Origin of the sequence: Pseudonocardia sp. DSM 110487 (genome assembly GCF_019468565.1) — a bacterium.
Lineage (GTDB): Bacteria > Actinomycetota > Actinomycetes > Mycobacteriales > Pseudonocardiaceae > Pseudonocardia.
The window spans coordinates 7,424,443-7,482,113 of sequence record NZ_CP080521.1; the positions used below are offsets into that span (position 1 = coordinate 7,424,443).

Annotated in this window: 49 protein-coding genes and 3 pseudogenes (1 of these 52 running past the window's edge); 27 read left to right on the forward strand and 25 right to left on the reverse strand. The window is 70.7% G+C overall.

Going from position 1 to position 57,671, the window contains the following annotated elements; all coding sequences use genetic code 11:
- The 5 genes from K1T35_RS34740 to K1T35_RS49305 form a co-directional block, all read left to right on the forward strand.
- Positions 1-516: the end of an ABC transporter substrate-binding protein gene (locus K1T35_RS34740; protein WP_220255977.1), read on the forward strand. Its footprint begins 939 nt before the window's first position; only the last 516 of its 1,455 coding nucleotides appear in the window; its start codon lies off the left edge, out of view; its stop codon occupies positions 514-516.
- A 20-nt stretch (positions 517-536) separates the two neighbouring features.
- On the forward strand, positions 537-1,313 hold the full coding sequence (locus K1T35_RS34745) for an ABC transporter ATP-binding protein (RefSeq protein WP_220263036.1): 777 nt from the start codon (positions 537-539) through the stop codon (positions 1,311-1,313).
- Positions 1,310-2,047: an ABC transporter ATP-binding protein gene (locus K1T35_RS34750; protein WP_220255978.1), complete on the forward strand. Its 738-nt coding sequence runs from the start codon at positions 1,310-1,312 to the stop codon at positions 2,045-2,047. Before K1T35_RS34745 ends, K1T35_RS34750 begins: the two co-directional genes overlap by 4 nt.
- 55 nt (positions 2,048-2,102) lie before the next feature.
- The gene (locus K1T35_RS34755; protein ID WP_220255979.1) at positions 2,103-2,666 is read left to right on the forward strand and encodes a DJ-1/PfpI family protein; all 564 of its coding nucleotides are present in this window, start codon (positions 2,103-2,105) and stop codon (positions 2,664-2,666) included.
- 550 nt (positions 2,667-3,216) lie between these two features.
- A complete protein-coding gene (locus K1T35_RS49305) occupies positions 3,217-3,339 on the forward strand; it encodes a hypothetical protein (RefSeq protein ID WP_255621059.1) in 123 nt (40 codons plus the stop codon).
- Positions 3,340-4,399: 1,060 nt separating this feature from the next.
- Here the strand turns inward: K1T35_RS49305 and K1T35_RS34760 are convergent.
- The 3 genes from K1T35_RS34760 to K1T35_RS34770 all read right to left on the reverse strand — a co-directional run bounded on the left by K1T35_RS34760 (position 4,400) and on the right by K1T35_RS34770 (position 8,730).
- On the reverse strand, positions 4,400-4,957 hold the full coding sequence (locus K1T35_RS34760; protein ID WP_220255980.1) for a dihydrofolate reductase family protein: 558 nt from the start codon (positions 4,955-4,957) through the stop codon (positions 4,400-4,402).
- A gap of 138 nt (positions 4,958-5,095) precedes the next feature.
- Positions 5,096-5,857 carry a DUF899 domain-containing protein gene (locus tag K1T35_RS34765; RefSeq protein ID WP_255621060.1) on the reverse strand — a complete coding sequence of 254 codons (762 nt, stop codon included), beginning with the start codon at positions 5,855-5,857 and terminating at the stop codon, positions 5,096-5,098.
- Positions 5,858-5,988: 131 nt separating this feature from the next.
- Positions 5,989-8,730, reverse strand: coding sequence for a helix-turn-helix transcriptional regulator (locus K1T35_RS34770; RefSeq protein WP_220255982.1), 2,742 nt, complete (start codon positions 8,728-8,730; stop codon positions 5,989-5,991).
- 507 nt (positions 8,731-9,237) lie between these two features.
- On the opposite strand from K1T35_RS34770, the pseudogene K1T35_RS49310 reads away from it, so the two are divergent.
- Positions 9,238-9,666 (forward strand): annotated as a pseudogene (locus K1T35_RS49310) (IS5 family transposase); the annotation flags it as partial.
- Between the two features lie 753 nt (positions 9,667-10,419).
- On the opposite strand, the gene K1T35_RS34780 reads toward K1T35_RS49310, so the two are convergent.
- Genes K1T35_RS34780 through K1T35_RS34795 form a run of 4 tightly spaced genes read right to left on the reverse strand, consistent with a single transcriptional unit; the run spans position 10,420 to position 14,696 of the window.
- Positions 10,420-11,250: a carotenoid biosynthesis protein gene (locus K1T35_RS34780; protein ID WP_220255984.1), complete on the reverse strand. Its 831-nt coding sequence runs from the start codon at positions 11,248-11,250 to the stop codon at positions 10,420-10,422.
- Between the two features lie 27 nt (positions 11,251-11,277).
- A complete protein-coding gene (locus K1T35_RS34785) occupies positions 11,278-12,483 on the reverse strand; it encodes an FAD-dependent monooxygenase (protein ID WP_255621061.1) in 1,206 nt (401 codons plus the stop codon).
- The gene (locus K1T35_RS34790; RefSeq protein ID WP_220255985.1) at positions 12,480-13,697 is read right to left on the reverse strand and encodes an FAD-dependent monooxygenase; all 1,218 of its coding nucleotides are present in this window, start codon (positions 13,695-13,697) and stop codon (positions 12,480-12,482) included. The genes K1T35_RS34785 and K1T35_RS34790 overlap by 4 nt, the downstream gene beginning before the upstream one ends.
- A gap of 39 nt (positions 13,698-13,736) precedes the next feature.
- Entirely contained in the window at positions 13,737-14,696 is a 960-nt protein-coding gene (locus K1T35_RS34795; protein ID WP_220255986.1) for a zinc-binding alcohol dehydrogenase family protein, read from the reverse strand.
- 65 nt (positions 14,697-14,761) lie between these two features.
- Here K1T35_RS34795 and K1T35_RS34800 point away from each other — a divergent pair, with 65 nt between their 5' ends.
- Positions 14,762-15,400, forward strand: a complete 639-nt coding sequence (locus K1T35_RS34800) for a TetR/AcrR family transcriptional regulator C-terminal domain-containing protein (protein WP_220255987.1) — start codon at positions 14,762-14,764, stop codon at positions 15,398-15,400.
- A 1-nt stretch (position 15,401) separates the two neighbouring features.
- Here K1T35_RS34800 and K1T35_RS34805 read toward each other — a convergent pair whose 3' ends face one another.
- From K1T35_RS34805 to K1T35_RS34815, 3 genes and pseudogenes are all read right to left on the reverse strand, one after another.
- Positions 15,402-16,829: an MFS transporter gene (locus K1T35_RS34805; RefSeq protein WP_220255988.1), complete on the reverse strand. Its 1,428-nt coding sequence runs from the start codon at positions 16,827-16,829 to the stop codon at positions 15,402-15,404.
- Positions 16,830-16,968: 139 nt separating this feature from the next.
- Positions 16,969-18,423, reverse strand: a complete 1,455-nt coding sequence (locus tag K1T35_RS34810) for a DHA2 family efflux MFS transporter permease subunit (RefSeq protein WP_220255989.1) — start codon at positions 18,421-18,423, stop codon at positions 16,969-16,971.
- Between the two features lie 87 nt (positions 18,424-18,510).
- Positions 18,511-19,076, reverse strand: a pseudogene (locus K1T35_RS34815) (TetR/AcrR family transcriptional regulator).
- 1,803 nt (positions 19,077-20,879) lie between these two features.
- Here K1T35_RS34815 and K1T35_RS49315 point away from each other — a divergent pair.
- Positions 20,880-21,254 (forward strand): helix-turn-helix transcriptional regulator, encoded by a 375-nt coding sequence (locus tag K1T35_RS49315; protein ID WP_255622705.1) that lies wholly within the window; start codon positions 20,880-20,882, stop codon positions 21,252-21,254.
- Here the strand turns inward: K1T35_RS49315 and K1T35_RS34825 are convergent.
- Positions 21,237-21,833 carry a TetR family transcriptional regulator gene (locus K1T35_RS34825; protein ID WP_220255991.1) on the reverse strand — a complete coding sequence of 199 codons (597 nt, stop codon included), beginning with the start codon at positions 21,831-21,833 and terminating at the stop codon, positions 21,237-21,239. The two genes, K1T35_RS49315 and K1T35_RS34825, sit on opposite strands and share 18 nt — an antisense overlap.
- A 44-nt stretch (positions 21,834-21,877) precedes the next feature.
- Entirely contained in the window at positions 21,878-23,416 is a 1,539-nt protein-coding gene (locus K1T35_RS34830; RefSeq protein ID WP_220255992.1) for an MFS transporter, read from the reverse strand.
- Positions 23,417-23,639: 223 nt separating this feature from the next.
- Between K1T35_RS34830 and K1T35_RS34835 the strand changes: the two genes are divergently transcribed.
- Positions 23,640-24,386: a thioesterase II family protein gene (locus K1T35_RS34835; protein ID WP_220255993.1), complete on the forward strand. Its 747-nt coding sequence runs from the start codon at positions 23,640-23,642 to the stop codon at positions 24,384-24,386.
- 107 nt (positions 24,387-24,493) lie between these two features.
- On the forward strand, positions 24,494-25,828 hold the full coding sequence (locus K1T35_RS34840; protein WP_370645528.1) for an acyl-CoA carboxylase subunit beta: 1,335 nt from the start codon (positions 24,494-24,496) through the stop codon (positions 25,826-25,828).
- A 66-nt stretch (positions 25,829-25,894) separates the two neighbouring features.
- On the opposite strand, the gene K1T35_RS34845 is transcribed toward K1T35_RS34840, so the two are convergent.
- A complete protein-coding gene (locus K1T35_RS34845; protein ID WP_255621063.1) occupies positions 25,895-26,191 on the reverse strand; it encodes an acetyl-CoA carboxylase biotin carboxyl carrier protein subunit in 297 nt (98 codons plus the stop codon).
- A 344-nt stretch (positions 26,192-26,535) separates the two neighbouring features.
- Positions 26,536-27,291: an IclR family transcriptional regulator gene (locus K1T35_RS34850; protein WP_220255995.1), complete on the reverse strand. Its 756-nt coding sequence runs from the start codon at positions 27,289-27,291 to the stop codon at positions 26,536-26,538.
- 120 nt (positions 27,292-27,411) lie between these two features.
- Between K1T35_RS34850 and K1T35_RS34855 the strand changes: the two genes are divergently transcribed.
- From K1T35_RS34855 to K1T35_RS34870, 4 genes are read left to right on the forward strand one after another with little or no spacing between them, the layout of a single operon-like run.
- Positions 27,412-28,857, forward strand: a complete 1,446-nt coding sequence (locus tag K1T35_RS34855) for a carotenoid oxygenase family protein (protein ID WP_220255996.1) — start codon at positions 27,412-27,414, stop codon at positions 28,855-28,857.
- A gap of 31 nt (positions 28,858-28,888) precedes the next feature.
- Complete coding sequence (locus K1T35_RS34860) at positions 28,889-29,632, forward strand: nuclear transport factor 2 family protein (RefSeq protein ID WP_220255997.1); 744 nt, start codon at positions 28,889-28,891, stop codon at positions 29,630-29,632.
- Positions 29,629-30,675, forward strand: coding sequence for an amidohydrolase family protein (locus tag K1T35_RS34865; protein WP_220255998.1), 1,047 nt, complete (start codon positions 29,629-29,631; stop codon positions 30,673-30,675). The genes K1T35_RS34860 and K1T35_RS34865 overlap by 4 nt, the downstream gene beginning before the upstream one ends.
- A 32-nt stretch (positions 30,676-30,707) precedes the next feature.
- Entirely contained in the window at positions 30,708-32,003 is a 1,296-nt protein-coding gene (locus K1T35_RS34870; protein ID WP_220255999.1) for an MFS transporter, read from the forward strand.
- A 114-nt stretch (positions 32,004-32,117) separates the two neighbouring features.
- Here the strand turns inward: K1T35_RS34870 and K1T35_RS34875 are convergent.
- The 3 genes and pseudogenes from K1T35_RS34875 to K1T35_RS34885 all read right to left on the reverse strand — a co-directional run.
- Positions 32,118-32,504, reverse strand: a pseudogene (locus tag K1T35_RS34875) (enolase); the annotation flags it as partial.
- The gene (locus tag K1T35_RS34880; protein ID WP_220256000.1) at positions 32,501-33,412 is read right to left on the reverse strand and encodes a LysR substrate-binding domain-containing protein; all 912 of its coding nucleotides are present in this window, start codon (positions 33,410-33,412) and stop codon (positions 32,501-32,503) included. The gene K1T35_RS34880 and the pseudogene K1T35_RS34875, both read right to left, overlap by 4 nt.
- A gap of 73 nt (positions 33,413-33,485) precedes the next feature.
- Positions 33,486-34,073 (reverse strand): TetR/AcrR family transcriptional regulator, encoded by a 588-nt coding sequence (locus K1T35_RS34885; RefSeq protein ID WP_220256001.1) that lies wholly within the window; start codon positions 34,071-34,073, stop codon positions 33,486-33,488.
- A 123-nt stretch (positions 34,074-34,196) separates the two neighbouring features.
- Here K1T35_RS34885 and K1T35_RS34890 point away from each other — a divergent pair, with 123 nt between their 5' ends.
- The 3 genes from K1T35_RS34890 to K1T35_RS34900 are packed head-to-tail and all read left to right on the forward strand — an operon-like array spanning position 34,197 to position 39,353.
- Positions 34,197-36,191 (forward strand): primary-amine oxidase, encoded by a 1,995-nt coding sequence (locus K1T35_RS34890; RefSeq protein WP_220256002.1) that lies wholly within the window; start codon positions 34,197-34,199, stop codon positions 36,189-36,191.
- Positions 36,184-37,656: an APC family permease gene (locus tag K1T35_RS34895; protein ID WP_220256003.1), complete on the forward strand. Its 1,473-nt coding sequence runs from the start codon at positions 36,184-36,186 to the stop codon at positions 37,654-37,656. Before K1T35_RS34890 ends, K1T35_RS34895 begins: the two co-directional genes overlap by 8 nt.
- A 44-nt stretch (positions 37,657-37,700) precedes the next feature.
- Entirely contained in the window at positions 37,701-39,353 is a 1,653-nt protein-coding gene (locus K1T35_RS34900; protein WP_220256004.1) for an amidohydrolase, read from the forward strand.
- Between the two features lie 64 nt (positions 39,354-39,417).
- On the opposite strand, the gene K1T35_RS34905 is transcribed toward K1T35_RS34900, so the two are convergent.
- From K1T35_RS34905 to K1T35_RS34920, 4 genes are read right to left on the reverse strand one after another with little or no spacing between them, the layout of a single operon-like run.
- Positions 39,418-40,860, reverse strand: coding sequence for an aldehyde dehydrogenase (locus K1T35_RS34905; protein ID WP_220256005.1), 1,443 nt, complete (start codon positions 40,858-40,860; stop codon positions 39,418-39,420).
- Between the two features lie 43 nt (positions 40,861-40,903).
- Positions 40,904-42,196 (reverse strand): amidase, encoded by a 1,293-nt coding sequence (locus K1T35_RS34910; RefSeq protein ID WP_220256006.1) that lies wholly within the window; start codon positions 42,194-42,196, stop codon positions 40,904-40,906.
- Positions 42,193-42,468, reverse strand: coding sequence for a hypothetical protein (locus tag K1T35_RS34915; RefSeq protein ID WP_255621064.1), 276 nt, complete (start codon positions 42,466-42,468; stop codon positions 42,193-42,195). The genes K1T35_RS34910 and K1T35_RS34915 overlap by 4 nt, the downstream gene beginning before the upstream one ends.
- Before the next feature lie 25 nt (positions 42,469-42,493).
- Complete coding sequence (locus K1T35_RS34920; RefSeq protein ID WP_255621065.1) at positions 42,494-43,009, reverse strand: flavin reductase; 516 nt, start codon at positions 43,007-43,009, stop codon at positions 42,494-42,496.
- A 200-nt stretch (positions 43,010-43,209) separates the two neighbouring features.
- On the opposite strand from K1T35_RS34920, the gene K1T35_RS34925 reads away from it, so the two are divergent.
- Positions 43,210-43,821 carry a response regulator transcription factor gene (locus K1T35_RS34925; RefSeq protein WP_220256007.1) on the forward strand — a complete coding sequence of 204 codons (612 nt, stop codon included), beginning with the start codon at positions 43,210-43,212 and terminating at the stop codon, positions 43,819-43,821.
- 6 nt (positions 43,822-43,827) lie between these two features.
- Here K1T35_RS34925 and K1T35_RS34930 read toward each other — a convergent pair whose 3' ends face one another.
- Complete coding sequence (locus tag K1T35_RS34930; protein WP_220256008.1) at positions 43,828-45,345, reverse strand: ATP-binding protein; 1,518 nt, start codon at positions 45,343-45,345, stop codon at positions 43,828-43,830.
- 202 nt (positions 45,346-45,547) lie between these two features.
- Here K1T35_RS34930 and K1T35_RS34935 point away from each other — a divergent pair, with 202 nt between their 5' ends.
- The 7 genes from K1T35_RS34935 to K1T35_RS34965 are packed head-to-tail and all read left to right on the forward strand — an operon-like array spanning position 45,548 to position 51,251.
- Positions 45,548-46,711, forward strand: a complete 1,164-nt coding sequence (locus tag K1T35_RS34935; RefSeq protein WP_255621066.1) for an acyl-CoA dehydrogenase family protein — start codon at positions 45,548-45,550, stop codon at positions 46,709-46,711.
- A gap of 34 nt (positions 46,712-46,745) precedes the next feature.
- Complete coding sequence (locus K1T35_RS34940) at positions 46,746-47,117, forward strand: hypothetical protein (protein ID WP_220256009.1); 372 nt, start codon at positions 46,746-46,748, stop codon at positions 47,115-47,117.
- Positions 47,114-48,388, forward strand: a complete 1,275-nt coding sequence (locus K1T35_RS34945) for a Rieske 2Fe-2S domain-containing protein (RefSeq protein WP_220256010.1) — start codon at positions 47,114-47,116, stop codon at positions 48,386-48,388. The genes K1T35_RS34940 and K1T35_RS34945 overlap by 4 nt, the downstream gene beginning before the upstream one ends.
- Complete coding sequence (locus K1T35_RS34950; protein ID WP_220256011.1) at positions 48,381-48,905, forward strand: aromatic-ring-hydroxylating dioxygenase subunit beta; 525 nt, start codon at positions 48,381-48,383, stop codon at positions 48,903-48,905. Before K1T35_RS34945 ends, K1T35_RS34950 begins: the two co-directional genes overlap by 8 nt.
- Positions 48,902-49,648 (forward strand): SDR family NAD(P)-dependent oxidoreductase, encoded by a 747-nt coding sequence (locus tag K1T35_RS34955; RefSeq protein ID WP_220256012.1) that lies wholly within the window; start codon positions 48,902-48,904, stop codon positions 49,646-49,648. The genes K1T35_RS34950 and K1T35_RS34955 overlap by 4 nt, the downstream gene beginning before the upstream one ends.
- 36 nt (positions 49,649-49,684) lie before the next feature.
- Positions 49,685-50,644 (forward strand): PDR/VanB family oxidoreductase, encoded by a 960-nt coding sequence (locus tag K1T35_RS34960; RefSeq protein ID WP_220256013.1) that lies wholly within the window; start codon positions 49,685-49,687, stop codon positions 50,642-50,644.
- Between the two features lie 37 nt (positions 50,645-50,681).
- Positions 50,682-51,251 (forward strand): nuclear transport factor 2 family protein, encoded by a 570-nt coding sequence (locus tag K1T35_RS34965; protein ID WP_220256014.1) that lies wholly within the window; start codon positions 50,682-50,684, stop codon positions 51,249-51,251.
- Between the two features lie 99 nt (positions 51,252-51,350).
- On the opposite strand, the gene K1T35_RS34970 is transcribed toward K1T35_RS34965, so the two are convergent.
- Genes K1T35_RS34970 through K1T35_RS34980 form a run of 3 tightly spaced genes read right to left on the reverse strand, consistent with a single transcriptional unit; the run spans position 51,351 to position 55,835 of the window.
- Positions 51,351-52,880 (reverse strand): APC family permease, encoded by a 1,530-nt coding sequence (locus K1T35_RS34970; RefSeq protein WP_220256015.1) that lies wholly within the window; start codon positions 52,878-52,880, stop codon positions 51,351-51,353.
- A gap of 46 nt (positions 52,881-52,926) precedes the next feature.
- On the reverse strand, positions 52,927-53,886 hold the full coding sequence (locus tag K1T35_RS34975) for a cytosine permease (protein WP_220256016.1): 960 nt from the start codon (positions 53,884-53,886) through the stop codon (positions 52,927-52,929).
- Complete coding sequence (locus K1T35_RS34980; protein ID WP_220256017.1) at positions 53,883-55,835, reverse strand: primary-amine oxidase; 1,953 nt, start codon at positions 55,833-55,835, stop codon at positions 53,883-53,885. The genes K1T35_RS34975 and K1T35_RS34980 overlap by 4 nt, the downstream gene beginning before the upstream one ends.
- 171 nt (positions 55,836-56,006) lie before the next feature.
- Here K1T35_RS34980 and K1T35_RS34985 point away from each other — a divergent pair, with 171 nt between their 5' ends.
- Entirely contained in the window at positions 56,007-56,627 is a 621-nt protein-coding gene (locus K1T35_RS34985) for a TetR/AcrR family transcriptional regulator (RefSeq protein ID WP_220256018.1), read from the forward strand.
- Entirely contained in the window at positions 56,624-57,574 is a 951-nt protein-coding gene (locus K1T35_RS34990; protein ID WP_220256019.1) for a LysR family transcriptional regulator, read from the forward strand. The genes K1T35_RS34985 and K1T35_RS34990 overlap by 4 nt, the downstream gene beginning before the upstream one ends.
- Positions 57,575-57,671 lie beyond the last annotated feature (97 nt).

The window sequence follows — 57,671 nt, forward strand, 5'->3', positions numbered from 1 at the left end:
GGGTTCGCCGCGTTGCCGGCCGACGTCCGCACGCCGCAGATCGACGAGTACCTGGCGAGCGCGGACGCGACCTGGGAGTCGCTGGCCGGAGCGCTCAGCAGCAACCAGCCGGCGCCGCCATCGGTGACCGCCGCATTCGGGTTCTTCTACGGCTACTACTCCGCAGGCGTGGCCCTGGCCCAGGGCCTCACGGCCGTCGACGGCAGCATCGCGGATCGCGCCGCCTTCCACGCCGCGATCTCCGATCTGACCCTCGACCTCCCCTACGGTGACGTCAGGCTGGACGAGAACCGCAGCGGGATCGTCGACGTGGGGATCTCCCGGCTCACCGTCAACGACACGGGCGAGGTCGTCCAGCAGACCGTGGCGATCGTGCCGGGCGTCGACCAGACCTTCGGTGGCACGTTCGGGCCCGACACCCCGTCGCCGTCCCGTGACTTCCCGCGGTGCGAGCGGCGTGACCTGCCGTGGACGGGCAAGGCGATTCCGGTCGTCGGCGGCGCGCCGCAGCGCTGATCATCGAGGAGGCTGTGGCCATGGCCGAGACCAGCGAGCCGACCGGTCCGGAACCGGCGATCCGGGTTCACTCCGTAACGGTGGCCTATGGGGGCCTGCTCGCCCTGCGCGGCATCGACCTGGAGGTCGCGCACGGCGAGCGGGTGGCGATCATCGGACCGAACGGGGCCGGCAAGTCCACGCTGTTCAACGTGATCGCCGGCGACATCGCGCCGACGCGCGGATCGGTGGTGATCAAGGGCCTGGACTGCACGTCGAGGCCCTCCCGGCACCGGCCTCGCCTGGGCGTGGCGCGCACCTACCAGAAGGCGCGGACGTTCGCCGGGCTGACGGTGCGGGACAACATCTACCTCGCTCTCGCCGGCCATCGACGCAGGCACCACTCGCTCTGGCGGTCCTCCGTCGATGATCGGATGAGAGTCGAGGCGGGCCGGGTCGCCGGTGCGGTCTGGCTCACCGACCAGCTCGACCGTCCTGCAGGCGAACTCGCGCACGGGCAGAAGCGGCAGCTGGAGCTCGGTATGGCGATCGCGGCTCGACCGGACGTCCTGCTGCTCGACGAACCGGCGTCGGGTCTGTCGCGCGGCGAACGCGAGCGCCTGGTGGAACTGCTCGAGTCCTCTGCCGCCGACGTGACGCTGCTGCTCATCGAGCACGACATGGACGTGGCGTTCCGGATCGCCCGGCGCGTCGTCGTGATGGCCGACGGGGAGACGGTGACCGTCGGTTCGCCTGCTGACGTCCAGAACAACCCCGATGTACACCGGATCTATCTCGGCGTGGAGGCGATGACGTGAGCGGTGCCCCCCTGCTCGAGGTCCGGGGACTCCGGGCCGGCTACGGAGCATCGCTGGTCCTCGACGACTTCAGCTTCGGCATGGGCGTCGAAGCCGTCGGGATCGTGGGCCGCAACGGCATGGGCAAGACCACGCTGTGCGACACCCTCGTCGGATTCCTGCCGCCCTCCGGGGGGCACGTTCTCCTTCGCGGGGAGCGCATCGACGGACTGACGCCGGAACGGGTCGCGAGGGCCGGGATGGCGTACGTCCCCCAGGGCCGTCGCCTGTTCCCGTCCCTCACCGTCGATGAGCATCTCGCCATGCTGGCCCGGGGAACCAGGAACAAGCGCTGGACGCCCGATGCCGTCTACGAGCTGTTCCCCCGGCTGGCGGAGCGGAGGAAACACGGTGGCGCCAACCTGTCGGGAGGCGAGCAGCAGATGCTGGCGGTCGGGCGTGCGCTGCTCCTGAACGCGCACCTGGTCGTGATGGACGAGCCGTCGGAAGGCCTGGCACCGACGATCGTCGACGTCCTGGTGGACGCCGTGCATCGCCTCGTCGCGGAAGGGGTGGCCGTCCTGGTGGTGGAGCAGAACCTGCGTGCAGCGGTCCGAATGGCCGGACGTCAGCTCGTCATGGTTTCCGGCCGCATCGAGGCGGAGTTCGGCGGTGACGAGCTGACGACCCGGCCCGACCTACAGCACCGCTACCTGGGCGTGGGAACTGTGCCTGCGCCTCACCCGAGACCGTAGCCGCGGGCTGCGGGACGCACGTCAACGCGTATCCACCGGAGAGAAGGAGCGAGCAATGGCCAGAGTGTTGGTCCTGACAGGCGACGCGGCAGAAGAACTCGACTCGATGTACCCCGTCTTCCGGTTGCGGGAAGGCGGCCATGAGGTCGTCGTGGCCGCTCCGAGCAGGCGGGCCGTCAAGCTGGTGATCCACGACTTCGAGCCCGGCTGGGACGCGTACACCGAGAAGCCCGGCCGCCAGCTGCCCGTGGACCACGCGTTCGCCGACGTGCGACCGGAGGACTACGACGCGCTGGTGATCCCCGGCGGCCGAGCGCCGGAGTACATCCGCACCGACCCGGACGTGGCCCGCATCGTGCGCCACTTCTTCGAGCGCGACCTCCCGGTGGGCACGATCTGCCACGGCCCGCAGGTGCCGGCCGCTCTGGGCCTGCTGCGCGGCCGCACCACGGCAGCATTCCCGCCGCTGAAGGCCGACATGGAGCAGGCCGGCGCAACGTTCGTGGACGCGCCGGACGTGGTCGACGGTTCGATGGTCTCGTGCCGCGGCTGGCCGGACCTGCCCGAGTGGTCGCGTGCGTTCATGCGCGTGCTAGGCGGCGCGCGCGTCCTGGCGTGATGCACATCCGCGGGTCGCGCGGTCGCCGGTGACGCGCCGACCCGCGGATGCGCTACTCGTCCGTGCGCGCCTCAACGTCTCGACTGACATCAAGATCGCCTACCACGACAAGATGCGCGAGGTGCTGGGAAACGACCCGAAGATGCGCGAGCCGAACGCCATCCAATCGAGGCCATGCGGGCGGTCGCCGCCCAGAAGTTCGAGCTGTTCGGCGCCGCCGGCAAGGGCTTGCTCTACTGACATGGCCGACCCGTCCCATGTCGTCCTGGGCCTCGGCGGTTGCGTCGACGAGTAGTTGACGCTCTCCGCGGACGTGCTGGAACAGCTGGTCACCGAACACGGCGTCCGTGCGGCGGAACACACGAAGTACTGAGTGGCAGCACTCGGCGTACGCGCCGGGCGCGTACGCCGCCGCCCTCGACACCGGCACCGTGCTGGCCGCCGCCCGCTGATGCCACGGTGACGACTTCACCGACGAGCACGTCGACCGCCTGCGCCGGCAACCACGTCGGCCAGAATCCGTCGCCTCGCGGCAGCGCTGTGCGAACAGATGGAGAACAGCGTCCGGTGTGTACCCGGCTTCGCGCTCGACGTCGCGCACCCCACCACCGTCGGGCTCGGCGACACGTTCGCCGGCGGCCTTCTCGCCGCACTCGCCAGGAAGGATCGCTGACGACCGTCGAGACAGTGCACGCAACCGGCCGAAACGTTCTACCGCGGCGCCCGCCGGGCCGCCGAGTTCCGCGCCCGTGCCGGTCTGCTCGACCGTCCCGAGGATCGGGCGGCTCACTGACCAGCCGGTCGAGCTCTACTCGGCCACCTATCCATGAGCGAGGCCACGCGCTGAAAGCGGCTGATGCACGCGAGTGTCCCGACCTAGCCTCCGACGTTCAGGGAAGGACGATGCGTGTGGTTAGTGCGCAACTCCCCCTCGGACACGTCCGTTAACCACACGCGGCGCGAGCAGGACCTCGACTGCTCGCCCGTGTGGTTCGTAGCGGAGTCCCAGACCGCGGCTCGCGGTACAGCCGTTCAAGGCTGCCGGCATCCGCGTCCTTCATCGCCGCGCCGACATCGCCGAGTGAGTCGATCATCGCGTAGACCTCGGCGTCGGTGATCAGACTCGGCGCAGGTGCGCCATCCACCTCGGCCCGCGCGGCCGCGCGCTGGGCTTGAGCCTCGTTGATCGGGTCGACAAGAGCACTCGGGTCGATCCCCGCAGCGATCGCGTCCTGGAACCGCCTTGACGGCTCTCCGCATCGGCGAGCCGCTTCCTCGCCGTGTTGTGCGTGCTCGGATTCGCGTCGCCGCCCTGAGACGCGACCAGGGCGGCCACAGTTCGCTTGACGTTGCCCTTCGAGAAGATGGACCCGATCCACGCGTTCAGCGGCACTACGATGTCGAACTCCCGCAGGTTGACCGTCCTGGGATGGCTGGCGAGAGCAGCGGAGCCGGGGCGAGCGTTCGAGCCAGACAGGGGCCGGCTCCGTCAGCGGCCGGACCGTACGATCCCCGCCCGGCCACGCGGCAGTAGGTCTCGCGCTTGCGAATCACCGCGCCTGCATCCGCCGGCCACACAGCGCGCATCGCACGAGACCGCGGAGGAGGTACGGAGGGTGCCGGTGGTCCGAGTCCACTCCAGCTTCCCGAGATTCCGGATACCGCCCCGCCCTACCCACTGCTAACGGCCCCTCCTGGAGACCGAGGGCGTCTCCGAACGCCGCGCCCCTGGCTCATTCGGATCTGTACCGGAGAAGCACCATGCCGCATCGAAACCCACGCGCTTCTATCAGCCGCATGGCAGGTATCGCCGTGCCATCTGAGAAAAGGCGCCGGCCGTGCCCGGCGACGGCGGGGTGGATGAACAGCCGATATTCATCGACAAGGCCGGCCGCGATCAAGGCGTGGACGAGGGTGATGCTGCCAGTGGTCACGATGTCCTTACCGGGTGCGCGCTTCAATGCCTGGACCTCGTCGAGCGCGTCGCCGGTCAACACCGTGGTGTTCTGCCACCGCGTGTCGCCCATCGATCCGGAGATCACATACTTGTGTACCTCATCGAGATACACCCTGGTGCCGGTCGTGTCGTCGGTTTGCCGCGGCCAGAACTCTCGCATGTCCTCAAATGTCCTGCGCCCGACGAGGAGGGCGTCGGCGGCCTCCCGCTGTTCCTTGATCGCCGCCTCGACGTCAGACAGATCGTAATCGCTTGAGCCGCGCGGGGAGAACCACTCTCCGGTCTCGATGACTCCGTCCAAGGTGATGCCTTCGTTGACGATCAGTTCTCTCATGCCCTGCTCCATTTCGTTGCGCCAGGCGCGTTCGCCCTGGCCGGTCGATCTATTTCGTCGCAGTACCGTCTCGGACTTGTCGGCCGGCGTCGCTCGGGAGAGTGGGGCGGTTCGCCACGGCCATCTCCCGCTCCCCGCTCACGCCGAGAAGTTGGGGTTCGCGCTGCGGGCGTACCGAGCGCGGCCCGCAGGTTCCTCCCAGTCCTCCTGCCGGCCGAGAGCGGTCAGATCGAGGAAGTAGTACGCGCCGCCGACCGTCTCGGTGCCGCGGGCGTAGAGGGAGTAGGTGTGGAAGACGTCGTCGTCGACGCGGAGGAAGCAGCTCAGGCCGTTCAACTCGAACGGCTGCGGACCCTGCAGGTACGACGCGGTGTTCGCTTGCTCGTGCTCGGCTCTGGTGCGGAAGTTGTACTCGGCCGGAGTGACCGACTCGTCGATCGTGACGTGGAAGTCGTAATTGAAGTCGCTGCCGAACGACGAGTACCAGGGGACGGTCCATCCCTTCTTGGCCCGATAGGCCTCGATCTTCCGGTAAGGCGCGCGCGAGACGTACGCGAACGACGTGCTGCGGGCCAGCAGGTGGCTGAGGTGGCCGGCGGAGAACTCGTCGGCGCCTGCCGAGCGGCTCGGGCACCCTTCGTCCCATTCGGGGTCGAACATGAAGTGGCCGACGATCAGCTGGGCGTGCCCGTCGAACAGGTCGAGCAGGCGGGCAGGCCCGGTGGGGCCCTCGAAGATGTAGTCGTTGGCGATCCTCACCATGGGAAGCCGCCGACGCTCGGCGTTGAGCTCGTCACGAGCTCTGGTCAGGGCCTTCTCCTTGATCAGAAGGGCCTTGCGGGCAGCGCGCCATTGCTCGCGGGACACGACCGGCGGAAGTGCTGCTGCTGTATCCGTCACGATCCAACGGTAGGAAGCTGCGGCAGTTCCCCACATCGGTCAGCCGGCCCTGTCGCCATCGCTACAGGTCAGAGGCTCGCATCAGCCCGGCTCGCACGGGTGTCAGCACGGGAACGGCGGATACACCCCGGTCATGTGACCGATCCCAGATCCAGGTAGGCCAGCTCCATCCGCCGGGTAACGCCGAGTTTGGGGAAGACCCGGTACAGATGGTGCCCGACCGTGCGCGGGCTCAGGAACAGCTGTGCGCCGATCTCCTTGTTGCTCAGCCCTGCCGCGGCCAGCCGCACGACCTGCAGTTCCTGCGGGGTGAGTCGCGCCGACCCGCCGGTGTCGGAGCTGCGGGGAGCGGGCCGTGCACCCAACACCTCCAGCTCGGCGGCCGCGCGTTCGGCCCACCGGCGGGCACCGAGCCGATCGAACAGCTCCATCGCCGCGGACAGCTGGGCACCGGCGTCCGAGCGGCGGCGTTGCCGGCGCAGCCATTCCCCGTAGACCAGGTGCGTCCGCGCCATGTCATAGGGTCGGCTCGCTGTCTCATGGGCGCGCAGCGCCGCGGCGTAGCCGGTGTCCGCGTCGGATCCCTGATCCAGCAACGCCTGGCAGCGCAGCGCCAACGCACCCGTCGACAGGTGCCCGGAGTGTCGAGCCCATTCCTGGAAGACCGACGACATGGTCCGGGCGCGATCGATGTGGCCGCTGCGCACGGCAGCCTCGACGAAGTCCGGCGCGGCCCGGATCTCGTAGCCGTACCCGATGCGATCGCGGTAGATGCTGTCGAGGTGTTCCAGGGCGGCATCGGCCCGGCCGGCGGCGAGTTCGAGCAGGCCCAGCGCCCAGCGCGCGCACGCGGTTGCCGCGACGTGCCGGGCGGCCTGCGCATTCACCTCGGCCGCCAGCGACCGGCAGCGCTCCTCATCGCCCGACACCGCGTCGAGCCATGCCGAGATGGCAGTCATCGCGGTGACCTGGTTGCGCTGGCCGACCTCGACTGCAAGCGCGGTCCCCTCGGTGGCGGCGGCTGCTGCGTCCAGGAATCGGCCGCGCAGGCACTGGGCGAGTGCCAGTGGCTCCAGCGCGTACGGCAGCCACCCCACCATCCCACCGGCTCGGAGCGTGACCACCAGCGTCTCCAACATCGCCGCTGCGGCGTCGTCATCGCCCACCAACAGGCTGATGAACCCGGTGATCGTGTGGACGGTCAAGCTGTCGACCGAACCGGCCTGGACGGCGGCCACGAGCCCCCGCATGGGTTCCATGGCGGCGGCGGGTGCGCCGTCGAGGAGGTCGAGGAACCCGAGCATGCCGGCCACGGCGGGACGCAGCGGCGAGGTCGGAGGCAGGGTGACAGCTTCCAGCGGACCCCGGCCCGTGGTGGCAAGGACCGAGTCGCCGCCGACCCATGCGATCCACACCGCCTCGGTGAGCATGATCGCGGCCTGCTCGGGGCTGCACGAGACGATCCGGCGGGCGCCGTTCAGCGCGACCTTGCCACCGGCGGCCGGTGAGACCCGTTCGACGTCGATCTGGGCCTGGATGTAGGTTGCCTCGGCGATCACCGAGGCGTCGTCGGTGGACGCGGCCGCCCGGGACGCGAGATCGGTTGCCCATGCGGTACGACCCGCGTCGTACGCCGCCCTGGCGGCCTTGGCCAGCCGAGTCGATCGCCGGGCCGGGTGGATGCTGAGCTCGGCCGACCGTTCGTATGCGGTAGCCATCGCGGTCGATCCGCCCCGGCTACCCGCGCGCTGCGCCGCCCGCTCGAGTTCGCCGGCAACCTCCTCGTCGGGTTCCGACGTTGCCGCCGCCAGGTGCCATGCCCGCCGGTCGGCGTTCGATCCGTCCAGCAACACTTCGGCCAGCGCTCGATGGGCGGAGACCCGATCGACGGACGTCGCAGCTCGGTAGGCGGCCGCACGTACCAGTGGATGCCGGAACGACATGCCGTCGCCGGTCACGATGACGAGCCCGCTGCGCACCGCGGGGTCGAGATCCGCCGCGGACAGCCCCAGCGCCTTGCCGGCGTCCATGATCACATTGACGCTGGTTGTGTCGTCTGCGGCCGCGACGACGAGCGCCAACTGCGTGGCCGCCGGCAGGTCGGCGATCTGTCGACGGAAGGCGTCCTGGACCCGACCGACCGCGGGGAGCGGGCCGACGTGGAACTCGTGCAGTACCCGCCCGCTGTGCTGCTCCGCAGCGAGCGCGGCAGCAAGCTCGATGAGGGCCAGCGGGTTTCCATCGGCCTCGCGCAGCACCCTGGCTCGTACCGGATCGGCGAGGCCCGGCGCGTACTCGGCCAGCAACGCCGCCGCTGTAGACGGGTCGAGCCCGCGGACACGCACCGCCTCGACGCCGGGAGCAGGCAGGACCGCCTCATCGCCGCGAACAGCGAAGATCATGGCGATCGGCTCGGCAGTCAGCCGCCGGGCGGCGAACAGCAACGCTGCCGACGACGCGTCGTCGAGCCATTGCGCGTCGTCGAGCAGGCACAGCAGCGGCCGGTCGTCAGCGATGTCGGAGAGCAGTGTCAGGGTGGCCACCCCGATCAGGAACCGGTCGCGGACAACCGTCTCCGCGATGCCGAACGCGCCGCGAAGCACATCGGCCTGCCGGCCGGGCAGCGCATCGAGCCGGTCGAGGAACGGATGCAACAGCATGTGGAGCCCGGCGAACGGCAGCTCGGCCTCGAACTCGATGCCGATCCCACGCAGCACCCGCATGCCGCCCGCCATTTCGGACGCACGGTCGAGCAGGATGGTCTTCCCGATCCCAGCGTCACCCCGCAGCACCAGAGCGCCGCCCTGCGCCCGACGCGCATCAGCCAAAAGCTGCCCGATCCTCGCCAGCTCGTCGACGCGACCGTGCAGCACGGACCCGACGATAGGCCGTGCACCGGGACGACACGGGAGCAGATACCCGTGTTTGTGCGCCCGCTCAAGCCGCCGCCCATGCGGTCGAAAGAACCCCGTAGCGGCAGGCAGAACAGACGATCATGCTGACGTAAGCGCGAGGCGTGTGGTTAGTGCGCAACTCCCCCCTCGGACACAAGATCATTCCCTGACCAGCGGGTTTCATGCCGGTCAATCGGCTCCTGCTGCGGATGCCCTGGTCAGGGACGTGGGGGTTCACGTACCGCTGGGACACGCCCTTCCGGACGCATACGAGTCCGGCGCAGCTGCTTCTCGGCAGTTCGGTCGCGCACGAGTTGTTCTATCGCCTGGGCGGCTTCGATCGGATCTTCGTGCTCCCAGATCCTGACGGCGAGCCAGCCCGCCGCGGCGAGCTGCGTGTCGGTGTCGCGATCGCGGCGAGCGATGCCACGGAACTTCAGACGCCACCAGCTGGTGTTGGTCTTGGGTAGGTGGCTGTGCTCGGGGCAGCTCCACCTCGCTGTCGACGGCCACGGCCGACCGCTGTCAGTGGTGTTGACCGGCGGAAACGTCAACGACACCATGATGTTCGCCCAGGTCCTGGCCGGCGTCACCTTCCGCCGCCCCGGTCCTGGCCGCCCGGCGACCCGTCCGGTTCGGGTACTGGCCGACAAGGGCTACTCCAGCCGCGCCTACCTACGCCGCCGCAAGATCGAAGCAACCCTCCCCGAACGACGCGACCAGCAAGCCAACCGGGTCCGCCGCGGCTCAGCAGGCGGTCGACCTCCCGTCTTCGACCGGGTCGCCTACAAGCGGCGCAACGTCGTCGAGCGCTGCTTCAACCGGTTCAAGCAGTACCGGGCAATCGCCACCCGCTACGACAAGACCGCCCTGTCCTACCAGGCCATGATCGACCTAGCGACCCTCAAGATGTGGCCTCGAGGACGCTCTCTAGTGGTTCCGGTCGTTAGTTCGTCGGGGTCTGAGGTCGTTCCAGGCGGTGGGGTCGTCGAGGTAGAGGCCGCAGGCGAGGTCGAGGGCGTCTTGGCAGGTGCCGAAGGGCAACCCGTTGAGGATTTGACTCCGCGTAGTCGTCGTGGCTGGGCAGGTAGATCGCGACCTGCCAGTCGTGGGCAGGCCCGACACAACGCAGCCGGCACAGCGGCCCGGTCCCGGCCTCGGTGGTCGCCTCGACGTAGATGAACAACCCACGGTGGCGTATGTGCAGCTTGGTGATCTGGGGACAGCGCTCGCGACCGCGGGCAACCAACCGTTGCCGCACGGAAGTAGTAGACGGGATATCCGGCCGCGGTCCGATCGCCGGGCCGGGCCACCTTGTACCCCAACGAATCCCCCCGACGGCCCGTACCGGATCTCCACCAGATACCCAACCGAACGCAAAGCAGACGATGGTGATGATCGCGGTGAATCTCGCCCATCGCGTCGGCCACCGCGTCGGCAGGTAGGCGAGGTCCGGGTCACTGGCCTGCAGCTGCCGTTCGTCGCGGGCACGGTCGGGATGCTCCTCAGCATCCTGGCGCTCGCCCCGGCGGCGCTCCTGCTGTCCGGAGCCGTCACATGGGCCGGTTGGACCTGGCTGTACCGACTACAGGATCGGCCATGAAGGCATGCACACCAGCGAGCTGGCCGGCCACGCCTGAGTGAGCCCGCAGACACTGCGCTACTCGGCTAGGAGGTTGCCTCGTCGCGCCTGGCGAGCACGCAGGCGAGCGCCATGAGCGCCGGGATCCCCATGCTGAACATGCCCACGATGACGGCGGTCTCCTGGATGTCGGCCACCAGAAAGGTCCGCCCGGCCACCGTCACTGCCTCCGCGGGGCCCGCCGATCCGGTCACGAAGGTGACGACGCTGGGCAGGTACACGCCGAGCCACACGACCGGCGGCAGCACCCAGGGCGGACCGATCCGCCGCGCAGGCGGCCCGAGCAGCGCGAAGAGCTGGAACGCCACCCACCCCGTCACGACCCAGCCCAGGAAGTTCGTCAGCGGCACCCCGAACAACCCGCCGGGGTCCCCGTAGCTCCACCGGCCCTCCACCGTGGCTCCACCCGGGTCGATCACCGCGTCGTAGCCCGCGAGCACCAAGGCGGCCACCGGCGGCACCACGAACCGCGCCGGCCCGATCAGGCGACCGGGTCGGTCGGCGACGATCACCAGCCGGGCGATCGACCACGCCACGTACCCCGCGACGCCGTATACGACCGGCACCGTGGGCGGGACGCCGAGGATCTCCGGACCGGGCCCGTCGTGGGTGAAGAAGCCGAAGGGGAACCCCGTCGCGATGGCCAGCGCCTCGAACGCGAACGCCACCAGGTACGCGCAGGCGAAGAACCCCAGGGCACCGCGCCAGCCGTAGGTGAGGCCGCCGTGCGCGAGCAGGAAGAGGACCAGCCCGAGCATCCCCAGCATCATCGGCAGGGCTGGACCCCCCACGAGCAGGGGCGCGAGCCCCCCGGCCACCACGATCCCCGCAGCGCACCAGGCTCCGGCGTCACGCATCGTCCCTCCTCGACGCGGACACCGTCGTCACCGCGATGTGCCGGACAGCGCCGAGGCCTGCGGCCCGCCCACCTCCGTCGCCAGCTGGCGGCCGCGGATCCTGCGAGCCAGACCGACGAGGACCGAGCGCAGCGCCTCGGCCCGACGGCTGGACGGGACGAACATCTGCTGCTTGAGCCGCGCGGAGCGTTGGTGCTTGGTGATGAACGGACGCAGCCCGGCCTCCCAGGCGTCCAGGGCGCCGTCGAGGTCGTCGGGGTGCTCCTGCAGGGCCGCGCCGAGTGCGGCGCCACCGCGCAGCGAGGACGTGGCCCCCATGCCCGAGTAGAGGTTCATGCACCAGGCAGCGTCCCCCACCAGCACGACCCGCCCCGTGCTCCACCGCGGCATCCGCACCTGGTGCACCGAGTCGAACAGGTGGTCAGGGGCCTCTTCCAGGGAGTCCAGGACGTGCCGCACCACGGGGTCGTCCATCCCGGAGAAGACCGCGCGCAGCCGCTCGACCCGCGACCCGCTGAACTGCTCCTGGATGTCGCTCGTCCGGTAGGTCAGCAGTGCGGTGGGCGCTTGGTCGGCGAGCCCGAACACCCACACCGCCCGCTTGGCGCGCGCGATGATGATGCTGTCGCTCCCCTCGTAGGAGGGCACCTGCTCCTTCAGCTGGAACGCGCAGATCATCGCGTTCCACTTCGTCAGGTGGTCCTCGTGCGGACCGAACACGATCCGGCGCACGCTCGAGCGCATCCCGTCCGCGCCGACCACCAGGTCGAAGCTCTCGCGGTACCGGGCACCGGTGTCGGCGTCCTCGAGCAGGACCTGCACCCCGCCGGCGCCCTCGGTGATCTCGATCGGAGTGGTCGCGAACCGCACCTCGACGCCCGTGATGCTCTGCCACAGCGCGGCCTCGATGTCGCCGCGCAGCACCGCCGCCGGCCCGCCGGGCTGGTCCAGGAATCCCAGAGCCGGCCTGCGCCTACCCCGACGGTCCACCGACCACGAGTTCGCGCCCGCCCTCCGTTCCGGGTTCCGGGTGTGCAGGTGGTCGGCGATCCCCAGGTCGACCGCGGCCTGCCGACCCTCCGGGAACAACCCGACGAAGTAGCCCCCGGTCCGCCGCTCCGGCGCCCGTTCGACGATCACCGGCGTCCACCCGGCCCGGCGCAGCCCGATCGCCGCGGACATCCCCGCGATCCCGAGCCCGACCACCAGCGCTCTCTTCCGCGTGGTCGTCACGGCGTCGTGCCGGACAGGGCCGGAGCCGACGACGCGGTGCACTCCGCTGTCATCCGACGGTGGACGACCTTGCGGATCAGTACGAGGACGGCCGAAACCAGCACCTCGACCGGCCGGCTGGACGGGACGAACCGCTGTTGCTTGACCCGTGCGGAGCGCTGCTGCCTGGTGATGTAGGGGCGCAGGCCGGTCTCATAGGCGTCCAGAGCGGCGGCGAGGTCGTCAGGGTGCTCCTGCAGCGCCATGCCCAGTGCGGCGCCGCCGCGCAGCGAGGACGAGGAACCCATCGCCGAGTAGGTGTTCATGCACCAGGCCGCGTCCCCCACCAGCACGACCCGCCCCGTGCTCCACCGGGGCATCTTCACCTGGTGTATCGAGTCGAACACGTAGTCGGGTGCCTCCTCCAGGGAGTCCAGGACGTGGCGCACCACGGGGTCGTCGTCCATCCCGGAGAAGACCGCGCGCAGCTGCTCGATCGCCGACCCGGCGAACCGGTCCGGGATGTCCTCGGTGCGGTATGTCAGCCACGCGCAGGGCGCGTGGTCGGCGAGTCCGAACACCCACACCGCACGCTTGGGGCGCGCGACGAGGATGCTGTCGCTCGCCTCGTAGGAGGGCACCTGCTCCTTCAGCTGGAACGCGCAGATCATCGCCTTCCAGTTGACCATGTGGTCCTCGTCCGGGCCGAACACCATCCGGCGCACGCTCGAGCGCATCCCGTCCGCGCCGACCACGAGATCGAAGTCCTCGCGGTACCGCTTCCCGGCGCCGGCGTCCTCGAGCAGGACCTGCACCCCGCCGGCGCCCTCGGTGATCTCGATCGGAGTGGTCGCGAACCGCACCTCGACCGCGTCGTCGGTTCCGTTCCCGGCGATGCCCTGCCACAGCGCGGCCTCGATGTCGCTGCGCAGCACCGATGCCAGCCCGCTGGGCGCGTCCAGCAGTCCCAGAGCCGGCTTGCGCCTGCCCCGACGATCCACCGACCACGAGTTCCCGCCCGGTCTCCATTCCGGGCTGCGGGTGTGCAGGTACTCGGCGACCCCCAGGTCGGCCGCGGCCTGCAACCCCTCCTGGAACATGAAGATGTAGTAGCCCCAGGTCCGACGCTCTGGCGCCCGTTCGACGATCACGGGCGTCCATCCCGCCTGGCGCAGCCCGATCGCCGCGGACATCCCCGCGATCCCGAGCCCGACTACCAAAGCCCTCTTCTGCATGACTCTTCCCTCTCCGAACACGATCGACTGGTGGACGGCTCAGTCCGGCACGACGACGGCGCGGCTGCGGCCGGTGTGCGCCCACGCCTCACCGACCCGGCTCAGCGGGAACGCGGTGTAGGGCAGCTGCAGGGATCCGTCGGCGAACCGGGCCATGACCTCGGGCGCCTCGGCGAGCATCTCCTCGTGGGACACCGATCCGGCGCCGCTGCCGGTGATCCGGATCCGCCGGCTGCGCAGCAGGTCCGCGGGCAGCGACGCCGTCAGACCCGCGAGCGACCCGATCTGCACGTAGGACGTGTCCGCCTCGGTGTCCTCGCCGCTGCGCCCCAGCACGGCGAAGGCTGCCTCGGCGACAGGCCCCCACAGGTAGTCCAGCACCAGACCGGGCGACGTCTCGGACACGGCGTCGGCCAGAACCTGCTCCAGGCCGTCGGGCCCGTCGTGGGCCAGCGACACGGTCGTCGCTCCCGCCCCGCGCAGCCGCTCCAGCGCCTCCGGATCGCGCCCGGCGGCGATGACCCGCTCCGCCCCGAGCGCCAGCGCCCCCTGCACGGCGAGGCTGCCCGACATCCCCGTGGCGCCGAGCACCAGCACGGTGCTCAGCGCCCCCAATTCCTTGCGCCGCGCGGTGAGGACCATCCAGCCCGACAGGCCGGGGTTCATGCCCGCGGCGATCGCGAGCGGATCCGCCCCCGTCGGAACCTCCGCCTGGAAGGGAGCGACCAGCCGCTCGGCCATCGTCCCAAAGGGCGGACGCGCGTAGCCGGTGTAGACCAACCGCCCGTCGCCGGTGCGGGCGACCGCGTCGATGCCCGGCACCAGCGGATACGTCATCTGGCCACGGCCGTAGTGCCGCCCGGTGGCCAGCCCGCGAACGATGTTGTGCAGGCCGGCTCCGACGAGGTGCAGTGGCTCGTGACCGGGCGGGACCGTCGGCTCGGGGAAGTCGGCGCAGGCGGGTGACGCATCGGGGGCGGTGACGACCGCAGCACGCATCAGGGCTCTCCTTAACTAAGTTCAACGCTGTAGCCAGCATGCCTGAACACCGTTAAGGTGTCAACATGACCAAGGGCATCACCCGGGAGCGGATCGTCACGGCGGCGCTCGAACTCCTCGACGACCAGGGCATGGACGCCCTCACCGTCCGCGCGCTCGCCTCCCGGCTGGACGTCCGCGCCCCCGCCCTCTACTGGCACGTGCGCAACAAGCAGGAGCTGCTCGACGAGATGGCCACCGAGGTCATGCGCCGCGTGGCCGGCGCCTTCGCCGCGGTCCCGCCGGGCGACGGGTGGCGCGACGACCTGGCCGCCTACGCCCGCGTGCTGCGCTCGGAGTACCTGCTCCACCGCGACGGGGCCCGCATCTTCAGCGGCACCCGGATCACCGACCCGGACGTGGTCCGCATGAAGGAGCCGTTGTTCGAACGCTGGGCCGAGTCCGGCTGGAAGCCCGCCGACGCGGACGACGCCGTCGACCTGGTCACCGCGTTCGTCGTCGGATTCGTCATCGAGGAGCAGGAGAGGCGCCAGGCCGCCGGGACCGATCCGTCGCGCTACTCGATCGACCAGCGCGACGCCTGGCTCGGCGAAGGTGCGTCACTGGTCAAGGAGGCCGGGCACCTCCAGGACGACGGCGACCGGCGGTTCGAACGGCACCTCGGCATGGTCCTCGACGGGATCGCCGCCCGGCCGGACGCGTGACTCACCCGCGCCTGCGCACCAGCACCGTCGCGAGCACCGCGGCCGCGACGAGCGCCGCGCCACCCATCAGGATGTAGAGCTGCACCCCGGCCAGGGAGTTCGCGGCGACCCCCGCGACGAGCGAGTCGGTGGCTGTCGCGTTGAGCACCATCACGCCGGCGAAGTTGAGCACGACCGACCCGACGCAGAGCACGACCGCCACCAGGCTGCCGATCGCACCGTGGTTCTCGGGCGGTGTCATGACGGTCGCGAGGTTGAAGCTGGAGGCGATGCCCGCGCCTGCGGCCACCCCGAGCAGGGTGGCGCAGACCAGCCCGACCGGGAGCACCGACATGCCCACGAGCATCCCGAACGTGGCCAGCAGGCCCACCGCGATCCCGGCGAGCAGCGTGCGCGCCGGACCGATCCGGGACGCGAGGACACCCGACACCGGACCACCGATCATGATCCCGACCGCGGACAGCAGGAACAACGCGAGCACCACGTCGCCACCGCCGAGGCCGTAGCCGAGGCCGAGCTCGGGCGGCACTTCCGCGACGAGGCTCTTCAGCTGGAGCATGCTCTGCACCGCGCCGGCCGTGAGCGCCACCGCTCCCAGCGTCAACGCCAGCGACCCGCTGTGCCCACGCAGGTCGACGATCGGGTCGGGGACCCGCAGCACGTGCCGCACCCCGGCGGCCAGCGCGATGACGCCGCCGACCAGCGCGGCCAGCAGACCCGGGTTAGCCCAGCCCACGTCCGGGGCCATGCTGACGCTACCGAGCACTGCGACCAGACCGGAACCGAGCAGCAGCGCCCCGACGACGTCGACCGACCCGCCGGAGCGGATCGGCGGCTCCGGGATGAACAGCCGCACGGTGACCGCGCAGACCATCGCGAGAGCGGTGGCGACGACGAAGACGCTCCGGTAGCCGAACGCGTCGATCGCCGGGTTCAGCAGGAACATCGCGGGGATCCCCAGTACCGACGCGCCTGTGGTCACGACGCCGACGGCGGTCATCCCGACCCGTGGGGTGCAGACCTGGCGGGTGATCGCCACCGTGAGCAGGACCGCCCCCATGGCCGCGCCCTGCAGGAACCGCCCGAGCACGAAGACGACGACGTTCGGCGCGACCAGGCAGACCAGCGATCCCGCAAGCGTGACGAGCATGGTGACGACGAGGATCCGGCGCTTGCCGTGGATGTCGGCGTTGCGCCCGAGCAACGGCGCCCACATCGCGCCCGCCAGCATCGCGCTCGAGTTGAGCCACGCGGCCTGGTCGGTCTGGAAGTGCCGCATCATGTCCGGCAACGCCAGCAGCGGGGCGACGATGACCACGTCGGCCAACAGGTTCGCCCCGACGAGGATCACCAACCAGCCGACCAGTCGACCGCTCCACCTGTCCTCCGCGACACCCGACGGGCGTGCTACCGACGTGACTTGCACCATGAGTTGTCTCCAGGTAGCGGCAGCCGGGAACACCCGACCGCCTCGAGGGTTTCGTTCTCCGGTTCGGGGGAGCGCTCGGTCTGCAGCGCCACTACCCCAGCCCGCGATGCGGTTCGGGATCCGGTAAGAGGCGCTGCGGTCAGTGCGCCGCGGGTGTTCCGCCGGGCGCCGGGCCCCGGAGGAGGAGCGCCCCGACGATCGTGAACAGCGACAGCGTGGCCGCGACCAGGAACGCAGCGTGCACGCCGCCCGCCGTCTGCTCCACCAGCGGGACGCCCTCGGTGGCCAGCGCCGCGGAGCGCAGCGACAGCACGCTGACCAGCAGCGCCACGCCGGCAGCCCCGGCCAGCTGCTGCGCGGTGCTGAAGATCGCGCTGCCGTAGGAGTACAACTTCGGCGGCACCGCCCCCAGGCCCACGGCGAACAGCGGCGTGAACACGAACGCCAGCCCCACCGACAGCAACAGGTGGAACCCGACCACCTGCAGCAGCGAGCTCCCGGACGTGAACAGCGTGGCCGACCACAACGCCGCGCTGGTGGCGACCGTGCCGGGCACCAGCAGCGCCCGCGCGCCGAACCGGTCGTACAGCCGCCCGACCACCGGCCCCAGCAGCCCCATCAGCAGCCCGCCCGGCAGGAGCAGCAGGCCCGTGGTGAGCGGCTCCAGCACCAGCACGCTCTGCAGGTAGATCGGCAGCAGCACGGCCGTGCCCAGCAGCGTTCCCATCGTCAGCATCATCATCACGCTGGCGACGGTGAACGTCCGGGAGCGGAACGTGCGCAGGTCCAGCAGGGCGCGGTCGGCCCGCTGCAGCACCAGCTGCCGGGCGACGAACGTCACCAGACCCGCGACGCCGACGGCGAACGCGCCCCACACCACGACCGACGACGTGCCACCGGAGTGGCCGACGCTGCTCAGCCCGTAGACGAGGCCACCGAAGCCGAGCGCGGACAGCACGACGGACACCACGTCGATCGGCGCCGAGGTGGTCTCCCCGACGTTCGTGATCAGCCGCAGCCCCAGCACCAGCGCGGCGAGCGCGATCGGCAGCACCAGCCAGAACATGTAGCGCCAGCCGAACAGGTCCAGCACGATGCCCGACACCGTGGGCCCGATCGCGGGTGCGACGGAGATGACGATCGCGATGTTGCCCATCAGGGCGCCCCGGCGACCCGGGGGCACGAGCGTCAACACCGTGGTCATCAGCAGCGGCATCATGATCGCCGTGCCGCCGGCCTGCACGACGCGGCCGGCGAGCAGCACACCGAACCCCGGCGCGACCGCCGCGAGCAGCGTGCCTGCGCTGAACAGCACCATGGCCGCGGCGAACAGGGTGCGCGTGGGCACCCGCCGGATCAGGAACCCGGTGACCGGGATGACCACGGACATCGTGAGCAGGAAGCCCGCGGTGAGCCACTGCCCGACGCTCGCCGTGACCTGCAGGTCGGTCATGAGCACCGGCAGCGCGACGCCCATGATCGTCTCGTTGAGGAAGACGACGAACGTGGAGACCAGCAGCACCCCGATCACGATGCGGTTGCGGGAACCGAGCCGTCCCGAGGTGTCGGGACCACCTTCGACGACAACCGTCATGACCGCTCCTTAACTAAGTTCACTCACGCCTCAGCCTGACTGAACATCGTTAAAGTGTCAAGGTCGCCGGCTACGTCGCCCCCGCGCTCACCCCTTCAAGTAGCGGGCCACCATCGCGACCAGCTCGTCCTCGAACGTCTCGACGGGGACGGTCCGCGGAGCGGCCATGAACTTGTGCGTGTTCATCTCCACGGTGAACAGGATGATCTCCGCGGCGACGTCGGGATCCCCCACGCGGACGTCGGGGTGCCCGACGATCACGTCGCGGACCTGGGCCATGCGCAACTTCCCGTGCCGGTCGAGCGTGTCGAGCAGCTCCTGGGAGACCGGCGCCTCCTCGATCATCACCCGGAGCAGCCGGGGATCGTCGCGGTGGTTGTCGATCGCGTCGCGGATGAACACCCGGACCGTCGCCTCCAGCGTGCCGGGTGAGAGGTCGAGCGCGTCGGCGGCGGTCCAGGTGCCGCGGTCGATGTGTTGGATCAGGAGCTCGGCGAGGATGGCGTCCTTGTTCGGGAAGTACTGGTACAGCGAGCCGATGGAGATGCGGGCGCGCTCGGCGATGCGGTTGGTGTGCCGGCGGCGTAGCCGTGCTCGGCGAAAACGTGAGCAGCCGCGGTGAGGATACGCTCGCGCGTGAGCTCGGCGCGCACCTGGCGGGGCTTGTGCTCCTGCGCGCGATCGTCGAAGAGCACCTGGTTCGCGACAACACGGGGGGCAACGACGGCGAGTACGCGGAGGATCATCAGCCGATCCGGCACGCAACGCTCCACTGCCTGTATGCGGGCGAACCGGCACTTCTCAAGATCGCTCGTGCGGTAGCGGTTCTCGGCGACCTCATTCGCCCGGACGACGTGCCGACGCTGCTGCAGATGAACCCCGAGACCGCGCGCATGGCCATCGGCCTGCTCGAGGAGATGGGGTTGCTGGACGGCACGTCGTTCAGGCTCGATCTGGCTCGCGACGCCGTCGCGCAAGACATGACGCCCGACGAGAAGACCCGCCTCCGCCGTCGGACGGCCCACCTCCTGTTCGAGCGCGGCGCCCCAGCACTCGTCGTCGCAGAACAGCTACTGCTGGCCAACAGTGCGGACGAGCAGTGGTGCCGGACAGTGCTGATCGCCGCGGCCGAGGCAGCGGCCGACAGCGACGATCTGGGCCTCGCGAAGCAGTTCCTTGAGCTCGCGATGCGCTCCACGACCGACAACGCAATGCGAGCAGAGGTCATCACCCGGTTGACCTCCCTCGAGTGGCGCCTCAATCCGCAGACCGCCGCGTCCCGGCTACCGCGCCTCGCGGCGGCGGAACGAGCCGGGGACCTCCACGGCCAACCGGTGCTCGAGTTGTTCGAGGCACTGCTCTGGCGGGGCGACCTCGACGCCGCGCTCAAGCTGGCCGACCGGTTCGACCACACACTCGACCGCGAGGACCCCGTGGACTCCCACGGCCTGCGGGTCACGATGGCACTCGTGTCGGGTCTCTACCCGGTCCTCGGCCCGCGAATCATGTCGCAACTGGGAGCAGACAGCGACGACGACGCACCGGATGCGCTCGACTCGCGCCTGCGTGCCGTCCATGCGTTGCTGCGCGTGCTGCGCCACGGCCCCGACTCGGCCGCCGTCGGCGACGCGGAGCACGTCCTGCAACTGGACAGGAAGTCGTTCAGACAGCTCACCCTTGCCATCACGACACTCATCTACGCCGATCAACTCACCTCTGCGCGCACCTGGACCGACAGGATCCTCGTGCAGACAGAGCACGGCAACGAGCAGGTGTGGCACAACATGCTGCACGCCCTCCGCGCCGAGATCGCACTGCGCCTGGGCGATCTTCCCGCCGCGGAGATGCACGCGACCCGAGCGCTGAGCAGCCTGCCGTCCGAGGCCGCGGGAGTCGGAGTCGGAGGCCCGCTGTCCGTACTGCTCACGGTGGCGGCGGAGCGGGGGACGAACGCGTCGGACCTACTGGCGCAGCCGGTGCCGGACGCCATGTTCCAGACCCGGATCGGACTGAGCTACATCTACGCGCGCGCACGCTGCTTCCTGTCCGGCGGCCAGCCGCATGCCGCGCTGAGCGACTTCACGATGTGCGGGAAGCTCGCCCATCAGTGGGACTTCGACCAACCTACGTTCATCCCATGGCGGTCGGGTGCGGCCGAGGCGTACGCCGCGCTCGGCGACGTCACGCGGGCCCGATCCCTTCTGGAGGAACAGCTGCGCCGGAAGGCGGCCCAGACTTCGCGGCGGGTTCGTTATGAGACACAGGCCCAGCTCGCGAGGCTGTGTGAGGACACCGACGCCCGGATCGAGGAGCTCCACCGATCAGCACAGCGCCTGTCACTGCTGGGATTGCCCCTTCCCACCGCGCGCTGCCTCGCCGACCTTGCAGACGCACAGCGCCTCAGTGGCAACGACCGCGAGGCGAAGCGGACCGAACGACGTGCCCGGGAGCTCGGAATGGCATGCGGCATAGCACTCTCCGGCTCGCGGCCGCCGGTGTCCCTGGCCGCGGTCGTCGCTCCGGTCACCGCATCCGATCCAGCCACGCTCCGCTCCGGTGTGGAATCGCTGACAACTGCAGAGCGGCGGGTGTACGAACTCGCAGCCCAGGGCAAGCCGAACCGCGACATCGCCGACACCCTGTTCGTCACGACGAGCACGGTCGAGCAACACCTGACGCGGATCTATCGCAAGCTCAGCATCAAACGGCGCACGGAACTGCCCACCCTGGCCGGCCCGGAGCCGCCCGGCGTCCGCAGCGGACGCGCCGGGCGCGGAGCACGTACCGGCGATGACACCGACCCGCCGAGCACGTCAGAGAGGCACGCCTGACCGGAGGTGGGTGAGCCCATGGTCGACCAGATCGGCGTAGTTGCGAGCGGTGGTGTGCGGCGCGCCCGCGACGACCGCAGCGAACACACCGAGCACGGCCCCGGTGAAGGTGTGCACCTCGAAGTCGTCGCGGTCCCGCCCGGCCCGCATCGCCACCTCGTCCCGAAGAGCGGACGCCAGCAGCATCAGCTGCTCGACCGACGCGCCACGCAGGTCCGGGACGGCGAGGACGAGTTGCTGGCGGCGCCGCTCCTGCGTCCACGACAGCTCGTCGAACCCCTCGGCCGCGTCGTGCACCGCCCGGCGGATCGTCTCGAACAGGTCCGCGCCCGGGGACTGGGCGCGCAGCGCGTTCAGGAAAGCGAGGGTGAAGGTGTTGTGCGCGACGGTGTCCTCCTTGGTCGGGAAGTACCGGAAGAAGGTGCTGGGCGAGACCTCAGCCGCCTCGGCGATCTGCTCGACCGTGGTGCGGGCATAGCCCTGCTCCTCGAACAGCCGCAGCGCGTGCTCCTGGATCAGCGCACGCGTGCGGGCCTTCTTCCGTTCCCGCAGACCCGGGCCGGCCGAAGCCGTGTCCATCACTGATCCTCCGCTGGTTCCGCTGGGCCGGCTCGTCGACGCGATCAGGTATCGGCGTGCGCGCCACCCTTCGACCGGTCGGCGAGCGAAGGCCGGACCGGGGCGGCCATCAGCACGCAGACCACCGTAACCGCCGCGCACGTCCACAGCGCCGCAGCCATGCCCGCCGTGAACGACGTGCGCACCGCGTCGGCAAACTGCGGCAGCCCGAGCTGCTCGGCGACGGCGACGCCCGATGCGCCGCTGTAGCTCGCCGACACGGCCGCCTCCGGTGGCAGCTGCGAGGTGTCCAGCGAGCCCCGGTAGTTCGTGGCCAGGACACTGCCCATCACCGCGACGCCGAGCACGGCCCCGACCTGACGCTGGGCCTGCAGCAGCGCCGATCCCCCGCCGCTCTTCTCGGTCGGGATCGCCTCCAGGGCGATGTCGATGGCGGGCGGCATCGACATCCCGAACCCGAAGCCGATCAGCGCCGTCCACCCGACGGCGTAGGCGAACCCGGCGTCCGGGCCGTTCATCGCGCCGAGGACCAGGCCCACCGCGAGCGCGATGAAACCACCCATGATCACCCCGCGCGAGCCGATCCGGGGCCGCAGCGGCGCCCCGATCTGCACACCGACGATCATGGCGACGACCAGCGGCAGCAACCAGAGCCCGGTCTGCAGCTCGCTCGCCCCGAGAACGGCCTGGAAGAACTGCGGCAGGATGAACATGATCCCGAACACCGAGAACTGGACGAACGCGGACAGGACGGAGCCCAGCGTGTAGTTCCGGTCGGCGAACAGGGTCAGATCGGCCAACGGTTCGGCGACGCGGCGCTGCCAGAGGACGAACCCGGCCAATGCGATGAGCCCGATTCCCATGGCCACCAGTGCGATCGGGTTGACCCAGCTGGTTTCGCCGGCATCGATGAGTCCGTAGGACAGGGCGCACAGACCCGTCACTGCCAGCACGAACCCGAGCACGTCGATGCGCGGCGGGCGTGAGGTCGTCGACTCGGGCACCAGGACCGACAGACCCACGAGCGCGATCACGACCAGCGGGACGTTGATCAGGAAGACCGATCCCCACCAGAAGTTCTCCACCAGCAGGCCACCGACGATCGGCCCGAGCGGAATCCCCGCCGACAACGCGACCGACTGGATCCCGATCGCCCTCGCCCGCTCCTCGGGCGGGAAGATCGTCACCAACACGGCCAGCCCGAGCGTGTTGAGGAACGCCGCGCCCACACCCAGCAGGGCCCGGCCGGCTATCAGCAGCTCGGGCGAGGTGGCGTACGCGCACACCAGCGACGCTGCCCCGAAGAACACCAGGCCACCCAGCAGCAGCTTCTTGCGCCCGAATCGGTCACCCAACTGGCCGGCAGGCAGCAGCAACGTCGCCAGCACCACCGTGTAGGCGTTGATGACCCATTGCAGCTCGCCGATCGAAGCGTTCAGGTCGGTCGCAACCAACGGCACGGCGACGTTGAGCACGGTCAGGTCGAGCCCGACCACGACCAACACCAGCGACAGGACGCCCAGCGCCCACCACCGGCGCGGATGCACCTCCACCGCGGCACCACTTCCCAAATGAGGGTCCATGCCAAATGACGGTAACTTCCACTTTTTTCATCGTCAAGCCGAGCCATCCGCCCCGGCGCCCGGATGCAAGAGGCCGAGATGAGGGGGGTGATCGGCGGCACAGGGACGCGGCGCCCGAGATCCCTTCACCTCCGCGACGCCGTGGAGGTAGGGGTTGGCCGCTCCTCGGACGGCGACCTAGCGTCGGCTCGACCGATCAGGCGCGACCACCGGAGCGACCTCCATGACGAGCGCGACTGCCCGAGATCTGTGGCTGCGGCGGTTCCACGCGGCCACCGCTCCGCGAGCCCGGCTGGTGTGCTTCCCGCATGCCGGTGGGTCTGCGACGTTCTACTTCCCCGTGGCCGCCGAGCTGGCTCCGGCCGTCGAGGTGCTGGGCGTCCAGTACCCGGGACGCCACGACCGACACCGCGAGCCGCTGGTGGACGACATCCGCGAGCTGGCCGGCTCGGTGCACTCCGCGCTTCCAGCGGACGGCGTGCCGACCGCACTCCTCGGGCACAGCATGGGCGCCGTCGTGGCCTTCGAAACGGCCCGCCTCATGGAGCGCGACGTCGCCCCGGCCCACCTCTTCGTGTCGGGCCGCAGGGCCCCGTCGGTCGCGCGCAGTGAGACCCGGCACCTCCTGGGGGACGACGCCCTGGTCGCCGACCTGCAGACGCTCGACGGCACGGACGGACGCGTCTTCACCGACGAGGACCTGCTCCGCATGGCTCTGCCCGCCATCCGCAACGACTACCGGGCAGCGGAGACGTACACGTGGGCGGGCGGTGCACCGCTGGGATGCGACATCACCGCCTTCACAGGCGACGCGGATCCGCGCACCGATGTCGAGGACGCGGCGGCCTGGCAGCACCACACCACCGGAGCATTCGCGCTGTCCGTCCACCGGGGCGGACACTTCTTCATCGCCTCCGAGCGCGGCCAGGTGCTGAACCGCGTGCGAGCCGACCTCGGGGTCGCATTGTGACCGTGGAGGCCCCACCTGCCACCGAGCCGCCTCACCCGCACCCGCGGGCAGCGGCCCCGCCCGCCGGACCGGACGATGCTCGCGACCCCGAGCACCGACTCGGGCTACTGCTGGATCAGCGGTCGGCCGTCCGCGACGTCCCCGGAGCACCATCGGCCGTCACCGCGGTGAGCGGACTGGTCGAAGGGCACGCGGTGGTGGCCTACTGCATGGACGCCCGCGTGATGGGCGGATCCCTCGGCAGCCAGGAGGCCGACACGATCTGCGCCGCCATCACGATGGCGCTGCACCGGGACGTACCCGTCATCGGGATCTGGCACTCGGGCGGCGCAAAGCTCGCCGACGGCGTCGAGTCCATGGACGGCGTCGGCCGGATGTTCGCCGCGATGACGGCCGCGTCCGGTCGCATCCCCCAGATCTCGGTCATCCTCGGACCTGCGGCGGGCGCCGCCGCGTACGGTCCCGCACTCACGGACGTCGTCATCATGTCGCGGGGTGGCCGGGCCTTCGTCACCGGACCCGACGTCGTGCGCAGCGTCACCGGCGAACAGGTCGACATGGCCACCCTGGGCGGACCCGAGACGCACAGCAAGGACTCCGGAGTGGCGCACGTCGTGGCCGGTTCGGACGAGGACGCATTGCGGCACACCCGGACGATCGCGGGCCTCCTCGCCTCCTCCGTCCGGGAACTGCCTCGGGCGCCCGTCGCTCGTGACCCCGGCACGCTCGTGCCGACGTCCGCCCGGCAGGTCTACGACGCCCTGCCCGTGGTCGAAGCGGTACTGGACGGACCGGTCGAGCAACTGCACGAGAAGTGGGCGCCGAACGTCATCGTCGCGCTGGGGCGCATCGGCGGTCGCACCATCGGTGTCGTGGCCAACAACCCGCTCCGCATGGGCGGGTGCCTGGATTCTGCGGCCGCCGAGAAGGCGGCCCGCTTCGTCCGCATGTGCGACGGGCAGGGAATACTGCTGCTGTGCCTCGTCGACGTCCCCGGCTATCTCCCGGGCGTTCAGCATGAACGGTCGGGCGTCGTCCGCCGCGGCGCCAAATTGCTCCACGCTTTCGCCGAGGCCTCGGTGCCACGGATAACCGTGATACTGCGCAAAGCTTACGGTGGCGCTTACATCGCGATGAACTCCCGAGCACTGGGGGCGACCCACGTCTTCGCATGGACGAATGCGGAGGTGGCGGTGATGGGCGCCGAAGCCGCCGTCGAGGTCCTGCACCGCAAACGCATCGCCGCAACACCGGATCAGCAGATCGCGAACCTCCGAGAGGCGCTCGTTCACGAACAGCGAAAGGCGACTACGCTCGACCGAGCGGTGTCACTCGGTGTCGTCGACGCCGTGATCAAACCGGTCGACACTCGGATTCGCGTCATCGACGCTCTCGCAGGACTCCCCAGGACCCGCGGTCGACACGGCAACATCCCGCTGTGACCGTGTGCCGCGGCCGGCCGCCGCAGCGCCCGCCCCCCAGAGCGCTGCGGCGGCACCGGCCACGAGTCACCGATCTGCACCTGCTGGTACCGAGCGAATCTCCACAACAGGCGCGTTCGCCCGAACTGGCTCACCGACATCGACGAGCATCCGACTGATGACACCGTGCACGTCGGACAGGACGGGAATCTCCATCTTCATCGACTCCAGCACCATCACAACAGATCCCGGAACCACCTCGCCGCCAACCTCGCCGGCGATAGCCAGAACGGTACCTGGAACTTCCGCCAGAAGCTGCCGACCATCGAGAGCGGCACGACCACCCCAACGCTCACCACATCGTCCGCACATCATTTCACTCATGGCTCCACAATAAGCCCGAGCAGTGCACAATCAAAGCCCGTTCGGCTGCACCGAGAATGGTCTCAGCAGCCCGACGGCGCGATAGTGCCCATGCTGGCACTGGCCATCCCCGGCTCGGCGACGACCGCACTGGAGGATCGTGCGGGTCGCGCCATCAAGCCGTGGAGCATTGCCTGCAAAGCGGGCCTGGTAGTCTCAGGCGTATGGACACCTGCATTGTGCAGGTGTGCTGCGCTGCCGTGTCCGATTCCCCTCGGACACAGGATTACCCACGGCAGCCCGCGATCGGTTCCGATCAGTGATGACAGCCGACGAGGTCGGCATCGCTCGCCGCCGGGAGCCCGTCAGGCCGGGCCGGCACCACGCAGCGCCGACTGGATCCGAGTGGCAGCGGCAAGCAGGGTCGGCACCACGGCGTCGAGCTCACTGCGGGTGTGCAGCCGGTCGGAGGTTGCGGCCAGACAGACCGCGGCGACCGGGTCCCCGTTGCCCAGCAGGATCGGCGCGCCGACGCCGCTGACGGCAGGATCGGCCTCCCCGAGGTTGGCCGACCAGCACCGCGCACGGACGACGGCCAGCGCGCGCTGCAGCGCGTCCCAGTCGGTGATCGACCGGTCGGTCAGCCCGTCCAGGCGCCGGGACGGGTAGCGCCGGTTCAGCTCGGCCTCGGGTAGGAACGCGAGCATCGCCTTGCCGCCGGACGTGCAGTGCGCGGGCAGCACGCGGCCGAGCCGCGTCGCCGCGCGCCCGGGGCCGTGCCCCTCGATCGACTGCACGAACCGCGCCGTGCGGCCCTCCAGCACCAGGACGCTGGCCGTCATCCCCGAGGCGTCGCGCAGGTCCTCCAGCGCGGCCTGCGCGGCGTCGCGGAGGCGGACACCGGAAGTGGCGGTGAGCGCGAACTCCTTCACGACCGCGCCCGTCACGTACGGGCCACCGACGGCGTCCTGGCGGACGAATCCCGCGGCCACGCAGTTGGCGAGGACCCGGTGCGCCGTCGACTTGGCCACGCGCAGCTCGGCGGCCAGCTCGGTCACCGTCAGGCTGCCGCGCTGGGCCACGAGCTGGACCGCCCGCAACGCCATCTGTGCCGAGTTCACGCAGGTCAGGATGCCACCCCCCAGCGGGTTCCACATACGGGAACGTTCGGCGGGATCGTTGCCCGAGGTGCCGGTGGCGCGTGTGGTGGACCACATTCGACGACCATCGGAGGTCCTGCGATGACGAGTTTCCCGCGGCCGCAGGTCCCGTTCGAGGCGCCGATGCGCGTCGAGGCCGACATCAGCGGCCTGGAGGTCGTACAGGGCGAGGTGCCCGAGCACCTCGACGGCACCTATTACCGCGTCGTCTGCGACCGGGCGTGGCCCTCGTACGTACCCGGCGACCTGTTCTTCAACGAGGACGGGATGGCCATGTCGTTCTGCTTCGCGAAGGGCCGCGTGGACTTCCGCAGCCGCTACGTCCGCACACCCCGCTTCGAAGCCGAACGGGCCGCGGGCCGGTCGCTGTTCGGCGCCTACCGCAACCCGTACACCGACGACCCGTCGGTGGCTGGTGTGAACCGCACCGTCGCGAACACCAACGTCTTCTACCACGGAGGAAAGCTCTACGCCTGCAAGGAGGACTCCCCTCCTCTGCTGCTCGACCCGGTCACCCTCGACACCATCGGCCTGTACGACTTCGAGGGTGCGCTGACGGCCCGCACGAGCACCGCGCACCCCAAGACCGACCCCGTCACCGGCGAGATGGTGTTCTTTTCGTTCCAGGCCAAGGGCGAGGTCACCCCGGACATCGCCTACTACGAGGCCGACCCGGCGGGCACGGTCATCCACGAGGCCTGGCTGCGGGCCCCCTACACCTCGATGGTGCATGACTTCTGCGTCACCCAGAACTTCGTGATCTTCCCGATCATCCCGCTGCGGGCCGAGGACGAGTGGCTGCGCCGGGGCGAGTCGCACTACAAGTGGGACCCCGACGAGGACGTGTACCTGGGCGTGGTCCCGCGCAAGGGCAGCGGCGACGAGGTGCGCTGGTTCCGCGGTTCCAACCGGTTCGCCAGCCACATCCTCGGGGCCAGCGACGACGGCCGCCGCATCCACATCGAGACCCCGGTGGGCCGGGACAACTTCTTCCCGTTCTTCCCCTGGGTCGACGACACGCCCTACGACCCCGTGACCGCGCGCGCCTTCCTGTCCCGCTGGACGATCGACATGGGTGCTCCCGGCGAGACCTTCACCGAGCACCGCCTCGTCGACGTCGCCGGCGAGTTCCCGCGGATGGACGACCGTCGCGAGACCCTGCCGCACGAGTGGGGGGTGATGGCGCTCAATCACGTCCCCGGGGACGACGCCCCCGGCTCCGGCTTCCGCTGGATCGCTGGGCTGGACCTGACCAGCGGCCGCGCGCCGCAGATCTTCTACGCTGGCGACGACTGCTCGGTGGGCGAGCCGGTGTTCGTCCCCGGCTCGCCCGACGCCCCGGAGGGGCATGGCTACGTATTCGTCGTCGTCGGGCGCCACCAGCAGATGCGCAGCGACCTGGTGATCCTCGACGCCCAGCGCGTCGACGGGCCGCCCGTCGCGACCGTCGCGCTGCCGTTCCGCATCCGCCGAGGCCTGCACGGCAACTGGGTCAGCGGCGCTGAGCTGCGCACCCGCACCGCCTGAGTTCCCGCCCTGCGATCAAAGGAGATCACCTGTGACGATCGACGAGGCCACACCCCCCGCCGGCGGCACCGATCGCGGCGAACTGGAGCGCACCGTCGCCGAGTTGGCCGCCCGGGTGCGCCGGCTCGAGGCGGTCGACGCGGTGCGCCGCCTGCACAACCAGTACGGCTACTACCTGGACAAGTGCCTCTACGACGAGGTGGTGGCGCTGTTCACCCGCGACTGCGAGATGCACTTCGTCGGTGGCATCTACCGGGGCGTCGAGAGCATCAAGCGCGTCTACCTCGGCCGATTCCGCGAGCGGTTCACCCGGGGGTACAACGGCCCCGTCCACGGGTTCCTGCTCGACCACGTGATGCTGCAGGACGTCGTCACCGTCGCCGAGGACGGGCTCTCGGCCAAGGCTCGGATGCGCACGCTGATGCAGGCAGGCATCCACGAGAGCGCCATGCACCTGCGCGAGCGGGTCTCGTTCGAGCAGTGGTGGGAGGGCGGCATGTACGAGAACGAGTACGCCGTCGAGGACAGGGTGTGGAAGATCCGCAAGCTCGGCTACCACGCCATCTGGCACGGCGACCACGCCCGGGGTTGGACCCACACCGCGCCCATGAACCACATCCTGCCGACGGCGACCTTCCCCGAGGACCCGATCGGCCCCGACGAGATCACCCCGTACGAGTTCTTCCCCGCCACCGACACGGTGCCCTTCCACTACCCGCACCCGGTCACCGCCGAGGCCGTGGACGGGCGGGCCGACCGTAGGCAGACCCCGTGACCACACCGAACGGCCCCGCGTACCGCCGGATCGCCACCGAGGAAGCGTTCGCACCGCCGGAGATCCTCGACCGCTACCGGGACCTGCTGCGCGACGGCGGCGGCGACCGCGGGTTCCAGAGCCTGTGGGGCTTCTACCTCGGCAGCACCGCCGAGCGGCCGCGGTGGGTGGTGGACCGGCTGGCCGATCTCGGCGTAAAGCGCATCGCCGACATGGACGCGCACGGTATCGATCATCAGGTCATCTCGCTGACCTGCCCCGGGACCCAGCTCTTCGGCACCGCCGAGGCGACCGCACTCGCCCGGCACGTCAACGACGTCGCGGCGCAGGCCGTGCGCGACCACCCGGAGCGGTTCACCGCGCTCGCGGCGGTGGCACTGCAGGACCCGACGGCCGCCGCGGCCGAGCTCGACCGCGCCGTGACGCAGCTCGGCATGCGCGGGGTGATCCTCAACTCCCACATGCAGGGCCGCTACCTCGACGACCGGGAGTTCTGGCCGGTTCTGGAGGCGGCAGAGGCTCTGGGCGTGCCGGTGTACCTGCACCCCAACACCCCGCCGGACAGCATGATCGAGCCGCTGTACGAGGCGGGTCTCGACGGCGCAATCTACGGGTTCGCCGTCGAGACGGCGATGCACGTGCTGCGGATCATGTCGGCGGGGCTGTTCGATCACTTCCCGCGGCTGCGCCTGGTGATCGGGCACCTCGGCGAGGGACTGCCGTTCTGGATCCCGCGGATCGACTTCTTCCACCACGCCCAGGTGCTCTCCGGCCGCTACCCGGCGATGAAGGCCGTGGAGCTGCGGCCAAGCGACTACCTGCGACGCAACGTCTGGTTCACGACCAGCGGGATGGCCTGGACGCCCGCGGTCATGTTCGTGCGTGATGTCGTCGGCGCCGATCGCGTGCTCTACGCCATGGACTACCCCTACCAGTGCGTCGCCGACGAGGTGCGCGAGCTCGACGCCCTCCCGGTCCCGCCGTCGGAGCTCGCGGCCTTCTACGAGACGACCGCTGTCGAGCTCTTCGGCCTCCACCACTGATCCCACCACCCCGAACGCCACGGAGCTCGACGATGAGTGCAGTGGACGACCCGTCCGTTCCCCTCGACACCGGCGCGCCGGGCAAGGGCCTGACCTTGCCCGTACTGGCCGTCTACGTATTCGCCAACCTGTGCTCCTGGACGGCGATCCTCACCCCGATCGCGATCACGCTCGCGCTGCGCGTCCGCGAGATCGACCCGGCCGGAGCCAGCGCCTCCCTGTCGATGGTGTCGGCGATCGGTGCCGTGTTCGGCATCGTCGCCAACCCCGTGTTCGGCAGGCTGTCCGATCGGACCCGCTCCCGCTTCGGCATGCGCAGACCGTGGATGCTCGGCGGTATCGCCGCAGCGACATGCGGGCTGGGGATCGTCGCGGCGGCACCGTCGGTCGCTGTGCTGGCGGGCGGGTGGGCGATCACCCAGCTCGGGGTGCAGGCGCTGCTCGCCCCGATCACCGCGGTGCTGGCCGATCACGTCCCGGCGCACCAGCGCGGCCGGGTCGGAGGGCTGATCAGCGTCGGGCAGAGCGCCGCCACCACCGTGGGGGCCGGGCTACTGGCCTTGAACCCGACCTCGCTGACCTGGGGCCTGCTCGCGCCCGCCGGACTCGCCGCGATCGTCGTGGCCGTGCTGTGCCTCGTCCTGCCGGACCGCCGCCACGACGGTTCGCCGCGGCCACCCCTGTCAGCGCGGGAGATCCTCGCGAGCTTCTGGGTCGACCCGCGGCGGCGTCCCGACTTCGCCTGGGCACTGGGCGGGCGGCTGCTGGTCTTCATGGGTGTCACGATCCTGATCATCTACCAGGCCTACTTCCTGCTCTCCCGGATCGGGGTGGCGCCCCAGCAGATCGCGGCGGTCATGTTCGGGGTGTTGCTGCTCGAGAACACCGTCGCGGTCGTGACGAACGTGGTCTCGGGTTGGCTCTCGGACCGTGCGGGACGCCGCAAGGCGTTCGTCGCCGGGGCCGCGCTCGTCGGCGCCGCCGGATTCGCCGTCGCAGGCGTCGCGACCGACATGCCGCTGTTCCTCGTCGGGGTCACGCTGCTCGGCATCGCGAAAGGTGCCTACGGGGCGGTCGACCTCGCCCTGGTGACCGACCTGCTGCCGGCCGGCAAGCAGGACGCCGCGAAGGACATGGGGCTGTTCATCGTCGCCGGGCTGATCCCCAACCTGCTCTCGCCGCTGCTGGCCCCGCTCGTCCTCGCGATCGGCGCCGGAGCCGCCGCGCCTGGCGTCCCGGCGGGCAACTACTCGGCGCTGTTTCTCGCCGGCGGCGTGTTCATGTTGCTCGGGGCACTCGCCGTGCGGCCCATCCGCGGGGTTCGATAGACGGGCGTCATCGATGCGGCCTACGAACGCCGCTCGGTCGCGGTCACCAGCAACCTGCACCCCTGGGCCCCACCCCTCCGGCACGCTCGCGCGTCAACCATCCGCCGACCCATCCATGCGATCGGTCCAGCCGCCCAGCAGCTGCGTGACGGGCAGGTCGAGGGTGCGGCCCAGCGCATCCCACACGGCCATGTCCAGCGCGGACTTGGCGGCGGGGTTGGCCACGGTCCGGTCGAGGCGGGCCCGGATGGTCTCGCGGTCGAGCAGCGACAGGCCCACGATCTCGGGGGCGAACACCGTGTCGATCACGGCGACGATCGACGCCTGCGTCTCGCCGTAGGTGTACGGGCGCGGCGGGGCCTCGGCGACGCCCACGATCCCGTCGTCGGTGTGCACGCGGACCAGCACGTGATCCGCGGTGTGCACCTCGCCGGAGGCGAAGCGCAGCGGCTTGCGATAGGGCACGGCGAACGGGATCGCCTCGATGCGCGCGATCTTCACGACGCACCTGCGATCATCGGGACGGGCGCCACGAAGCCGTTGGCCACCAGCGTCTCCAGGAGCGCGGCGAGCGCGGGATCGTCGTCGTCGGCGCGCCAGGCAAGGGCCAGGTCGACGTGGACGTCGTCGGCCACCGTCACGTAGCGGACACCCTCGATGCGCAGCGCGAGCACGGACTCCGGTAGCAGCGCGACGCCCAGACCGGCGGCGACGAGGGTGAGCATCACCGAGGTCTCGGTGACCTCGTGGGCGCGGCGCGGCAGGAACCCGGCACCGAAGCAGGCGTGGGTCGTGGCGGCGTCGACGACGGAGTCGCGGGTCCCGTAGACGACGAAGTCCTCCTCGCGCAGCTCGTCGAGCCCGACGGGCTCGTCGCCGGCGAGGCGGTGCGCCGCCGGCACCGCGAGCACGAGGCGCTCACGGGTGATCAGCCGCGTGGCCACGCCGGCGCCGGCGGTCGGCGGGCGCAGCAGCGCGACGTCGATTCGGTTCTCGGCGAGCGCGGCCTCGCTGGCCGGGGTGAGCAGGTCGGGCACGAACCGCAGCTCGACACCGGGCAGCTCCCGGGCGGCGATGCGGGCCAGCTGGGGCAGCTGCTTGTAGGCGGCCAGGCCCGTCGTGCCGACGCGCAGGAACCCGCTGCGGCCCTCGCCGATCCGCGCGACGCGCTCCACGGCGGCGTCGGTGGCGTCGAGGATGCGGAGGGCGTCGCGCAGGAACGCCTCGCCGGCCGTCGTCAGATCGACGCGGCGGGTGGTGCGGTGGAAGAGCGTGGCCCCGATCTGCGACTCGAGCTGCCGGATCGCCTGCGACAGCGGCGACTGGGCCATGTGCAGCTGCTCGGCGGCCTGCCCGAAGTGCCGTGTGCGGGCCACGGTCACGAAGTAGCGCAGCTGCCGGATCTCCATGGCGGATGACGGTAGGCCGCCGACTCCGCATACACAAAGACCCAGTGGTGGGCGATTGAGATGCTGGACGTCTCTATCGCAGCCCGTCGAGGAACGCGTCGAGCATCCGCCGCTGCGACTCCGGCGTCGTGGCGGCCGGGTCGAGCATGGCGAGCGCCTGCACTCCGTTGAGCATCGCGAGCACCTGCTCGGTGAGCACGTCGTCGGTGACCGCCGACGTGACCGAACCCTCGACGCGAGCGGCCATCAGGAAGCCGCGGATCTGCGCACGCCAGTACGCCATGGCCGCCACGTACGCCGCAGCCAGTTCCGGGTCGGCGAGTGCCCGCTGCCAGAACGGGAGGACGACGCGCGCCTCCAGCCGCGTCACCGGCGACACCGGCATGACCTCGAGGCAGAAGATCCGCAGCCCGGCGAGCCCGGTCGCCGTGCCCAACCGGTCCCGGATGCGGGTGTTGGTCGACTCGAACACGGACGTGAAGGCGGTCCGCACGATCGAGCTCTTGTCCGGGAAGTAGTGCTTCAACGCGCCGTTGGCCATGCCGATGGTCGCGGCGATCTCGCGCAGCGTGACGGCATCGACGCCGCGCTCGGCGATCAACCGCCAGGCGGCCTCGGCGATCACGGCGCGGCGTTCGTCGTGGTCGACCTGTCTGGGCAACCGCAACCTCCAGCCGTTCCACCGTCGTCATGCCGGTCCCCGAGGAAAGGAATCCCCAATACCGCAACCTTCGCCGCTCGCCCACCCTTTCGTCTACCCACGGAGAAAAACGGGAGACACCTGATGCCGAGCACCTCCGAGACGCCCCCGGCGCATCCGCTCAGTCCGTTGACGAGCGACGAGATCAGCATCGTCCGGCAGGTGCTGGTGGACGCCGCCCTCCAGCCGGAGTCCGGGCGCGTGGTGTACCTGGGCCTGGACGAGCCACCGAAGGACCAGCTGTACGGGCCGGGAGCCAGGACGGCGGAGCGCGTCTTCCGGGCGCTCCTGCACGACGTCGAGGATCCCGGGGGACGCGACGTGCGCGTGTCCGTGAGCGCGAAGTCGGTGCTGTCGGACCGCCGCCTCGACCCCGCCGTCGACGGCCAGCTGCCGGTGCTCGACGAGGAGTTCGAGCTGGTCGAGCAGGTCCTCGCGACCGACGAACGCTGGCTGGCGGCACTCGCCGCACGGGCACTGGACGTGGCGAAGGTGCGCGTCGCACCGCTGTCGGCCGGGGTCTTCGAGTACCCGGAGGAGGCCGGCCGCCGGATCCTGCGCGGGCTCGCGTTCGTGCAGGAGCACCCGCGCGACCACGCCTGGGGCCGCCCGGTCGACGGCCTCGTCGGCTACGTCGACGTCCTGAACCGCACCGTCGACCAGGTGATCGACATCGGCGCGGTGCCGATCCCCGCGGAGCCGGCCAACTTCGACGACGTCGCGGTGACCGGCCCGCTGCGGACCTCGCAGAAGCCGATCGTGATCACCCAGCCGGACGGTCCCAGCTTCGCACTGGACGGCCACCTCCTGCAGTGGGAGAAGTGGTCGCTCCGCATCGGCTTCGACGCCCGTGAGGGTCTGGTCCTGCACCAGATCGCGTTCCGCGACGGGGACCGGGACCGGCCGATCATCCACCGCGCGTCGATCTCCGAGATGGTCGTGCCCTACGCCGACCCGTCCCCGGTCCGCAGCTGGCAGAACTACTTCGACACCGGCGAGTACATGATCGGCCGCTACGCGAACGCGCTCGAACTGGGCTGCGACTGCGTCGGCGACATCACCTACCTCGACGCCGTGATCGCCGACGAGTTCGGCCACCCCCGGGTGCTGCCGAACGCGATCTGCCTGCACGAGGAGGACCACGGGGTCCTGTGGAAGCACACCGACCTCTGGGCGGGATCCTCGGAGACGCGGCGCCAGCGCCGCATGGTCATCTCGTTCTTCACCACGATCGGCAACTACGACTACGGCTTCTACTGGTACCTCTACCTCGACGGCACCATCGAGTGCGAGGCCAAGGCCACCGGCGTCGTGTTCACCTCCGCCTACCCGGGCCCCGGCTACGACGGGACGAACCCCTACGCCTCGCAGCTCGCCCCCGGCCTCGGCGCCCCGTACCACCAGCACCTGTTCAGCGCGCGCCTGGACATGACGGTCGACGGTCCCGCCAACCTGGTCGAGGAGATCGAGGTCCAGCGCGTCCCCATGGGACCGGGCAACCCGCGCGGCAACGCCTTCACCCACCGCCGCACCCCTCTGCGCACGGAGTCGGCCGCGCAGCGGCTCGCCGACCCCCGCAAGGGCCGCGTCTGGCACATCACCAACCCGGGCTCGCGCAACCGGCTCGGCGATCCCGTCGCCTACGCGCTGCTGCCCGAGGGCAACCCGGAACTGCTCGCCGACGAGGACTCCTCGATCCACCGCCGCGCCACGTTCGCCACCAAGCACCTGTGGGTCACCCGTTTCGACCCGGCCGAGCGCTACGCCGCGGGCGACTTCGTCAACCAGCACGCCGGCGGCGCCGGCCTGCCCGCCTACACCGCGGGCGACCGCGACATCGACGGCCAGGATCTCGTCGTCTGGCACACGTTCGGCCTCACCCACTTCCCGCGCCCGGAGGACTGGCCGATCATGCCCGTCGACCACACGGGCTTCGCCCTCAGACCGGTCGGCTTCTTCGACCGCAACCCCGCTCTCGACGTCCCCCGCACCCGCGGCGCCCACTGCTCGGCCACAACCCCAGCCCCAGCCGCCGATGCCGCGACGAGCGCCGCCCGATCCGGAGCCGACCATGACTGAGCAGTCCGCCCCCGCGCGCGGCGCCGACCGCGACCACACCCTGCGCGGCTCCATCGGCGTCGCCGGCATCGTCTTCCTCGTGGTGGCCGCGGCCGCCCCGCTGACCGCGATCGGCGGCGCGCTGCCGGTCATGCTGGCGATCAGCAACGGGCCCGGCGTCCCGATGGCGTTCCTCGTCGTCGCCGTGGTCCTGCTGGTCTTCAGCGTCGGGTACGCAGCGATGAGCCACCACGTCGTCGATGCCGGTGCCTTCTACGCCTACGTCACGCGCGGCCTGGGCGCCCGGCTCGGGCTCGGCGCCGCGGCGCTCGCCCTGCTGACCTACACCGCGATCCAGGCCGCGATCTACGGGCTGGCCGCCACCACGCTGCAGAGCATCGTCACGCAGTACGGCGGGCCGGAGCTCCCGTGGTGGCTGCTCGCCGTCGTGCTCATCGCGGTCGTCGGCCTGCTCGGGTACCGCAGCATCGACGTCGGCGCCAAGGTACTCGGGGTCCTGCTCGTGCTCGAGATCGCGATCGTGGCCGTCCTGGCGGCGACGATCCTGGTCAAGGGCGGGCCGGAGGGCTACGCGCTCACCTCGTTCGCCCCCAGCACGTTCTTCCAGGACGGCCCCGGCATCGCCGTCATGTTCGCCGTCGCGTCGTTCGTCGGCTTCGAGGCGACCGCGATCTACGGCGAGGAGGCCCGCGATCCCCGGCGCACCATCCCGAAGGCCACCTACATCGCCGTCGTCCTCATCGGGGTGTTCTACGCGATCGCCAGCTGGGCGATCGTCGTCGCGTTCGGTCCGAGCCAGGTCGAGGCAGCGGCCCAGGCCGACACCGCCGGCCTGGTGTTCGCCGCGGCTGCGCAGTACATCGGCCCTTCCTACGCCGACGTCATGACGATCATGCTGCTGACCAGCCTCTTCGCCGCCCTGCTGTCCTTCCACAACGCCATCTCGCGCTACCTCTACGCACTCGGCCGCAAGGGCGTGGCCCCGGAGGCGCTGGCCCGCACCCACCCCAGGCACGGATCGCCGCACGTCGGGTCGCTCACCCAGACCGCCGCGACCGTCGTCCTGCTTGGCGTCTTCGCCCTCGCCGGCGCGGACCCGGTGCTGAACCTGTTCACGTGGATGTCGGGCGTCGCCACCGTGAGCGTGCTCGTGCTCATGGTGCTCACCGGCGTGGCGATCCTCGTCTTCTTCGCCTGCAACGAAGTCGACGCGCGGGTGTGGAACACCCGGATCGCCCCGGCACTGGGCCTGGTCGGCCTCGCGTTCGTGACGGTGCTCGTGCTGCTGAACTTCGCCACGCTGATCAGCGGTTCGGCCGTGCTGGCCGCGACCCTGCTCGCCGTCGTCGCCGCCGCGTTCGTCGGGGGCCTGGTCGTCGGAGCCGTGAAGCATCCGTCGCGGACCGGCGGGGTTCCCGGGCACGAGCTCGGTGCTGCCTCGCAGCAGGCGCTCTCCGAGAACTGACCGCGCGCAGTCCGTACCCGATCCCGGCCAGGAGGAACTGCACGATGAAGGTCGACCGTGTCCACCGCAACGCCCGCATCCACACCCTCGACCCGGCCCGACCGTCGGCGTCGGTGCTGCTGGTCGCCGACGGCCGAGTGGCGGCCGTCGGCGACGCCGACCTGCTCGAGCAGGTGGCGGGGGATCCCGAGGTCGTCGACCACGACGGCGCGTTCCTCATGCCCGGTCTCGCCGACGTCCACAACCACCACCTGCTCGCCGGCCGCGCCGCCCTCTACGAGCTCGCGCTCGACGGCGCCGCCGATCTCACCGGCCTCCTCGACGCCGTCCGCGCCTGGTCGGCCGAGCTCGCACCGGATGCGTGGGTGGTCGGGGGTGGCTGGGGCAGCAATCTCATCCCGGTGCTGTCGGACCGCGCGGCGCTGGAGGCGCTCGACCGCGCGGCCGGCGGGCGACCGGTGCTGCTCCGCGACGACAGCTGCCACAACCGCTGGGTCAGCTCGGCCGCGCTCGCCGTCGCCGGCATCGGCGCCGCGACCCCGGACGCGCCCGACGGCGCGATCGTCCGGGACCCCGGAACCGGGGAACCGGTCGGCCTGCTCATCGAGTCCGCCGTGATCCCCGTGGAACGGGCCCACGCGGCGTCCGCGGGCGCGACCGTGGAGCAGGACGCCGAGGCCAGCCACCGGGGCATCGCGATCCTGCACTCCGTCGGCGTCACCACCTTCCAGGACGCCGCCGCCTCGGTGCCGATGCTCGCGGCGCTCAAGCGCCTCGACGACAGCGGTCGCCTCGACGCATGGGTCGTCACCTCGATGCAGATCAACGACAAGATCTTCGGCACCCACCCGATCGGGCAGGAGCTCCTGGACCAGCGGGAGGCGTACCGCAGCACCCACCACCGCCCGGACTTCGTGAAGATCTTCCTCGACGGTGTCCCGACCTCGAAGACCGCGGCGTTCCTGCAGCCCTACCTGCCCGACGACGTACATGGTGCCGAGTGGCGCGGCGAGACGACGATGAGCAGCGACGAGCTGACCGCCTGGCTCATGCGGGTCGCCGAGCAGGGCCTCGGCGCGAAGGTCCACTGCACCGGCGACAGCTCGGTGCGGATGACGCTCGACGCGGTCGCGGCCGTCCGCGCGGCCGGCCACGCGGGCACCCGGTTCCACATCGCCCACGGCCAGTACGTCGACCCGGTGGACGTGCCCCGCTTGGCCGAGCTCGACGTCGTCGCCGACCTGTCGCCGGCCCTGTGGTTCCCCGGGGTCATCGTCGAGGCGATCTGCGCGTGCATACCGCGCGAGCGGGCCGAGCGGCTGCACCCCAACCGCGACCTCCTGGACGCGGGTGCCCGGCTCGCCGGCGGCTCCGACTGGCCGGTCATGCCCTCACCCAACCCCTGGTACGGCATCCAGGGGCTGGTGAGCCGGGCCGATCCCACCGGCTCGTTCCCCGGCCGGCTGTGGCCGGAGCAGGGCATCACCGTCGCCGAGGCGCTCCACGCGTACACGCTCGGAGGGGCGCGGGCGATGGGCACCGACGACGTCACCGGCTCGCTGGAGGTCGGCAAGTCCGCCGACTTCGTCGTGCTCGACCGGGACCCGTTCGCGGTCCCGGTGGACCAGCTCGGCGCGACCGTGACGGAGCAGACCTGGTTCGCCGGCCGGAAGGTGTACGACCGCACCAACGCCTGAGGGCGCCGGCTCCGGACGAACGGCCCCGAGCCCACCCACCGGTGGGCTCGGGGCCGTCGGCCGTTCAGGCGAGGTTGACGAACACGCTCTTCACCTCGGTGAACGCGTCGATGGCGCCCGTGCTCATCTCCCGGCCGAGGCCGGAGCTCTTGAACCCACCCCACGGAGCCGCGGGGTCGGGGATCGGCAGCCCGTTGACGAAGACCGACCCGGCGCGGATGCCCTCGGCGAGCCGGTGCGCGGTGCGCAGGTCCTGGGTCCACACCGCGGCGGCCAGCCCGTAGTCGGTGTCGTTGGCCCTGGCGACGAGCGAGGAGAGCTCGTCCTCGTCGGAGTAGGTCAGCACCGAGAGCACCGGGCCGAAGACCTCCTCGCGGGCGATGCGCATGTCGTCGGTGACCCCGGTGAGCACGGTCGGCGCGTAGAACCATCCCTTGTCCCGGGCCCGGATCCCGCCGGTCACGACCTCTGCCTGCTGCTGCCGGGCCACGTCGACCAGGCCGGAGACGTGGGCGAGGTGCTCGGCTGACACGAGCGGGCCCATCTGGGTACCGGGGTCCGACCCGGGTCCGATCGGGACGGCCGCAGCGCCCGCGGCGAGCTTGCCGACGAACTCGTCCACCCGGCGCTCATCGACGTAGAACCGCGTGTAGGCGGCGCAGACCTGCCCGGAGTTGAGCAACGCTCCTCCGAGATTGCCCGCCACGGCGGCGTCGATGTCCGCGCTCCGGGTGATGATCGAGGGCGCCTTGCCCCCGAGCTCGAGCGTCACGCGCTTGAGGGTGTCCGCGGCGCTGCGGGCGATCTCCTTGCCGACCGCGGTGGATCCGGTGAAGGAGATCTTGTCGACGCCGGGGTGGTCGACGATCGCCTTGCCGACCCGCCCGTCGCCGGTCAGGAGGTTGATCACGCCGCGCGGGAACCCGGCCCGCTCGGCCAGCTCGACGAGGCGGATCGTGCTGAGCGGGGTCTGCTCGGCCGGCTTCAGGATGGTGGTGTTGCCGGTGGCCAGCGCCGGGGCGAGCTTCCACGAGGCGATGCTGAGCGGGAAGTTCCACGGCGTGATGAGGCCGCAGACCCCGATCGGCTCGCGGCGGGTGTAGTTGAGGGTGTCCGGGGTGGAGACGGGGTTGACCGTTCCCTGGATCTTGGTGACCCAGCCGGCGTAGTAGCGGAAGTGGTCGGCCGTCATCGGCACCGTGACCGTGCGGGCGATCGAGAGCGGCTGTCCCTGGTCGAGGGTTTCCAGGCGGGCGAGCTCGTCGGCGTCGGCCTCGACCAGGTCCGCGAGCCGGAACAGCAGCGCGGCGCGGTCGCGCGGCACCAGGTCGCGCCAACCCGGGTCGCTCAGCGCCCGGCGGGCGGCGGCCACCGCAGCGTCGACGTCGGACTGCTCCGCCCGGGCCACCGTGTCGATCAGGGTCTCCGTGGCGGGGTCGTAGGTCGGGTCCTCGGCACCTGCGGCGCCCGGCACCCAGTCCCCGTCGATGTACAGCAACTTCGGCATGCGCGTTCCTCACTGGTCATGTGGGCAGGGGTAGGGAGGGGCGTCAGTCCGGGACCAGGTGCTCGACGGCCTCGGCGACGGCGAGGAGGTGGTCCTCGCCGTGCGGCCGACCGACGAGCTGCAGGCCGAGGGGCAGTCCCTGCGGTGAGCGCAGGCCCGGCACGGTCACGACGGGCAACCCGAGGACCTGCCAGGGACGGCTGAGGATCGGGCTCCCCGTGGCGGCGATGCCCTCCGGTGCCGGACCCAGCGCTGCCGGCCCGAGGACGGCATCGTGCTCGTCCACCAGGCCCGCGACGACCGGGCCCGCCTGCGCGACACGGTGGACGGCGTCCCGGTACGCGTCGGCGGGCATCTGCGCGCCCTGCCGGAGGAGATCGGCGAGGGGTTCGCTGAGGCGGTCCAGGTGCTCCAGCTCCGCCTGCCGCTCCCGGGCGGCCTCGAACGCCATGATCGACGCGTGGTCCGCGGCCAGCTCCGCCGGGAGGCGGGTCGGCGCGAGCCGGGTGACCGTGGCACCCGTTGCCGCCAGCCGGGACGCGGCCCGGTCGAGCGCGGCTGGCATCGCCGGATCGAGCTCGCCCAGACCGTCGGGCTCCCAGAACAGGATGCGCAGCGACCGCGGCGCGACGGTGTGGTCGCCGCTCAGCGCGGCCGTGAGCGCACGGTCGTCCGCGCGCACCGCGGCCCACGCAGTACGGAGGTCGGCCACGCCCGCGGCCAGCAGTCCGAGGGAGTCCAGGGAGGGGCTCAGGCCGACGACTCCGGACGTGGACAGCGATCCCCGGGTCACCACCAGGCCGGCGACCCCGCAGAAGGCGGCGGGCCGGGTCAGGGACCCGGCGGTCTGGGAACCGATCGCGAGCGGCACCATCCCGGCGGCGACGGCGGCGGCGGAGCCGCTCGACGACCCGCCGGGCGTGTGCGCCAGGGCTGCGGGGTTGCGGGTGGGTCCGGGCGCGAAGTAGGCGAACTCGGTGGAGACCGTCTTGCCAAGGGGGACGGCGCCGCAGGCCCGCAACAGCGCGACGACCTGCGCGTCGGCGGTGGCCGGCGCGGCACCGCGGCGCAGGTCCGAACCGCACTCCGTGGGCAGGCCGGCGACGTCGATGATGTCCTTGACACCGACCGGGACTCCCCGGAGCGGACCGGCGCCCGGCGCGCTGCGCAGCTCCGCGTCCGGGCGCTGGCGGACCCAGGCGTGGATCCGGTGCTCGCACGCGGCGATCCGCGCTGCGGCGCGGTCGAGGAGATCCTGCGGTCGGGCCCGCCCGTCGCGCAGGTCGCGGACGGTGGCCGCCAGCGACCAGCGCTCGGCGAGGGCGCCCGGGCTCACGTCCACCTCGCGTCGGCGACCCAGTAGTCCATGCCGCTCTCGCTCACGAGGTGGCGCCACTCCGACACCCGCCGCAGGTCGGGCTCCACACGGGCGGTAACGGCGTCCGCGGCGTCGGGTCCGTCGGCGTCGACCTGCCAGTGGACCCAGTTCACCTCGCGGCCCGCGTCGTCGTGGACGAACAGGTCGACGTGCCGCCAGCCCCAGCCGTGCGTGTCGTTGTAGCAGGTCAGTGTCATGCGCAGCGGGCTCTCACCATGCTCCACGGGCATCCCTCCGTCGTCGTCCGGTCGCGGCTCAGACGGTGGTGACCGTGGGCTCGCCCAGCCGGTGGAACTGCCGCTTGAAGTAGACGAGGCCGTCGGTGCTGTCGCGCACGACCGTGCGCGTCACCTCCACGAACATCACCGAGTGGGAGCCGCGCAGGGTGTGGCCCGTGATCCGGCCGACGAGCGCCACGAGCGCGTCCTTGAGGATCGGCACGTCCTCGGACTCGTGGTCCCACACGGCCCAGCCGAAGCGCTCCTCCATCGGGATCTTGGTGGCGCCGGCGAAGTGCATCGCGAGCTCCTCGTGCTCGGCGCCCAGCACGTTGACGCATACCCGGCCGTTGCGCCTGAAGATGTCGTGGGTGTAGCTGGACTGGTTGACGCACACCAGCACGGTGGGCGGGGCGTCGGTCACCGAGCACACCGCGCTGACGGTGATCCCGGCCTTGCCGCCCGGTCCGTTGGTGGTCACGACGTTGACGGCGGCCGACAGGTGCGCCATCGCCGTCCGGAATTCGCGTCGCGCGTCCGCGTGTTCGGCCACCGCGAGCCTCCTCGACGATCAGTGGGAGCGACGACCGGCGCCGCAGTTCGACCGTATTGCGGGAGCGGGACGCGGAGAATGCCGAGTGTCTTTCCTCTCCAGGGTGCTCATCCTCAGCGACGTAGGTAATTCCTTCACTTCTCACCGGTTGCGGGCATTCGGTGATAGTCGTCCCGCCGTCGGGGCTTTAGCCTGGTCCGATGGCCGAGCCCCGGGTGTACGTCGTCGACGACGACGTCGATGTGCGGGATTCCCTGGTATGGCTCCTGGACAGCGTCGGCATCGCCGCGGAGGCGTTCGCCGGTCCCGAGGAGTTCCTGAGCGCTCTCGACCCGGAGATTCCCGGCTGCCTCATCGTGGACGTGCGGATGCCGCGGGTGAGCGGCTTCCAGCTCCAGGAACGCCTCAACCGGATGGGGGTCCCGCTGCCGGTCGTCTTCTGCTCCGCACACGGCGACATCCGCATGTCGGTGCGTGCCCTGCAGCAAGGTGCGGTGGACTTCATCGAGAAGCCCTACGACCCCCAGCAGATGATCGAGGTGGTCCAGACCAACCTGCTGCGCGCCACCGACCGGTTCGCGCAGCGCGACCGCAAGCGGCAGGTCGAGCAGCGGTTGCAGAACCTGACCCCGCGGGAGCTGGAGATCCTGCGCCTGGTCATCGACGGCCTCCCGAGCCAGAACATCGCCCGGCAGCTGGGGACGAGCGTGAAGACCGTCGACGTGCACCGGGCCCGGATCAAGAACAAGACCGAGGCCGACAGCATCGCCACGCTGGTGCGCGACATCCTCCAGAACGACGTGACGGTCTGAGGAACGTCAGGTCGTCCCGTCGACCGGACCGGGCAGCGCGAAGGTGAACACCGAACCCCGCGGGTAGGCCGGTACCGCGCCGATCATGCCGTGCTGCCGCGTGATGATGCGGTAGCTCAGCCCCAGCCCGATGCCGCTGCCGTGCTGCTTGGACGTCGCCGCACTCTCGAACACGCGGTCGTAGTCCTGGCCCGGCACACCGCGCCCGCGATCCTCCACGGCGAACCGGCCCCACCCGCCGTCCCGGCTCGTCCGCACGCGGACGACCCGCTCGGCGGGATCGACGGGATCCACGGCGGCGATCTCGTCGACCGCATTCGAGCAGAGGTTCACCACGACCTGACCGGTGAGCACCCGCTCGCACCGGACCGGGACGGGACCGTCGGCGAGGTCCACCTCGAGCCGGACGCCCACCGAGCGGGCCCGGAGCTCCACGAAGTAGAGGCACTCCGTCACGATCGCGTTCAGGTCCGTCTCCTGCTCCACGTGCTCGAGGTGGCCCACGAAGCCCTTCAGGCTGGTGACGATGCTGCGTGCCCGCTCGATCTGCCGGCGCGCGCCGTTCATGCCGAGCTCCAGCCCGGCTTCGCCGTCGGGCAGCAGCCGTGCGATGCCGTCCAGGTAGTTGCTCGCCGCGGAGAGCGGCTGGCCCAGCTCGTGCGCGATGGCCATCGCCATGTCCCCCATCGCGTTGTAGCGCGCGAGGTAGTTCTCGTGGTGCACCTCGCGCTCGCGCTGGACCTCGGCCCGCACCCGGGGGGTGACGTCGTGGACGAGCAGCACGACGCCGCAGGAGCCGTCGACGGCCGTCGTGGTCTCCACGCTCGCCTCCAGCCAGCGGCGCGCGTCCTCGGGGCGACGGGCGTGGATCCGCACCGAGGTCAGCGGCGAGCTCGACGACGTGGCCGAGGCGAGGACCTCGTCCCACGCCACCGGCCGGCCTCCCTCGACGAGATCACCGAAGTCGAGCAGGCTCGCCCCGACCAGCTCGTCACGGCTGGTGCCCAGCTGCACGAGGGCGCTGTCGGTCGCGTACTCGACGGTGCCGTCCGCCCGGACGGCGAGCGCTCCCGTCACCGTACGCCGGGCCAGCGCCTCGACCAGGTCGGTCGTGCGCAGCAGGGTCCGCTCGAGCTCCTGCTCCCGCTCGATGTCGCGGAACTGCACCAGCACCGCGGGCCCCGTGCTCAGCTCTACCCGGGTGGCCCGGGCATCGGTGGGGAACTCGCGTCCCGACTTCGACCGGTACCGCCACTGGATCCGGCTGTGCCCGCGCTCGACGGCCTCCTGCAGCCACGCACGGCCCAGCGACCGGCGGTACTGCCAGGCCTGGCTGCTCATGTCGGGCGCCTTGAGCGGGCGCAGCTCGTCGAGGGTGAACTCGAGCATCGAGCACGCCGCCGGGTTGGCCCAGAGGATGTCCTTGGTCGCGGCGTCGTGGACCAGGATGCACTGCGTCGCGGCGTCGAGGAGCGCGGCCCGGTCCTCCGCGCACAGCTCCTCCGCGGTCCCGGACGGGTTCATCCGTGATCGTTCCCTTCGTTCCGCCGCGCCTGTGGCGAGCAGCGTAGTCCGCCGGGTGGCCACCACACTGCCGCGTAGGGGATTCCCTTAGCCGTGGAGAGGGTTTCCCGACCGATTGTCCAGCCACTCCCAACTGTTTCTCCCGGCGTTCTCCGAATACCGTCGAGAAAGCGACATCCGAGCGGAACAAGGGGAGATTCACGTGCTGCAGACCGGTCATTTCACCGCGCCGCCGGCGAACCTGCTCGCGTTGACCCCGCTCGACGACGTCCTCGCCGAGATCGTCGAGCGCCGCGGCGAGTTCCGGACGATGGGCTACGTGCCCGACGACATGATCGCGAAGTTCAAGGCGGTCGGCATCTACCGCGCGTCGGCACCGAAGCGGTTCGGCGGCGACGCCCTCCCGCCCGCCGAGTTCCTCCGCGTGGTCGAGCGCATCTCGACCGCCGACGGGTCGGCCGGCTGGGTCGCGAGCTTCGGTTCCGCGCTGGTCTACCTCGCCGCGCTCCCCCTGGAGACCCAGGCCGACCTCTACCGGGACGGGCCGGACGTCGCCTTCGCCGGCGGTCTCTTCCCGGTGCAGCCCGCCAAGGACACCGGCAGCGGTTTCCTGGTCAACGGCCGGTGGAAGTGGGCCAGCGGCTGCATGGGCGCCGACGTCCTCGGGGTCGGCATCCCCGGCGACGAAACCACCGGCGGCAAGCCGCGCACCGTGCTGCTGCGCCCGGACCAGGTCGAGATCGTGCAGGACTGGGACGTCGTCGGCATGGCGGGCACCGGCAGTTTCGATCTCGTCGTGCGCGACGTCGAGGTACCGAAGGAGCGCACGTTCATCCGGGGCGGCGCCCCCACTGTCGACGAGCCGCTCTACCGCTACCCCAGCCTCGCCTACGCGGCCCAGGTGCTCGCCGTGGTCAACGTGGGGATCGCCCGCGCGGCCCTCGACTACGCCGAGGAGGTCGCCGGTGGCGGCACCGGGGTGACCGGGGCGCCGAAGCTGGCCGATCGCGCCTACTACCGCATCGACATCGCGCGGGCCGAGGCACGGCTGCGGTCGGCGCGGGCCTTCTTCTACGAGGCCGCCGAGGAGGCGTTCGCGACCGTACTCGCCGGTGACCCGGTCTCCGACGCGCAGAACGGCCTGCTGCGGCTGTCGTCCACGCACGCCGTCCAGACGGGATCGGAGGTCGTCCGCTCGGTCTTCGAGCTCTCGGGGACGAGCGCGATCTACAACGACCACCCGCTGCTCCCGCTGCTGCGGGACTCGCTCGTGCCGACCCAGCACGCCTTCCTCGGCTCCTCCATGTACGACGCCGCGGGCGCGGTGCTCATGGGGCTGCCGCCCACCATCCCCGGCTTCCGCTGATCCCCCACCCGACCTCGAGGAAGAGGAGCCCCACATGAGCGCACCGCTGCGCGTGCTGTTCTGCATCGGCATCAACCAGAACTTCTTCGACCTGCCCACCGGGCAGGGGGGCGCGGTCTGGAAGGCGACCGTGCAGCTGCTCGACGAGATCGAGGCCATGGCCGGTGTCCGGGTCCTCGGCACCATCGACGACGACGCCCACATGGTGGGGCCGTCGGACGGCTGGCCGTGGACCGCCTACGTCCTGGCCGACGTGGACACCCAGGAGACGGTCAAGGCCGTCTGCAACCTGTTCCGCACCATCCCGGTCGGCGAGCACTCCCTCTGGCGCTACGCCAAGGTCGAGGCCCGCATCGGCCGGCCGCTGGTGGTCCGCGACGACGTCGAGATCGAGGCGACGTCGTGACGCCCACCCCGCCCGCCCCGGCCCTCGTCGAGCCCGACCGCGTCCACGGGTCCCTCTACACGGACCCGGAGATCTTCGAGCAGGAGCTGACGAAGATCTTCGAGTCGACCTGGGTGTGGGTCGCGCACGACAGCGAGCTGCCCAAGCCGGGGACCTTCAAGTCCACCTACGTCGGGCGCCAGCCGGTGATCGTCACCCGGGACCGCAAGGGCACCGTGCGCACCCTGCTCAACCGCTGCCGCCACCGGGGCGCGAGCCTCTGCGAGAAGCCGCGCGGCGAGGCCAACGGCTTCACCTGTCCCTACCACGCCTGGTCCTACGGCCTCGACGGTCGGCTGCGCGGCATCCCCTACCCCGACGGTTACGAGGGGGTGATGGAGAAGTCCGACCTGTCCCTGCGCGCCCTGCGGACCGAATCCTACGGCGGCATGATCTTCGCCTCGTACGACCCCGACATCGAGCCGCTCGTGGATTTCCTCGGCGACGTGGCGCCGTGGATCGACCTGTTCACCAAGCAGGGCGGCGGCTACCCGATCAAGGTGCTGGGCCGCCACCAGTTCACGTTCAGGGGCAACTGGAAGATCCAGCTCGAGAACACCACCGACGGGTACCACTTCCCGATCGTGCACCGCTCCTGGATGGCATCGGTCGACGCCGAGACCGCCGACATGATGTCGTTCATGACCGACCCGGAGTGCACGACGCACTCCCTCGGCAACGGTCACAGCGTCATGCAGATGGTCCCGGAGCACTCCGACCTCGACGCCGACGACGGCACCGAGCCGCTGCAGGCCCGCTTCGACGGGCTGGTCGCCGAGCTCGGGCAGGCCGGGCTCGACGACGCCGCGGTCCGCCGGCTGGTCCGCGCGATGCACGGCACCGGCTTCAACCTGAACCTGTTCCCGAACGTCTCGCTGTCCAACTCGTTCTTCCGCGTCCTGCGCCCGATCGCGGTCGACCGCACCCTGGTCGAGCACATCGCCATCGGGCCCGACGGGCCCCCCGAGATCGTCGGTCCCGTCAACCGCGAGCGGTTGCGCATCCACGAGCACTTCCAGGGCCCGTTCGGGTTCGGGACGCCCGACGACTCGGAGGGCTGGGAGCGGGTGCAGCGCGGCGCACAGGCCGAGCCGGCAATGCCGATCATGGTCAACCGCGGGATGGCGCGCGAGAAGGCCGCCGGCGAGGGCTGGCCCACCTCGCACGTCACCGACGAGACCGGGATGCGCGCCGCCTACGCGAAGTGGAAGGAGATGATGGGCGATGACTGACCTGGTGACCGGGCCCGCGCTCGCGACCGCCCCGCCGTTCCTCGCCGATCCCCGCGTCCAGCGGGCCATCCAGCTCGTCTGGCACGAGGCAGCTCTGCTCGACGCGAAGGACTACGAGGTCTGGGCGGAGCTCTACACCGACGACGCGCTGTACGTGGTCCCGATCGAGCGCGACACCGACGACTTCGCCGGCTCGCTGAACATGATCTACGACGACAAGCGGATGCGGCAGATGCGCGTCGCGCGGATCGTCGAGGGCTACTCGCTCTCGGCCGTCGACGCCGCCCGGACCGTGCGCACCGTCTCCCGCTTCACCGTCACCTCCGTCTCCGACACCGAGGTCCGGCTGCGCTCGGCCCAGGTGCTCGTGTCGTTCAAGCGCGACGAGCACGCGGTGCTGGGTGCCGATCTCGACCACGTCGTCGTCCTCTCCGACGGCGGCGACCGCATCGGCGGCAAGGTGATCCGCCTGCTCAACAGCGACGCGTCGGTCAACGCGTCGGGGTACCTGCTGTGAGCGACGCCGACATCGCCGTCGTCACCGGGGCCGCACGGGGTCTGGGCGCCGTCATCGCCACCCGGCTGCACGCCCGGGGCCTGCGAGTGGCGCTCGCCGACCAGGACGGGGAGCTCGCCGCTTCGGTGGCCGAGGCCCTCGACCCGTCCGGGGCCACGGCCAGAGCGTTCACCGCCGACGTGCGGGAGCCGAGCTCGCTGCGGCAGATGCTCGCCGCGATCGAGGCCGAGTGGGGTGACCTGCACGTCGTGGTCAACAACGCGGCCCGCACGCGGTCGACGCCGCTGATGCAGATCACCGCCGAGGAGTTCGACGCGGTGATCGGGGTCAACCTGACCGGCACCTTCACCGCGTGCCAGGTGCTCGGCGCCCGCATGGCCGAGCGCGGCTACGGGAGGATCGTCAACATCGGCTCGCTGGCCGGCCAGAACGGCGGCACAGCCACGGGCGCGCACTACGCGGCGTCCAAGGGCGGCATCCACACCCTCACCAAGGTGTTCGCCCGCGAGTTCGCCTCCCGCGGGGTGACCGTCAACGCCGTGGCCCCCGGGCCGCTGGACCTCCCCGTCGTCCACAGCCTCGTCCCGCCGGACCGGATGCCGTCCTACCTGTCGACCATCCCGGTGGGCCGCCTCGGCGCACCCGAGTTCGTCGCGCAGGTCGTCGAGCTACTGGCGAGCCGGGAGGCCGCGTTCGTCACCGGAGCGTGCTGGGACGTCAACGGCGGTCTCCACCTGCGCTGAACCCCACCCGACCGTTCCCCCAGAGCCGGGAAGATCATGAGCCTCTTCAAGGTACGGGTCTCCGAGATCGTCGAGGAGACCGCCGACATCAAGTCCTTCCGGCTGTCCCGCCTCGACGGGCGCCCGTTCGATCCCTACGCGCCCGGCGCCCACATCGACGTGGTCGGCCCGACCGACCTGGTCCGGCAGTACTCCCTGGTGAGCCCGGCCCACGAGCCGAACTCGTTCGTCATCGCGGTGAAGCGGGAGCCCTCGTCGCGCGGCGGCTCGGCGGCCCTGCACGAGCTGCACGTCGGCTCGGTGCTGGAGATCAGCCAGCCGCGCAACCTGCTCGGGGTCGCCACGGACGCCGACAAGCACCTGCTGGTCGGCGCCGGGATCGGCGTCACTCCCCTGGTGAGCATCGCCTACCACCTGGCGCGCCACGGCGAGCGGTTCGAGTTCCACTACTTCGCCCGGTCCCGCGAGGACGCCGCGTTCGTCGACCTGCTGGAGAACCGCAGCGGGTTCGGCGACCGGGTGTTCCTGCACTTCGGCGTGGCGCGGGAGGACCAGGCCGGCGTGCTGGAGCGGACGATGGGCGGGCTGACGTCCCGCTCGCACGTCTACACGTGCGGACCCGAGGGGTTCATGGAGCGGATCGAGACGCTCACCGCACCCCTGGTTGGCGCGGACCACGTCCACATCGAGCACTTCCAGGCGTCGGTACCGAGCGGGGACACCACTGACACCGCCTTCGAGGTGGAGCTCGACACCGGCGAGGTCTTCCAGGTCCCCGCCGACGTCAGCGTGGTCGACGTGCTGCGGGCCAACGGGATCGACGTCGAGACCTCCTGCCGGGAGGGCATCTGCGGGACCTGCGTGAACGGCGTGCTCGAGGGCCTCCCTGAGCACCGGGACAACTGCCTGTCCAGGAGCGACCGCGCCGCGAACGACCAGATGGCCCTGTGCGTCTCCCGGTCCAGGACGCCCCGCCTCGTCATCGAGCTCTACTGACCGTCCATCACGCCACCACGAGCACCTGGAGACACCCATGACCACGATGACGACGGTCGAGCAGTTGGCCGAGGAGGTCCGGCAGCTCCGGGCCGAGTCCGAGGCCCGCCGCCTCCTCGGCCGCTACATGTTCCTGTGCGACTCCCCGCTCCCCGAGCCCGGGCTGACCCAGCAAGAGCGAGCCCGCGAGATCGGCGCACTGTTCACCGCCGATGCCGTCTGGGAAGGCGTCGGCGGGACCCACGGAGCGCAGTTCGGCCGCCACATCGGGCCGGATGCCATCGCGACCCACATGACCGGCTTCTACACCGCCACCAACCCCCGCCAGATCTTCAACACCCACTACCTCTGCGCCGAACAGCTCTGGGCGACCGCCGACGGCGCCGAGGGCCAGTGGGTCCAGTTCCAACCCTGGATCTACGACGACGGAAGCTCCCTGCTGCGGTCCAGCCGCCTGCACGTGCGGTTCCGCCCGACAGCCGACGGGTGGCGGATCACGCGGTACCGCACTGAGAACCTGTTCGTCGCGCCGCTGCCCGATGGCTGGTGGAAGTCCCACCTGCGAGAGTCGACCTTGATGAGCGGGATCGACCGAGCGACGGCGTGACCGCGCAAGGCGATCACCTCGACGCGGCGCCCGACCGCATCGGGATCCGATCTCGAACCCGCGGAGCCGCCGACCGCCAGGCACGCCCGGAGAACCCGGTCAGGCATGTCCTTCCGTTCTCGCTGCATCCAGCGCAGGGGCGGGGTTGTCGTCAATCGCGACGGCGTGCTGCCGCACCCGAGCACCTCGCATGTAGCCGACGGCCCCGAGGATCAACAGGAAGCCGAGGGTGCCGAGTGTGAACGTCTCGAACTCGGCCTGGCTGACGCCCCAGGTCTCCCGGAAGTCGTAGTCCAGGCCGAAGCGCCGCTCGAGCGTGCCCGGGAAGACCGCGATCCAGGATCCGAGCAGCACCCAGGCGAAGCTGAGGTAGCCCAGGGCGGCGAAGCCGCGGTCGGAGACGGGAACGCGGAACGGCCGCTCGAGCTCGGGGTAGAGCCGGCGCAGCCGGACCGCGGCCGGGATGACGAGCAGGTAGCTGAGCAGGAACGTCGAGATCGAGATGCTCAGGACCACCGCGAAGACGGCCGCGCTGGTGCCGGTCACCTGCATCGCCACCAGCATGAACGACGTCGACACGACGCCGGAGAGGACGTTCACCCGTACCGGGGTGCCCAGCCGCCGGTTGAAGCGGCCGAAGAACCCGCCGAAGAACGCGCCGTCGGCCGCGGCGATGGCCTGCATGCGATCAGAGATGATCATCCATGAGGCTCCCTGGCTCACCAGGACGAACACGAATCCGACGGCGGTGATGGTGCCCATCACCTCGGCGCCGGATCCGTAGACCGAGTAGACGACGCCCACCGCTTCCAGCAGTCCCCCGATGCCGGTGATCTCGTCCGTCGGCACGACGAGCAGGATCGCCAGGATCGGCAGCAGGTAGCAGAGCGCCGCCGTCGCCGCCGAGCGGGCGATGGAGATCGGCACGTCCCGGGCCGGGTTCACCATCTCCCCCGCCGCGCTGTTCGACGACTCGAACCCGAGGTAGGCGAACAGCAGGATCGGCACCGAGCCGAACAGGCCCAGCAACGTGGGGCTGAAGTCACCCGCCGTCAGACCCGTGACCCCGTGCTGGAACGCGTAGATCACCGTGGTCAGCACGAAGAACCCGAGCAACGCGATCTTGAGGATGGCCCCGACCGTCGGCAGCCACTTGCCGCGACGGAGGCTGACGATCGCCGCGGTCACGGTGATCCAGATGAACACCAGCTTGAACGCGTAGTCCGCGAACGACCCGGCGCCGAGCGGGAACAGGTAGGTGTTCACGGTCTCGGCTGCCAGGAACGCCATCGAGCCCCCTACCCAGATCGGCTGGGTCACCCAGGTCAGCAGCGCGGCGATGGCGGCGGCGCCGCGACCGAAGGCGTTGCGCACCCAGGTGTACGCCCCGCCCTCCTCCCGGAACGCGGCACCCACCTCGGCGAAGATCAGCGCGTAGGGGACCAGGAAGGCGATGGCGAGGACCAACGCCCACGTCAGGACCTCGGCGCCGAACACGGAGACCTGACCGAGGGTCTCCAGGCTGATCACCGCTGCGATGATCAGGAACAGGATGTCGAAGCGCTTCAGCGCCTTCTGGAGGTGCCCCTGCTGTTCCGCGGCGAGTGCGGTGGGGACGTTGTCGACCATGGCAACGCTGCCTTCCGGATGTGGGTTCTCTGCGGGTTCGACGCGGTCAGATCTCTCGGTGCACGGCCTGGCCTCCGACGAGCGTGAGGACGGTCTGCGCGGAGCTGATGTCGCCCCGGCCGAAGATCGGGCGGTCGAGCACGGCGACGTCGGCGAGGTAGCCGATCTCGATCCGGCCCACCTCGTGATCACGGTGGTTGGCGTACGCCGAGCCGACCGTGTAGGCGTCGAGGGCGACGGCGGGGTCGAGTGCTTGCTCGGGCTCGAGCGGTGCGGTGAGCACGTCCTCCCCCACGGAGTGGTGGTCCTCGGGTGGGCCGAGCCGGGTCGCGGCCGTGTGGATCGCCCAGAGCGGGTTCGGGTCGGTCACGGGCAGTCGCTGCCCATCGCGATCCGCGCTCGTTCCGGTGAGCTCGCCGGCACTGAGCACGCCCGCCGGGACGCCCTGCACCACGATCCAGACGAACGAGACCACAACCAGCAGCCCGACGACGACGGCCGCGACGGTGATCATGGCCTTGATCAGGCGCAGGCCGACCACCGTGATCGCCATGCTGACCGCGGCCGCCCCGATCACAGCCGGGACCGTGGCGACGGAGGGCACGACCCCGTGCAGGGACTGGGCTCCGACGACGAGGTTGGAGATGTAGAAGCCCATGAACATGACGGTGGCGACGAGCACGACCAGCGCCGCACCCTTCGCGCCGAACTGACCGCGGGCCTGGATCATCTGCGGCACACCCAGCTGAGGGCCCTGTGCCGCATGCAGCGCCATGAAGACCCCGCCGACGACGTTGCCGACGACGACGGCGAGCACCGCCCAGCCGAAGGGGAGGGCGAACAGGGTCGTCCCGAGGGCGCCGGTCACGACGGTCAGCGGGAGCATGTTGACGCCCAGCCAGATACCGAAGAGACCGCGGGCAGAGCCCGTGCGCTCGTCGGCCGGGATCGGACCGATGGTGCGGTGCTCGATCACCGCGATGCGCCTGGAGCTACCGGTACTCACCTGCAGCACCCCTCTTCGTCGGGCCGGTGGCCCTGCCGCGTCGGTGCGGCGTGCTGGGGCACCGGGGTGTCCAGCGCCGGGTTGGCGTCGAAGAAGCCGGTGGGCTTGAGCACGAACCCGGTGCGATCGACCGGCATGACGGGCCAGTCCTCGGGCCGGGGGAAGTGCGTGAGGCCGAACGTGTGCCACAGGACGACATCGGCGCCGTCGAGGTCGCGGTCGGCCCGGACCCAGGTGTCGATGCCGGTTCGGCCGTCGTTGCGGTTGACGTACTCCCCCGCGGGGAAGCGCTCGTTCTCGTCGTACGCGGTGACCCACAGGTGCCTGGTGGTGAACGCCGCGCGGCGCGCGATGGAGGACCGCTCGTCGGCCAGCAGCGTGGGGAGTCCCTCCGGGTGGAGCGTGTAGGCGACCGGCTGCCCGAGCGCGTTGCGGGAGTCCTGGTTGCTGACCTGCCAGACGCGCCCCCGGGACCCGTCGGCGAGCCGCGCGGCCTCGGACTCGCGGTGCAGCCGAGTCGCCGTACGGGTGAACCCGTTGCCGTACGGGTTGTCCGGGCCCATCGGCACCCGGAGCGCCTCGACCTCGTCGACCGCGTTCCGGACGCCGTCGACCATCATGTCGAGCCGGGCCGAGAAGAGGTGCTGGTGGTACGGCGCCCCGATCCCTGGGGCGATTTCGCTCGCCCACGGGTACTCGGTGCCGTCCACGCCCGGGCCCGGGTAGGCCGACGCGAACACGACGCCGGTGGCCTTGCACTCGAGCTCGATGGTCCCGTCCAGGTAGAGGTACCAGTAGAACCCGTAGTCGTAGTTGCCGACGGTGACGAAGAACGAGATCACCATCCGCCGCTGCCGGCGGGTGGAGACGCTGCCGTTGTAGACGTCGGTGTGCTTCCAGAGCACCCCGGCGTCCTCTTCGTGCATGCAGATGGCGTTGCCGATGGTCCGCGGGTTGCCGTCGTCGTCGTGCACCGTGGCGTCGAGGTAGTGGATCTCGCCGAGGCAGTCGCAACCCAACCTCAGGGAGTTGGTCTCCTTGCCGAGGGAGTACTCGCCCGCGTCGAAGTAGTTCTGCCAGAAGCGGACCGGCCCGGGATCGCCGTACGGGACCACCATCTCCGCGATCGAGGCGCGGTAGACGATCGGCCGGATGCGGCCGCCGTCCTCGAAGCCCACCTGGTGGAGCGTCAACCCCTCGACCGCGTTGAAGCCGATCCTGAACTGCCACTTCTCCCAGGTCACGACATCGCGATCCACGGTGAAGCTCGGGCCGTCCGGCTGGGAGATCACGATCGGGCGCTGGGTGGTGCGCACCGGGCGGTCCGGGCCGTCGAGGTGGAAGTCGTAGGCGTCGGTCGGGATCTCCACCGGCCCCTCGTCGATCAGCTGGTGCACCCGGGCGGCGATGAGGTCGACGTAGGCGACCACCCCGTCGACGGGGTGCGCCCACACGTTGTCGTCCTTGCCCAGCTGCAGGAAGGCCAGGCAGCGGACGAGGCGCAGCCCCTCCTCACCGGGGATGTCGAAGCACCCGGCGCTGAGTGCGGAGACACGCACGGTGCGCGGGTCACCGATCCCGCGGTGGGCCATCGCCGCGGCCCAGCCCGCGTCGTCCCAGAGGATCTTCTCGACGAGCTCGAACTCCTCGGCGAGGATCGGCGGCTGCCCCTCGGCGACCACGTCCACGACCCGGTCAGCGACGACGGTCTCCGAGGTCAGTGACACCACGACCTCGCGGACCTCGCCGGTGCGGCGATCGAGCAGCAACGAGCGCACCCGCCGGTCGAGCCGCCCGCCCGGCTGCCAGGACAGGACGTCGGCCTTCGCGGGCTCGTGCAGCCCGACGAGCGTGAACCGGGTGGAGTCGGTGGCGATACCTGCCTGCACCAGCAGCGCTCGGTTGTGCGCGATCTCGTCGGCGCCGAGCCGTTCGAGGGGGTGGGTCACCGATGTACCTGCCAGACGAGGTGTCGGGAGGCGCCGAGATCGCGGCGCCACGTTCTTTGCGACGTAGCGCAAAGAATGAGTCGACGCGTCCGGCTGCGCAAGCCTGAAGTGCACGTTTATGCCGCGCTGACCCCTTCTGTTTTTCGATGCTCGTCATCAATAATCCTGAACATGGGACGACCCAAGGAGCAGCGGCGCCGGCGTCGGGAGCTCGTGGCGGCGGCGGGGCGGGCCATCGCGGCCAGGGGGATGGCAGGGCTGCGGGTCCGCGATGTCGCCGAGGAGGCGGGGCTGTCCGCCGGACTGGTCAGCTACTACTACCGCGACCTCGACGACCTCGTCCTCGAGGTCCACCAGGACGCCGTCGACCGCTTCTACTGGGCCCGCGCCCGGGCGGCCGAGGAGGTGGCGGACCCCCGCGAGCGGCTCGTCCGCCTCGTCGAAGCGGGCCTGCCCACGGACGCCGACGACCTCGTCTGCAGGGTGCTGTACGAAACCCACGTGCACGCGGCGCGCAGTCGCGTCCACGCCGCGCTGCTGACGGCCCTGTGGGACCGGGAGGTGTCGTTGTACTCCGCCGCGCTCCAGCACGGACGCGATCGCGGCGTGTTCCGGTTGCAGGCGTCCGTCACGGAGATCGCCTCGAACGCGGTCGCGCTCGAGGACGCCTACGGGCTGCACATCATGGGAGGGAACTCCAGCCTCCCGCGCGAGCGCGCGCAGGAGCTCGTCCTGCGGTTCCTCGAGACGCAGACGGGCTGCTCGCTCGCGACGAGGGAGGTCACACCGTGAGCGAGCCGAACTTCACCCTGGTCCAGCTGCGGTACTTCGCCGCGGCGGCGCGACTCGGCAGCATGACGGCAGCGGCGCGCGAGCTGCTCGTCTCGCAGTCCGCCGTCTCCACGGCGGTCTCGACGCTCGAGAAGGAACTCGGCGTCCAGCTGCTCATCCGCCACCACGCCCGGGGTCTCGCCCTCACCGCGGCGGGGCGCGAGTTCTACCAGGAGCTGCGGGGCTTCCTGGTGCACACCGCCGAGCTCGCCGAGTCCGCCCACCGCGCGGGCACCGAGGTCGTCGGGCACCTCACGGTCGGCTGCTTCTCCACCCTCGTGCCGTTCCGGATCCCGGGACTCCTCACGGCGTTCACCGAGCAGTACCCAGCGGTGCGGGTGCACGTGCACGAAGGCGAGCACGCGGCCGTCAAGCGGGCGCTGCGGTCCGGGGACTGCGAGATCGCCTTGCTGTACGGCTACGACCTGGACGACGACCTCGACCGCGAGCCCGTCGACAGCCTGCGGCCCTACGCGATCGTGGCGGCGGACCACCCGCTGGCCCAGCGCCCGTCGCGGCGGGTGCGCCTCGCGGAGCTCGCCGACGAGCCCATGGTCCTGCTCGACCTCCCGCACACGTCGGACTACATGCAGTCGATACTCGCGGGGAGCGGCATCCGGCCGACCGTCAGGCATCGGACCGGGGGCTACGAGGCGGTCCGCTCCCTCGTGGCGCACGGACTGGGGTTCGCCCTGCTCAACCAGGTGCCGGTGCACGACATGACCTACAGCGGCCGCTGCGTCGTCGCGCTGGACCTGGAGGACGAGGTCATCCCGCTCGAGGTCGCGCTCGCATGGCCGCGCGGGGCCCGGCTCACCCGCCGCGCGCGCTGCTTCGCCGAGCTGTGCCGCCGCACCTCGGCCGGCCGGAACTCACCAGCGTTGCCCACCGCGGCCGACACCGACTGACGCAACCCGCCACCTTCTGCATCAGCTTCTTCGATGCAGAAGGCCGCATTTGTGCGCTGTACAGATCGCCGCTGCTCGACGAACACTGATCGGCAGT

Coding starts and splice junctions, on each gene's coding strand:
- K1T35_RS34795 (WP_220255986.1), bottom strand. CDS start 14,696: ATGCGTGCTGCGGTCGTCACCGCCCCCGATGCGTCACCCGCCTGCGCC.
- K1T35_RS34970 (WP_220256015.1), bottom strand. CDS start 52,880: ATGGTCGACAACGTCCCCACCGCACTCGCCGCGGAACAGCAGGGGCAC.
- K1T35_RS34845 (WP_255621063.1), bottom strand. CDS start 26,191: ATGAGTGAAATGATGTGCGGACGATGTGGTGAGCGTTGGGGTGGTCGT.
- K1T35_RS34890 (WP_220256002.1), top strand. CDS start 34,197: ATGCCGAGCACCTCCGAGACGCCCCCGGCGCATCCGCTCAGTCCGTTG.
- K1T35_RS34870 (WP_220255999.1), top strand. CDS start 30,708: ATGAGTGCAGTGGACGACCCGTCCGTTCCCCTCGACACCGGCGCGCCG.
- K1T35_RS34835 (WP_220255993.1), top strand. CDS start 23,640: ATGACGAGCGCGACTGCCCGAGATCTGTGGCTGCGGCGGTTCCACGCG.
- K1T35_RS34805 (WP_220255988.1), bottom strand. CDS start 16,829: ATGGTGCAAGTCACGTCGGTAGCACGCCCGTCGGGTGTCGCGGAGGAC.
- K1T35_RS34915 (WP_255621064.1), bottom strand. CDS start 42,468: ATGCCCGTGGAGCATGGTGAGAGCCCGCTGCGCATGACACTGACCTGC.
- K1T35_RS34900 (WP_220256004.1), top strand. CDS start 37,701: ATGAAGGTCGACCGTGTCCACCGCAACGCCCGCATCCACACCCTCGAC.
- K1T35_RS34825 (WP_220255991.1), bottom strand. CDS start 21,833: ATGGACACGGCTTCGGCCGGCCCGGGTCTGCGGGAACGGAAGAAGGCC.
- K1T35_RS34925 (WP_220256007.1), top strand. CDS start 43,210: ATGGCCGAGCCCCGGGTGTACGTCGTCGACGACGACGTCGATGTGCGG.
- K1T35_RS34790 (WP_220255985.1), bottom strand. CDS start 13,697: ATGCAGAAGAGGGCTTTGGTAGTCGGGCTCGGGATCGCGGGGATGTCC.
- K1T35_RS34855 (WP_220255996.1), top strand. CDS start 27,412: ATGACGAGTTTCCCGCGGCCGCAGGTCCCGTTCGAGGCGCCGATGCGC.
- K1T35_RS34895 (WP_220256003.1), top strand. CDS start 36,184: ATGACTGAGCAGTCCGCCCCCGCGCGCGGCGCCGACCGCGACCACACC.
- K1T35_RS34830 (WP_220255992.1), bottom strand. CDS start 23,416: ATGGACCCTCATTTGGGAAGTGGTGCCGCGGTGGAGGTGCATCCGCGC.
- K1T35_RS34985 (WP_220256018.1), top strand. CDS start 56,007: ATGGGACGACCCAAGGAGCAGCGGCGCCGGCGTCGGGAGCTCGTGGCG.
- K1T35_RS49305 (WP_255621059.1), top strand. CDS start 3,217: ATGGAGAACAGCGTCCGGTGTGTACCCGGCTTCGCGCTCGACGTCGCG.
- K1T35_RS34810 (WP_220255989.1), bottom strand. CDS start 18,423: ATGACGGTTGTCGTCGAAGGTGGTCCCGACACCTCGGGACGGCTCGGT.
- K1T35_RS34780 (WP_220255984.1), bottom strand. CDS start 11,250: ATGCGTGACGCCGGAGCCTGGTGCGCTGCGGGGATCGTGGTGGCCGGG.
- K1T35_RS34940 (WP_220256009.1), top strand. CDS start 46,746: ATGAGCGCACCGCTGCGCGTGCTGTTCTGCATCGGCATCAACCAGAAC.
- K1T35_RS34905 (WP_220256005.1), bottom strand. CDS start 40,860: ATGCCGAAGTTGCTGTACATCGACGGGGACTGGGTGCCGGGCGCCGCA.
- K1T35_RS34760 (WP_220255980.1), bottom strand. CDS start 4,957: ATGAGAGAACTGATCGTCAACGAAGGCATCACCTTGGACGGAGTCATC.
- K1T35_RS34755 (WP_220255979.1), top strand. CDS start 2,103: ATGGCCAGAGTGTTGGTCCTGACAGGCGACGCGGCAGAAGAACTCGAC.
- K1T35_RS34930 (WP_220256008.1), bottom strand. CDS start 45,345: ATGAACCCGTCCGGGACCGCGGAGGAGCTGTGCGCGGAGGACCGGGCC.
- K1T35_RS34960 (WP_220256013.1), top strand. CDS start 49,685: ATGAGCCTCTTCAAGGTACGGGTCTCCGAGATCGTCGAGGAGACCGCC.
- K1T35_RS49315 (WP_255622705.1), top strand. CDS start 20,880: ATGGCATGCGGCATAGCACTCTCCGGCTCGCGGCCGCCGGTGTCCCTG.
- K1T35_RS34950 (WP_220256011.1), top strand. CDS start 48,381: ATGACTGACCTGGTGACCGGGCCCGCGCTCGCGACCGCCCCGCCGTTC.
- K1T35_RS34745 (WP_220263036.1), top strand. CDS start 537: ATGGCCGAGACCAGCGAGCCGACCGGTCCGGAACCGGCGATCCGGGTT.
- K1T35_RS34880 (WP_220256000.1), bottom strand. CDS start 33,412: ATGGAGATCCGGCAGCTGCGCTACTTCGTGACCGTGGCCCGCACACGG.
- K1T35_RS34800 (WP_220255987.1), top strand. CDS start 14,762: ATGACCAAGGGCATCACCCGGGAGCGGATCGTCACGGCGGCGCTCGAA.
- K1T35_RS34965 (WP_220256014.1), top strand. CDS start 50,682: ATGACCACGATGACGACGGTCGAGCAGTTGGCCGAGGAGGTCCGGCAG.